This window comes from Simplicispira sp. GW247-4R2A (genome assembly GCF_059424465.1).
Genome location: NZ_JBWKZM010000015.1, coordinates 57,324 through 102,646, shown reverse-complemented (window position 1 = coordinate 102,646; position 45,323 = coordinate 57,324). Strand labels below are relative to the sequence as shown.

The window sequence follows — 45,323 nt, the reverse complement described above, 5'->3', positions numbered from 1 at the left end:
AAGGTGGGGGTGAATGGGGGCGTCATGGGTTTTGGTGGCACTGCAGTTTTTAGATGAAATTGGCCTCTAGCGCTTATTGGATAAGCGCTAGCAGCTATCAAAACAGGAGTTTTCCCAGTTGAAGCCAAATCCCATGCTCGGACAAGCTGATTCTTCCAATAGCTAGGCGCTTCGGTACTTGGCAATCACATCAGACAAGGCCACCGCCTTGATCTCACCGCGCCGGTAGGCGGCGAACCGGTCGCTGGCCTCACTGGCCCAGAGCGTGTCCAGCGCAGCGTCGGGCTGGTCCAGGCTGTCCAGGATGCGCTCTACCACTTCCATGCTCTCTGCGGGGGGCAGCTGAGCGGCTTGGGCGCTGAGGGCTTCGGCGGTGGTGGACATGGCGGCTCCAGGTGTATCAGCGGGAAGAGTCACTATAGCTAGAGCGCGGACACCTGCCAGACCGCATCAGGTGCGCCCGGCTTATACGGCCATCGCCTCGCGCAGCACCTGGTCGCGAAAGCTGGCGGCCAGGCTGTTGGGGGTAAGCACATCCACCTCCATGCAGGTAAGGGCCGCGTTATGTGGGGAGGTTTACACATTACAGTGATGCGACTCTTTCGAATTTTTCAACTGCAGAAAATATCCAAACTCGAGGGCGTTGCTCAACCGTGCCGGTTATCGCGATGAACTGCGCACCGTTGATGTGCGCAGTATCAGCCTCTTTGTATTGATCAGCGGATAATTCAGCGGCAGCCCGAATCCATCCTATGTCACGTAGATTTAGAGCGAGCTCAACCCAGCCTGCGCGTCTTCCCCCGTCAATAATATCGCCTCGCAAAGCCTCAACCGTTCCAATAAAGCGGTTAGTGTGGGTGGCCTCTTGTGGGCGCAATCTTTCTGCAACTTCATAAATTTGTGCGGCGTCATTCTGAGAAAAATGAACTACTCTTTCTGCATAGTCTTCCGCGGTAGGCTTAATTAACTCCGACCACGCAAATCCAAATTCGACTCCACTGCCAGTATCAGATGCCGCAATATTTCCAATCGCCTGAGCAATGTTTGCTGACACATGAGGACTGGTTGATGCTAGAACATCATTTGCGAATTGGATGTGTTTTCGGTCAGAAATAGCTTCTTCAAGTGCGGAAATGCCAGTATGAAGTGTTAAGAACGTTTTTCGCGTAACTGGAAGGTCATTTTTTTCTAAGCCCAGTGGAAGCTGCTCGCCTGTAGAAAGAATTGGGCACGAAACGCTAAGTACAAAACTCCCGTATCGTGTGTGATTGAAAATAGCCCTATCTAACAAGCCATTTGATATTTTGTTATCAATTCTTCGGTAATAGGTTTCTGGTTTCTGGGCTTGGCAACTGGCGGCCAGTATCAAGACTTCTGTTTCCGTCAAGGCTGTTCGGGCAAGCGTCAATGGAATGCCCTCACCATCTTCAGATGGCTGCACTATCCGCAAAATTAGACTGTCGGCTGAGTGCGGCAACTGGCCTTCTCGGGCCGTACCTACTTCCCTGATCAGCTTTTCTATGGGTTGCTTCTCAAGAGCTGCGAGTTTGGAAAAAAGTATAGAAATCGCATCGTCGTAATCTGATGCGCTCTCTTTGTTGGGTAGGCTGAGTTCCCTGTTTGGAAATCTGGCGTTTGTGAATAAAAGTAAATGCTCGTTGAACTTGGCTCGCTCAACTTCCCGCCAACCACGAGAAACCAATAGATGAGTTATGTGCGAAATTGGAAATCTCATTTCGCCTCCATTGGCACATAAGTTGGAAAATTACCGATGGATACATCGGAAAATAGCCCCCGAAGTGCTGCGGGGGTGAGTAAATTTTGCTTTGGAATATGTACTGTTACAGAAGCTGTTGTAACTTCTGCAGCACCCGCCAAGCTAACCCAATAAGCTGACCTTCTGAGGGCTAGAGACTGCTCGGTAACGGATAGCCAGGTTTGTTTATCTCGAGGAAGAAAAAGTACGACTAATATGCGCGGCGCTGAATAGGCAATCGCGCGCAAGTCATTATATTGAGAGACCTTTTTCAGTGAATATGAGAAGTGAGTTCCTAAGTCAATCGGTTCAGCTATCGTGGCCTTCAACTGTACTTTCAAATCGACTTCAATTTTCGCCCCTTCAGCGAAGGGGCCCCACGATGTGAGCACCGCATCTATGCCCCTGTTGTCTGAGAGACGTTGCGCGACGGTGCAACTGGCTTGAGATTGCGAGGCTACTGCATGCAAAAAGGCATAACTAAGTTCAGCCTCGATATCGGTGTCTTCAATTGCTATCGTCACTTACCCTCCCATTTTTATTTCCCCCAACTATCCTTTAACCCTACCGCTAAGTTGAATACGGGTTTACCCGCCGCGTGATCTACCCGGTCCGCCACAAAGTACCCGTGCTGCTCCAACTGGAATTTGTCCGGCGGCTTGGCATTGACCAATTACGGTTCCGCGATGGCGGTCACTACCGTCAGGCTACTTTGGTTCAAGCTCTCAATAAAGTCCTTGCCGCCCGCGTCGGGGTGGGCGTCCAGGAACAGGCGGTCGTACATGCGCACTTCGGAGTTCACGCCGCCGGGTTTTTAACGGCGGTGCCTGTCCAACTCTGTGTAGGCAACTTGAGGCCATTGGCGGTGAGTTGCTTCTTCGCCTGCTTGGAGGCTTGCTTGAGAGCGTTGTCCACCCGGTCCTGCATAGGTGCAGCAGGTTTGCTGGGGGTGGCGCGTTCTACTGCCCGAGTCGTTGAAGATTCAGCCATTTGTCCGGGTCCTCTACGTAAGTGCGGCGTGCAGTGCCGCGTGCGATGGATGTTAGCGCGCCGGTTGCATTATCAAGAACGCGCCAGCGATCTGCCAAGGGTAAATACAGGGCAAACAGGTTGTGCAGGCTGCGCTGAAAGCGGCGGGCAATGTCCTCGGTCGGGATGTTGTGGCCGCCGAGTTTGACGCGCAGTGCAACGCGTTGGGTGGCCAGCTTGGCGCTGGGCAGTGCCAGGTAATAGATGTGCACGTGGTAGCCCTGCGTTTTGCAGCGGGCCAGAAACAGTACGAAGGTACGGCTGGACAGTGTGGATTCGAACGCGAAGCTGACCTGTGCCGCAGCCAGGGTGCGCAGGCGTTGCAGCATGATGCGCCCGGCCTCAAACGCCACGGTTTCAGGGGCGTAGGCCGAGAGCCCTGCCGCAATTTGGTCGGCGTTCACAAACTCCAGAATGCCCAATGCGTCTTTGAGCAAATAGGGCGCCGCAGTGGATTTGCCCGCGCCGTTGGGCCCGGCAATTACCACCACGGTGGGCTGCTTGGGCTTGGGGGCGCGGGCGGGCATGCCTACTTGCCCCAACTGTCTTTCAACCCCACCGCCAAGTTGAACACCGGCTTCCCCGCCGCATGATCCACCCGATCCGCCACAAAGTACCCATGCCGCTCAAACTGAAACTTGTCGTCCGGCTTGGCCTGCGCCAATGAAGGCTCGACGATGGCTGTCACCACTTTCAAACTGTCCGGGTTCAGGCTTTCAATGAAGTCTTTGCCGCCTGCATCGGGCTGCGCGTCCAGGAACAGCCGGTCGTACATGCGCACTTCGGCCTGCACGCCATCCGCCACACCCACCCAGGTGATGGCGGCCTTGGCTTTCACGCTGTCGGCGCCGGGGGTGCCGCTTTTGGTGCCGGGGATGACGGTGGCGAGCACTTCGGTGATGTGGCCGTTGGCATCCTTATGGGCGCCGGTGCATTCGATGACGTAGCCGCCCTTCAAGCGCACCTTGTTGCCGGGAAACAAGCGCTTGTAGCCCTTGGGCGGCACTTCTTCGTAGTCGGTGCGTTCGATCCACACCTCTTTGCCGATGGTGAAGTGGCGTGTGGGCGATTCGACTCCCTCGGGCGGGTGTGGCAAAGCGGGCAGGCTGCAGGGCTCCAGGTGGCCTGCACCCATCACGTCGTCCCAGTTGGTGAGCACTAGCTTGACGGGGTTCAGCACGGCCATGCCGCGGTGGGCTTTCAGCTCCAGGTCTTCGCGCAGGCAGCCTTCCAGGGTGCTGTAGTCGATCCAGCTGTCGGACTTGGTGACGCCAATGCGTTCGGCAAAGGTCTGGATAGAGGCGGGCGTGTAGCCACGGCGGCGCAGGCCGACGATGGTGGGCATGCGGGGGTCGTCCCAGCCGTTGACTTTGTGGTCGTACACCAGTTGCGCGAGTTTGCGTTTGCTGGTGATGACGTAGGTGAGGTTCAAGCGGGCGAACTCGTACTGGCGCGGGGGCGGGGCGCTGAGCAGTTTCCCCTCGATCAAGCGCTCCAGCAGCCAGTCGTAGAAGGGGCGCTGGTCTTCAAATTCGAGCGTGCACAGGCTGTGGGTGATTTGCTCCAACGCGTCTTCAATCGGGTGCGCGTAGGTGTACATCGGGTAGATGCACCATTTGTCGCCCGTGTGGTGGTGCGTGGCGCGGCGGATGCGGTAGATGGCCGGGTCGCGCAGGTTGATGTTGGCGCTGGCCATGTCGATCTTGGCGCGCAGCACCATGCTACCGTCTTCGTGCTGGCCGCCCTGCATTTCACGAAAGCGCGCCAGGTTCTCGGCGGGGGTGCGGCTGCGAAAGGGGCTGTCCACGCCAGGTTTGCTGAAATCGCCGCGGCTGAGGCGCATCTGCTCGGCCGTTTGTTCGTCGACATAGGCGTAGCCGGCTTCGATCAAGTACTCGGCAGCGCGGTACATGAAGTCGAAGTAGTCGCTGGCCTGGTAGGGTTTGTCGTTGCCCGGCTGGCTCCAGTCAAAGCCCAGCCATTTCACCGATTCGATGATGCTGTTGACGTACTCGGTGTCTTCCTTTTCCGGATTGGTGTCGTCAAAGCGCAGGTGGCATACGCCGCCGTAGTCGCGTGCCAAGCCGAAGTTGATGCAGATGCTCTTGGCGTGGCCAATGTGCAGGTAGCCGTTGGGCTCGGGCGGGAAGCGGGTGCGGATTTTGGCTGGGTCGGGCGCGCCTGCGGCCTGGTGCGCGGCGTCGCCGGGGCTGCCGGCCCAGCGGCGGCTGGTGTAGCTGCCTTTTTCGAGATCGCTCTCGATAATCTGGCGCAGGAAATTGCTGGTTTTGGTGGCGTCCGCAGTATTGGCGGCGGGCGTGAAGGCAGGGGCGGTGGCGGTCATAGCGGGCATTTTAGGTGGCGCGTTCGTGCGGTTTTACGCATGGAAACAAGCCGTTGTACGCACAGACACACTTTAGGCGGGCATTTGTGCCATCCTTTGAGGCATGTGGCGCGTTATAGCGTCTAAGGGTTGGCAAAGCGGTCAGCCCGTTTAACCAGGAGATGCATATGTTCAAGACCGTTTTCAGCAAGCTGGCCGTTGTGGGCTTTGGCGTTGCGCTGGCGGCCTCGGCCGGTGTGGCGCAGGCGCGCGACAACGTGAATTGGTCGATAGGGATTGGCGTTCCAGGCGTGGTGGTGGGGGCCAGCAATGGCTACTATGGGTACAGTGCCCCGGCCCCGGTGTATTACGCACCGCCCCCGACGTACTATGTCCCGCCGCGCCCGGTGTACTACGCCCCGCCGGTGGTGTATTCGCCGCCGCCCCCGTATTACTACCGTGGCCGTGGCTACTACCGCGACTACGACGACTACCGCGGCCATGGCCACCGCCACTGGCGCGATCGCGACTGATGTCGCCTGCCGCGTGCGCTGCCGTTCCGTGGGGCGGCGCACGCCGCATAATTTGCGCTTCATCCGCTTGCGCGCCGGTTTGCCTTGAGCCGCGCCGGCCGCACCCAGTCTGAAAGCGCATTTGTGTCCACTCTTTTCGTTCTCAACGGCCCCAACCTCAACCTGCTCGGTTCGCGCGAGCCGGCGGTCTATGGGCACCACACGCTTGCTGATGTCGAAGCCCTGTGCGCAGCGGCCTGCCAAAAGGCCGGTTTCGCGTTGCGGTTTCACCAGAGCAACCACGAAGGCGCGCTGCTCGACTGGCTGCACGAGGCCGGGCGCCTGCACCAGCAGGGCGAACTGGCCGGCGTGGTGCTGAACGCCGGCGCCTACACCCACACCAGTATTGCGCTGCACGACGCCATCAAGGGCACGGGCGTGCCGCTCATCGAGCTGCACATCAGCAACGTGTTTGCGCGCGAAGCCTTTCGCCACCACTCGACGATTTCGCCCGTGGCGCGCGCCGTGATGTGCGGCCTGGGCGTGGATGGCTATCCCCTGGCCATCGACGCGCTGGCGCGCATGCAGGCGCAGACCTGAGCCCATCGCTGCATGGCAGACCCTGCGCCGCTGATCGCTGTTCCCGAGACTGAGGTGGAGATCACCGCCATCCGTGCGCAAGGGGCGGGCGGGCAGAACGTGAACAAGGTGTCGAGCGCTGTGCATCTGCGCTTTGATATTCATGCCTCGTCCCTGCCCGAAGACGTGCGCGAGCGCCTGCTTTCGCTGCGCGATGCGCGCATTACCGACCAGGGCGTGGTGGTGATCAAGGCGCAGCAGTTTCGCACCCAGTTGCAAAACCGCGCCGATGCGCTGGAGCGCCTGAACGCCTTGGTCAACAGCATTGCCGTCCCGCCCAAGGCCCGCCGCGCCACGCGGCCCAGCTATGGTTCCAAGATGCGCCGCCTGGAAGGCAAGAGCCAGCGCAGCGACACCAAAGCGCTGCGCGGCCCGGTGCGCGACTGATGCACCATCGGCTGGCGTGGCGGCCGGCACTGGCACCACCTGTGCAACGCTGTATCCGCTGGCGCAGGGCTTGTCGGGCGGCAACAGAGGTCTAAAGTGGGAGGCTGCTTTGAAAGCCCACCATGTCCACTTCTTTCCAAGACATTTCTCTGTCCCGCAGCATCGTTCCCGCACTGTTTGTGTCCCACGGTGCGCCGCTGTTTGCGCTGGATGCAGGCGAGACCGGCCCGGCACTGACACGCTGGGGCGCCGCGCTGCGCACGCAGTTCCCTGGCTTGCGCGGCGTGCTCATCATGTCGCCACACTGGATGGCGCCGGGCGTGCGCGTCGGCACCGGTGCGCAGCCGACCACGTGGCACGATTTCGGCGGTTTTCCGCCCGCGCTGTACCAGTTGCACTACCCGGCGCCCGGTTCGCCCGCGCTGGCGGGCGAGGTGCTTGCATTGCTGCAACAGGCCGGCATCGAGGCCGAGGGTGATGCCAAGCGGCCGTTCGACCATGGCGCCTGGGTGCCGCTCATGCACCTGTTTCCGCAGGCCGATGTGCCCGTGGTGCAAATCGCTTTGCCAGAGCACGCTGGCCCGGCCGAGGTCTATGCGCTGGGCGCTGCCGTGCAAAGCCTGCGCAGCCAGGGCGTGCTCGTCATCGGCTCGGGCAGCATGACGCACAACCTGGGTGAGTTTTTTGGCGGCGCACGCGAACCGGCGCCCTACGTGCTCGCGTTCAGCCGCTGGATCGAGGCGGCGCTGGCGCGTGGCGACATGGCCGCCTTGCTGGACTACCGCCGCCAGGCCCCAGAGGCCACACGCGCCCACCCGACGGAGGACCATTTCCTGCCGCTCTTCTTTGCGCTGGGTGCTGCCGGCAAAGATTTGCACGCCAACTACTTGAGTCGCGAGGTGATGTACAGCATGCTGGCGATGGACGCATTCGAACTGCAGCCGCAAGCCTGAGCTATGGAGGCTGCAGATATTTGGTTAAAACTGCCACTGGCGCTTATCCATGCTTGATTTACCGCTCACATTTTTGAAGCGACCCGCCTTGCCCAGCGTGCCGCAGCCCTGGCTGCTGGTGTTGCTGCATGGGGTAGGCAGCAACGAGCAGGACCTGTATTCCCTCTGTGCGCAGTTGCCCGAACGCTACTACGTGCTCAGCCTGCGAGCGCCCTACCGCATGGGGCCGGGTGCGTTCGCCTGGTTCGACTATTCCATTGAGCCTGGCGGTGTGCGCACCATTGATGAGGCGCAAGAGGCCGCCAGCCGCGCACTGTTGGCGCAGACCTTGGCCGGCGCTTCGGAGCAGTTGGGCATTCCGCCGGAGCGCACCGTGGTGGCCGGTTTCAGCCAGGGGGGCGCCATGGCGCTGGGCCTGCTGCTGACGCAACCCGCGCTGATGCGTGCCGCCATCGTCTGGCATGGGCGCCTGTTGGACCAACCGCTGGCGGCACTGGCCCCGGCCGACGCATTCCGCGGACGAGCCCTGTGGGTCAGCCATGGCACGCACGACGGGGTGATCCCGCTGGCGCACGCCCAGGCCATTGCGCACCACGTGGCACCGTTGCCGCTGGCATTGGCTTACCGCGAATTCCCCAGCGAGCACGAAATCCGCCCCTCCGAGCTGGCAGCCACGCTGAGTTGGCTCGAAGCCTTGAGCACGACGCCGAACGCGTTTTAGAGCGCGCCCACCGGCAGCGCTACGGTGCGCTTGACTTCCTTGAGCGAAAAGCTGGTGGATATTTCGCGCACGCCGGGCAGGCTGCGAATGCGCGTGCGCACATAGTCGGCAAACATCTCCAGGTCGGGCGCCACCAGCTCGATCTGGTAGTCGTAGCGGCCCGAGAGGTTGTGGCACGACAGCACCTGCGGCAGCGCCAGCACCTCGCGCTCGAACGCCGCCGTCACCTCGGCCGTGTGGTTGTGCAGGCCCAGTTGCACAAACCCCAACACGCCGTAGCCCACGCGGTGGCGGTCGAGGTGCGCGTGGTAGCCGCTGATGACACCCGATTCCTCCAGTTGCCGCACGCGCCGCCAGCAGGGTGAGGTGGAGAGCGAAACCCGCTCGGCCAGCTCGCCCACGGTGGCACGGCCGTCTTTTTGCAGCGCGTCGAGCAGGCTGCGGTCCACGGCGTCCAGCGTGGCGGTAGTGCGAAGCATAAATTGCCTTTAAATCTATATAAAAAGGTGAATACTTCCAATGTAGCGTGTTTGTATGGGTCAGATAGCGAATTTTTACCCGGTGATTTGGCAAAGAATTCAGTCACCAAACACGCTATTTCAGGAGACACCCCATGGGCAAGGCCAACACGCACACCGGCGGCTTCAGCACCCGCGCCATCCACTTTGGGTACAACCCCGCCGACCACCAGGGCGCCCTGGTGCCACCCATCTACACCTCGGCCACCTTTGCCTTTCCCGATGTGGGCTACGGCGGGCGCTGCTTTACCGGCGAAGAAAACGGCTACTTCTACACCCGCATTGCCAACCCCACGCTGGCGCTGCTCGAAGGCCGGTTGGCCAGTCTGGAGCAGGGCGCGGGCGCGGTGGTGTTTGGTTCGGGCATGGGCGCCATCACGGCCACGCTGTGGTCCATGCTGGAGCCGGGCGACGAGGTGCTGGCCGACATGACGCTCTACGGTTGCACGTTTTCGTTCCTGAACCACGGGCTCGCGCGCTTTGGCGTCGGCGTGCGCCATGTGGACATGACCAACCCGGCCAATGTCGCGGCGGCCCTCGGCGACAAGACGCGCGTGGTCTATCTCGAATCGCCCGCCAACCCCAATATGCGCCTGGTGAACATCGCCGCCGTCTCGGCGCTGGCCCACGCGAGTGGCGCAAAAGTGGTGGTGGACAACACCTACTGCACACCCTACCTGCAGCAGCCGCTGCTGCTGGGCGCGGATGTGAGCGTGCACTCCATGACCAAATACCTGGGCGGCCACGGCGACCTGACGGCCGGCGCTGCCATCTTTGCCGACGCCGAGCTGGCCCAGCGCGTGCGCCTCTATGGCCTCAAAGACATGACCGGCGCGGTGATGTCGGCGCAGGACGCCCACTTGGTGATGCGCGGGCTCAAGACGCTGGCGCTGCGCATGGACCGCCACTGCCAGAGCGCGCAGACGGTGGCCGACTTCATTGCCGCCCACCCCGCCACCGCCGTGGTGCATTACCCCGGTCTGCCCAGCTTCCCACAGCATGCACTGGCCAAGCAGCAGATGCGGCAAATGGGCGGCATGATCGCCTTTGAACTACAAGGCGGCCTGGAGGCCGGCGTGTGCTTCATGGACGCGCTGCAGCTCGTCACGCGCGCCGTGAGCCTGGGCGATGCCGAGACCCTGGCCCAGCACCCGGCCAGCATGACGCATTCCGTTTACACGCCCGAAGAGCGCGCCGCACACGGCATCTCCGAAGGCCTGGTGCGCATGTCGGTGGGGCTGGAGGATGTGACTGACCTGCTGGACGACATCGGACAGGCGTTGGACCTTGCCCACGCGAAAGCGCTCAGGAGCGCGCCGAAAGCGCAGACAGCGGCAGCGCCGTCTTGTAGCGAACCTGCTTGAGGGCAAAGCTGGAGCGGATCTTTTCAATACCTGGAATCGGCGAGAGCTGCTCCAGGATGAAGCGCTCCAGCGCCGCCATGTCGGCCACCGCGACGCGGATCAGGTAGTCGCTGTCGCCGGTCATCAGGTAGCACTCCATGACTTCGTCCTGCTCGGCAATGCGGCGCTCGAAGTCAGCCAGCGCCGCTTTGTTCTGCGCCTTGAGGCTGATGCTGATGAACACGTTGAGCCCCAGGCCCAGCGTCGCTGCATTGGCCAGCGCCACGTAGCGGCTGATGACGCCAGCAGCCTCCAGCGCCTTGACGCGCGCCAGACAGGGCGAGGGCGAGAGGTGCACGCGCCGCGCCAGCTCCACGTTCGAGAGCGAGCCATCGGCTTGCAGCTCGTGCAGGATGCGCAAGTCGACGGTGTCCAGCTTCATATGCTTCAAAAATAGCTTTTAGCAGCGTATTATGCCGCTCATGTTTCATGCCACAGCGCAATCAGCACCACATTTTCCCGTGAACCGCCTAGAGTCCAAGCCATGAACGCCCTTACGCCCCACGCCATGCTGCAAGCCCCTGACCCGCTTGATGCCGACCCCGAAGAAACCGCCGAGTGGCGCGAGGCCTTTCTGGCCCTGGTCGCCACGCAGGGGCCACAACGCGCCCGCCACATGTTGCAAGAACTCGCGCGCCTGGCGCGCTCGCAACGCGTAGGCTGGCAACCGGGCTTGAACACGCCGTACGTGAACACGGTGGGTGTGGCGGAGCAGGGCGTGTTCCCGGGCGACCTGGCCATCGAAGAGCGGCTGGGCTCCATCATTCGCTGGAACGCGCTCGCCATGGTGGTGCGCGCCAACCAGGCCTATGGCGAGCTGGGCGGCCATATCGCCAGCTACGCCAGCGCGGCAGATTTGTTCGAGAGCGGCTTCAACCACTTCTTCCGTGCCCGCGAAGGCCTGGGCGAAGGGCAGCACCGGGGCGATCTGGTGTTCTTCCAGCCGCACAGCGCGCCGGGCGTGTATGCGCGCGCCTTCCTCGAAGGCAAGCTCTCTGAGCAGGATCTGATGCACTTTCGCCAAGAGCTGACGGCGCCCGCCGCAGGCGCGCGCGGCCTGTCGAGCTACCCGCACCCCTGGCTGATGCCCGATTTCTGGCAGTTCCCCACAGGCTCGATGGGCATAGGGCCGATCAGCAGCATCTACCACGCGCGCTTTATGCGCTACCTCACGCACCGCAACCTGCTCGATTGCGGCGGCCGGAAAGTGTGGGGCGTGTTTGGCGACGGCGAGATGGACGAGCCCGAGAGCACCAGCGCGCTTACCCTGGCTTCGCGAGAAGGCCTGGACAACCTGGTCTGGGTGGTCAATTGCAACCTGCAGCGCCTCGATGGCCCGGTGCGTGGCAACGGCCGCATCATCGACGAGCTGGAACGTCTGTTTGCCGGTGCCGGCTGGAATGTCATCAAACTCGTCTGGGGCAGCGACTGGGACGGCCTGTTTGCCCGCGACTTGACTGGCGCCCTTGCACGTGCGCTGGAGGGCACGGTCGACGGCCAGATGCAGACCTTTGCCGCCAAGGACGGGCGCTTCAACCGCGACAACTTCTTCGGCCAGAACCCCGATCTGGCTGCGCTGGCGCAGGGTATGACGGACGAGCAGATCGACCGCTTGAAGCGCGGTGGCCACGACCTGGTAAAAATCCACGCCGCCTACGCCGCAGCCAGCGCACACAAGGGCCAACCCACCGTCATCCTCGCCCACACCAAGAAGGGCTACGGCATGGGCACGTCCGGCCAGGGCAAGATGACCACGCACAGCCAGAAGAAGCTCGACGGTGCCGATCTGATCGAATTTCGCAACCGATTTAATCTGCCGCTCACCGATGAACAGGCCACCAGTCTGGCCTTCTACAAGCCCGCCGAGGACAGTGCCGAGATGCAGTACCTGCGCAGCCACCGCCAGCAGCTCGGCGGCTACCTGCCGCGCCGCGAAACAGCGTGCGAGGCACTGCCCGTACCGCCCATCGCCAGCTACGCCCAGTTCGCGCTGCAGGCCGCTGGCAAAGAGATGAGCACCACCATGGCCTTCGTGCGCATGTTGACGGGTCTGCTCAAAGACGCAACGCTCGGCCCGCGTATCGTGCCCATCGTGGCCGACGAGGCGCGCACTTTTGGCATGGCCAACCTGTTCAAACAGATTGGCATCTACAGCAGCGTGGGCCAGCGCTACGCGCCCGAGGACATTGGCTCGGTACTCGCCTACCGCGAAGCTTTGGATGGGCAAATTCTCGAAGAAGGCATCAGCGAGGCAGGAGCGATTGCGAGCTGGACGGCGGCGGCGACGAGCTACAGCGTGCACGGCCTGGCCATGCTGCCGTTCTATATCTACTACTCGATGTTCGGCTTTCAGCGTGTGGGCGATGCCATCTGGGCCGCTGCGGACCAGCGTGCGCGCGGCTTCCTGCTGGGCGCCACCTCGGGCCGTACCACGCTGGGCGGCGAGGGCCTGCAGCACCAGGATGGCACCAGCCACCTGGTGGCGGCCACCATTCCCAACTGCAAGGCCTACGACCCGGCGTATGCGGGCGAGATGGCCGTGATCGTGGACGCCGGCATGCGCGAGATGGTGACCGAGCAGCGCGATGTTTTCTACTACGTCACGCTGATGAACGAGAACTACGCCCAGCCGGATTTGCCCGAAGGCACCGCCGAAGGTGTTCTGCGTGGTTGCTACATCTTCAATAGCTGGAAGCGCTTACCAGATAAGCGCGAGAGGCCGATTTTATCTAAAGAAATAACGCTGCTAGGCTCCGGTGCGATCTTGACCGAAGTGGTCAAGGCGGCCGAATTGCTGGCCGCTGAGGGCATCGAGGTGACGGTGCTGAGCGTCACGAGCTGGAGCGAACTGGCACGCGACGGCCAGGCCTGCGAGCGGCGTGCTCTGGCAGGCGAAGCAGAACCCGGCGTGCCCTGGCTGACCCAGCAACTTGCTGCCACGCACGGCCCGGTGATTGCTGCTACCGACTACGTGCGCGCCGTACCCGAGAGCGTGCGCGGCATCGTCCCACCAGGGCGGCGCTACCTCACGCTGGGCACTGACGGCTTTGGCCGCAGCGACACGCGAGCCGCCCTGCGTGGCTACTTTGGGGTGGATGCGGCCAGCATTGTGAGGGCTGCTTTGGGGTGCTTGGCGCGGTAGCCATTGAACCCATAGCGAAACTGGCCGCCAGCGCTTGCGCAGTATGCGCAAGCTGCTATCAAAAAAGGGTGAGGGGCCGCGTCAGCGGTACAACAAGGTCGGCAGCCACATCGTCAGCGGCGACCACAGTGCGGCGATCAGCAGGTCCAGGATGGCGACAGCCACCAACGGCATGACCGCCCGCGAGATCCGGCCCAGCGTCACGTCGGCGATGCCGCAGCTCACGAACAGGCAGATACCCACCGGCGGTGTGAGCATGCCGATGGCAAGGTTGGTCACCACCAGCACGCCGAACTGCACCGGGTCGATCTGCATCTGCGGCGTCAGCAGGGCCAGCACCGGCACCACCAGCAGCAGCGCGGCGGTGGTCTCCATCACGCAGCCGACGACCAGCAGCAGTCCCAGCACCAGCAGCAGCAGGCCGACCGGCGGCAGCGACATCGAATTCACGAAGACGTCGAGCAATTGCGCGCCCTGCTGCATGGTCAACAGCCAGCCAAAGACCTTGGCCATCGCGATGATGAATAGGATGCCGCCGGCCACCACCTGCGAGCGCACGGTCAGGCGCGGCAGGTCGCGCCAGGCCAGTTCACGGTTGATGACGGTGCCGACCAGCAGGGCGTAGAACACGGCCAGCGCCGCGCCTTCGGTCACCGTGACGATGCCGCCCAGAATGCCGCCCAAAACGATCACCGGCGCACCCATCGACCACAGGGCCGCGCGCCCCGTGCTGGCCACCCGCTTCCAGGTGAAGGCCACGCGCTCGCCATAGCCTCTGCGCCATGAAATGAAAATCGCCACGGCCATGAACGACAGGCCCATCAGCAGGCCCACCAGCAAGCCGCCGGCGAACAGTTGCGAGGTCGAGATGTTGGTCATGAAGCCGAACAAAATCATCGGGATCGACGGCGGGATGATGATGCCGATGGCGCCACCGGCCGCCACCACGGCAGCGGCGAAGGCGGGCGGATAGCCCTGGCGAATCATGGTCGGGATCACCACCGCACCGATCGCCGCCGTGTCGGCAGCGGCCGAGCCCGAGATGCCGGCGATGATCATCGAGGCGCCAATGGCTGCCGCCGCCAGGCCGCCTGGGGCCCAGCCGACCAGGCTGTCGCAGAAGTCGATCAGGCGGCGCGAGATGCCGCCCACCTCCATGATCGAGCCGGCAATCATGAACAGCGGCACGGCCAGCAGATCGAACGAATCGACCCCCGAGAAAAGCTGCTGCACGACCGTCTGCCCCAGCGCGGAAAGGGTGACCGTGTCGGGGAAAACGCCGGGCGAGACGATCAGGCCAATGGCCGGCAGGCCGATGGCGAGCGCAATGGGCAAGCCCAGTGCCATCAGCACGAACATCAGCGCGAACAACAGGACGATGATCATGCTGCGGGGACCACAGGCCGGGTCAGGTCAACGAGAACGTGCAGCAGGAAGATGAGCGCCGACAAGGGCAGCACGGCGATCGGCAGCGACATGGGCATCTGCACCGCGCTCGAGGTCTGGTCCCAGGCCTTGAGCGTATAGCCCACGCCGAACCAGGTGATGAAGCCGAAGCACGTCAGCGTCAGCAGCTGCAACCCGCGCACGATGATGCGCTCGACCAGGCGGCCGAATCTGGCGCCGAAGCCGGCCAGGCCGATGAAGTCCGCCCGCTTGTAGGCGACGGTGGCGCCCAGGAAGGTGGTGGCGACCAGCAGGTAGCGCCCGATCTCTTCGGACCAGCTCAGCGAGTGGTCCAGGTAGCGTGCCAGCACTTGTGCGAACAGGATCAGCGAAAAGGCCACTCCTATGACCAGAAGCAATTGCTCGACCAGGTCGTTGACGCGGTCGCTGAACGCCAGCAAGCGGTGGTGCAGGGTCATATCGATGAGGTCAGGCGCGGCAAGGCGGAAGCGGGGCTGCGCATCGCCAGCGCGGCCCCCGACCAGCCGTCAATGGATTTTTATTTTTCGCTCTTGCGGATTTCTTCGACGATCTTCTTCGTATCGCCGGTGAGCGACGCGTAGACCGGCTCGGTCTTGGCACGAAAGGCTGCCAGATCCGGGTTTGTCACGACTTGCACGCCCGCCTTCTCCAGCGCCGCGAGTTGCGCGGCTTCGTTGCTGCGCACGTGGTTCCGGCCGAACGCCGAGGCCTGCGCTGCTGCCGTCATGAAGGCTTGCTGATCGGCGGGCGGCAGCTTGTCGAAGAAGGGCTTGCTACCGACGAAGACGAGCGCCGAATACACGTGGCGGGTCAGCGTCAGGTACTTTTGCCCGACTTCGTTGAGCTTGGCCGCTGAAATGACGGAGATCGGGTTCTCCTGGCCATCGAGCACGCCCTGCTGCAACTGGGTCGTGATCGGCCATGCCATGGGCGTTGGGTTGGCGCCGATGTCGCGCCAGATCGCCAGGTGCGTCGGTGACTCCATGGTGCGGATCTTCATGCCCTTGACATCGGCGGGCTCGCGGATGGCGTGCTTGGAATTGGTGAGATTGCGGAAACCGTTGTCTTCAAAGTGCATGCCGACCAGACCGGCCTTGCCAAAGCGCTTGAGCAGATCCTGGCCGATGGGGCCGTCGAGCACCTTGTCGGTCTGCTCGTACGAGCTGAAAAGAAACGGCATCTCGATGGCCTTGATCTCAGGCACAAAGGCCTCGACCGGGCCGGTGGTGCACACGCACATCTGCACGGTACCCAATTGCAGTTGCTGCAGCACCTGGGTCTCGCTGCCCAGTGCGCCGGAATTGTGGATGACCACGTCGTACTTGCCAGGCAAGGCCTTGTCGAGCACTTCCTTGAACTTTTCCGCCGACAGGGTGTGCACGAACGCCGGGGCGGTGACGATGCCGATGTTCACCTGCACGGGCGCGGCCGCAGCGGCCGCGCTCCATGCCAGTCCGAGTGCGCAGGTTAGCCCTGCCAAAGTGCGTGGGAGTGAGTTCATGCGGGTTCCTTTGCGGGCCAATGTGTTTGCAATATTCGGCGTAGGTGCGCCCGAATACAAGCGGATCATGCTAACAGAATAGAACAATTTTGTTGTGCGGCCAACCGGGCGCGAGGCTGTGCGCGGCGTACCCTGGCTGATGCAGCAGCTTGCCACCACCGACGGCCTGGTGATCGCCGCCACCGGCTATGCGCGCGCTGCGCGGGGTCTTCGGCGTGCGCAACCGGTGGCGAAGGCGGTAAGGTTAGGGCTGCAGGATGGCGGTATCTTGGCGGCGGTCGGCTTGCGAACTTCGACCGGCGTGACCCTTCCAAGAGACTTGTTCGGCATTGCCCTAAGCTATGCGAAAAGGAAGTGTGCCCTATGCCCGGTCAGGAACGAAGCACTTTGAATCCCCCCCAGGAGCGTTCGCCGTGGGGTCTGGTCGTTGCCGCACTGCTGGTGCTGCTTGCGGCAGGAGGTGGCTGGTGGTGGTGGCAGAACCGGGCGCAGCCCGCACCGCCGCCCGCCGCCATCAGCGCGGCGCCGCCCACCACGGCACCGGTGGCGGCACCCGCAGCCACGCCGGCCTCGGGTCCGCAAAATTTGGTGGAGGCACTGGCCCCGCCCGATGCCGCGCTGCCGGCCCTGGCGGGGGCCGATGACTATGTCGCGCAGGCCATCACCGAACTGCTGGGCCAGCGCCAGGTGGCGAGCTTCCTGCAGATCGACGGCCTGGTGCGCCGCGTCGTCGCCACGGTGGACAACCTGGCGCGCGCGCATGCCCCGGCGGGCATGTGGCCGGTGCAGCCTGCGCCGGGGCGCTTCACGGTCCAGGGCGAAGGGGCGGGCGCGCACATCGCGCTTGACAACGCCGCTCGCTACAGCGCGGTGGTGCAGTGGATCGAGGGCGTGGACTTGCCGCGTGCCGTGGCGCTGTATGCGCGCCTGTACCCGCTGTTCCAGCAGGCTTACGAAGCGCTCGGCTACCCCGGGCGCTACTTCAACGACCGGGTGGTGGCCGTGATCGACCATTTGCTTGCGGCGCCGGAGCCTGCAGAGCCGGTGCGCGTGCAGCTCACCGAAGTGAAGGGCGAATGGAGTTCGGCCCGCCCCTGGGTGCGCTATGAGTTTGCCGACCCGCAACTGCAGGCCTTGTCGAGCGGGCAAAAAATCCTGGTGCGCGTGGGGCTGGTGAATGAGCGCCGGTTGAAGGCGCGGCTCAAGGCGCTGCGGGCGCTGGTGGCGACAGGGGTGGTGGCCAAGGCCAAGCCTTGACCCTGCTGGCGGATGGTGGGCAGCCAAGGCCCGGTATCACGTCGGGCGTTTGAAGAACCCGTCCAGCGCCGGCAGGAGCGACGGAAATTCCAGCGCAAAGCGTTCGCGGTTCACGAAATAGGCCTCGCAGGCCACGGCAAAGAACTCTGCCGGCGCGGTGGCGCCGTAGGCATCCAGCCAGGGCCGCTCGGTGCCGAAGCGCTCGGCCTTGATGACCGCTTCGCGGAAATCGGCGTAGGCCGGTTTCCAGATGGCCTGCCAGGCGGCCAGCGCCGCGCGCCGGCCACGCGTGCCCAGCAGGCCGCGTGGCAGCGGCGGGCAGCCGTTGGCGTGGCCGTTTTGCATGTCGATCTTGTGGACGAATTCGTGCACCACCACGTTGCTGCCATGGCTTGCGCTGGCACCAGCTTCGGCCACATGGCGCCAACTGAGCATCACCGGGCCGCGCTCCATCGCTTCGCCCGCCAGCACTTCGGTGTATTCGTGCACCACGCCGGCGGCGTCCATGCTCTCGCGCCGCGCGACGGCCTCGCCGGGGTGCACCACGATGGTGACGAAATCGCCGTACCAGGCGAGCGCCTCATGCGGATCGCCCCAGTGCAGCAGGGGCAGGCAGGCCTGCGCCGCAATGTCGATGGCCATGGCGTCGGTCACCTCCAGGCCGTGCGCGCCGTGAAATTCCTTGCCGTCCAGAAACTGCGCTGCCAGGGCGCGCAATTTGGCCTGCTGCGCGAGCGGCAGTGCGGCAAGAAAGGGGTAGCGGGCCAGGGTTTGCAGCCACAGCTCGGCAGAGATGTCAGGGACCGGGGCGAGCGTGGCGCGCAGGCGGCTGCGCAGGCGGTTCCAGAGAGGGTGCATCCGCGCTACATGGGGCCGATGCGGATGCGTTCCAGTCCTTGGGCTGTCAACCGCAGCACATCGGCGCGCGGCGGCTGGGCGGCGGCATCCCAGTCGCTCAGCACCACGCGCCGGTAGCCGGGCGCCAGCACATGCTCGGCCGGGCGGTGCGTGTGGCCGTGCACCAGGGTGTGCGCACCCGCGGCTTGCAGCCAGGCGAGTGCGGCTGGGCCGTCGACGTCGGCATACGCTTCTCCGGCCTGCTTGTGCGCCTCGCTCTGCGCGCGCATGGCCTGCGCCTGCGCGCGGCGCTCGGCGAGCGGCTGCGCCAGGAAAGCCTGCTGCCATGCGCTGCTGCGTGCCAGGCGGCGAAAGCGCTGGTAGTCCACATCGCCCAGGCAGAGCAGGTCGCCATGGCTCAGCAGCAGGCGCTGCGTGCCAAAGATGAGCACAGCGGGGTCGGCCAGTCCGATGACGCCAGTGCGCTCGAAAAAAGAGGTGCCAACCAGAAAATCGCGGTTGCCGTGCATGAAGTACACGGGGCGTTGCTGCGCCGCAGCAGCGAGCCGCTCGGCCAGCGCCGCTTCGAAGCTGCCGGCTTCGTTGCAGGCGTCGTCACCCACCCAGACTTCGAACAGATCACCCAGGATGAACAGCGCATCGGCCTGGCGGCCCGCCAGGTAGCGCTCGAAGCAGGCGAGGGTTGCAGGCTCGGCGGCCTGCAAATGCAGGTCGGACAAAAAATCGACCGTGCGCCAGTGTGGTGGAGCGATGAGCTCCACTGCCTGGGGCACGGCCGTGTTCACGTGCGTGCTGCGTGAATCAGATCAGAGGGCGACCGCTTTTTCGATGACGACATCTTCCTTGGGCACGTCGTCATGGAAGCCCTTGCGCCCGGTTTTCACGGCCTTGATCTTGTCGACCACGTCTTTGCCGCCCACCACTTTGCCAAACACCGCATAGCCCCAGCCTTGGGCGGAAGGCGCGGTGTGGTTCAGAAAACCGTTGTCGGCCACGTTGATGAAAAACTGCGAGCTGGCAGAGTGTGGGTCGCTGGTGCGCGCCATGGCCACCGTGTAGTTGTCGTTTTTCAGGCCGTTCTGCGCTTCGTTCTCGATGGCCGCGTCGGTGTCTTTCTGCGCCATGCCAGGCGCAAAACCACCGCCCTGGACCATGAAGCCGGGGATGACGCGGTGGAATATGGTGTTGTCGTAGTGGCCCTTCTTCACATAGGAGAGGAAGTTGGCGACCGATTTGGGCGCCTTGTCCTGGTCAAGCTCCAGGGTGATGACGCCGTAGCCGGCAATGTGGAGTTCTACTTGGGGGTTGCTCATGGGAGTGCTTTCTTACTGGACCACGGTGGCCGAATGGATGGTGACGGGTGTGTTGGGGACGTTTTGGTACGGTCCCTTGTTGCTGACGGCGACGGCCTTGATTTTGTCCACCACCTCTTGGCCTTCCACGACCTTGCCGAACACGGCATAGCCGTGGCCGTCGGGCTGGGGTGCGTTGAGCATGGCGTTGTCGTTCACGTTGATGAAGAACTGCGCGGTGGCCGAATCCGGCGCGCTGGTGCGCGCCATGGCGATGGTGTATTTGTCGTTCTTGAGGCCATTCGAGGCTTCGAGCGGAATCGGGGCGTGCATGGGTTTTTGCACCATGTCGGGCGTGAAACCTCCCCCCTGGATCATGAAGCCGTCGATCACGCGGTGAAAAATGGTGCCGTCGTAGTGCTTCTCGCGCACGTACTGCAGGAAGTTGGCGACCGTCTTGGGCGCCTTGTCGGGGCTGAGTTGGACCACGATGTCGCCCATGGACGTGGTCAGCTTGACCTTGGGGGCCTCTTCGGCCGAGGCCAGTGGCGCTACGGAAAACATAGCTGTCAGCGCAAGCGCATTAAGCGCTAGAGCCAAATTTCGTCTAGAAATCATCCGATCACTCCTTCAAAAAATATTTGCCAGCGCTGGCCTAGGCGGCGCCAGTACTGGCGCTTGACTGGGCCGCTGCGGGCGCCTGCGGGGATTTCGGCAAAGGTGACCACCATGGTCTCGCTGCTGTCTTGCCAGTGCAGCGCTGATTTGTCCTTGAGTACCAGGGTACGGCCGCGCAGCGCCTGGAGGTCTTCCTGCAGCGTGGCGCGCCATTCGGTGATCGATTGGCTGCGCATCCCCTGAAAATCATAGGTGTAAAAGCCCAGCAGGCGCTGTAGGTCGCCTTCGGATTTGGCCTTGCTCCAAGCGTCGAGCACCTGGTTGAATGCCTGGCGCTCGCCCAGAACCCCCTGTGGCGTGACCCATTGCAGTTGCCTTGCGATCACCACCGGCGTGCTACGCGGCTCGACGGTTTTCAGGATGCGCTCCAGATCCGGGTTGGCGATGGCCACGCAGCCGTCCGTGGCTTGCGGTGCGCGCGAAAACTGGGCGCTGGGGGTGCCGTGCAGCCAGATGCCACTGCCGGTTTTGCCGCGGCGCTGGTCCAGTGCGTTGGGGTAATTCAGCGGCAGCGCGCCCGAGCCGTACAGGTCGGCCAACTGCTTGGCATCGAGCCGGCTGGTGATGTAGTACACGCCCAGCGGCGTGCGCTGATCGCCCTCGAACTCCTTTTCGGTGCCGAGCTTGCCCACCGATGCGTAGTAATCGGCCACCAGACGCAGGCCTTGCTTGCCGTTTTCAAACAAATACAGGCGCGAGTGCGAGGCATCCACGGCGATGGCATGGCGCGTGTGTTCAGAGATTTCGATAAAAGCTGCCGGGATGGCGCCAGCCGCTGGGCGCAGGCGCTCGGCGGCCACGCGCTGGCGTGATTCCTGGCGCAGTTCGGCCAAGGCCGTTGCTGCTTCGGGCGCGGGCGCCGCCACATCGCCAAACTGCGCCAGCGGGCGCGCGCGCGCGGCCAGCAGATCTCCCAGCGCCAGTTGCGCGAGTTGGAAGTTTGGAAAATCACGCGCCAGGCTCTGTGCCTGAGCCAAGGCTTCGTCGGCACGGCCCTGGGCTGTCAGCCGGTACACGCGAATCAGCCGCGTTTCGGCTGGATCGGCAAGGCCTGCAGCAGCCGCTTTTGGGATAGCCGCGACAGGTGCTGCGGCCGCCATGGGTGCGCGTCTGTGGACTGCGGTCCGCGTGGTTTTGGCCGCTGTTCGCTGGGCGTGGACGGCCTTTTTCGGCGCGGCGCGATGCGGCTCACGCGCCCAGCCAGGCAGTGCCGTCAGCACACCGGCAACGAGCAGCGCCGTGGCCATCCAGGCAGCGCCAGCGCTTGGCCAAGCGCGCAGTCGGCGCTCGTCTGGCGTGCTCAATGCAGGACGGCGGTGCAGCGAGTGCACCGCGGGAAAACGCGTTGTCGCATCAGCCGCCAGTGGATTCGCGCACGATGACCCAGCGGCCCTGGCTGCGTGCCAGCTCAAGGGTCTTGCGGCTGGTCACGTTCAGTGTGTCGGCGCTGTAGGCTTGGTGGAAGCGGGCGGTGGCTCGGTCGCCCTTGATGTTGACCGAGAGCTTGCTGATGGTGACCTGGATGTGCGACTTGCCCACGATGCGCGCTTCACGCTCTTTTTCCCAGGCCGCACGGCTTTGCTTGCCCGGCGGATCAAACTGCTTGCCGTAGGAGGACAAATAGTTCTTCATGTCGCGAGCCGACCAGGCGGCCGCCCAGGCCTTTACGGCGGCCTCCACATCTTGTTCTGCGGCGGTTTCGGCGCCGGACACTTTCGCGGCAGGCGGTTCCACGGGTTCGGTGACAGGGGGGCGGGCCACCGGCGTCACGGGTATTGCGGACGGAGCCGGGGAGGCAGCGGGTGCCTTGGGCTCTGGGGCCGGAGCAGCGGGGACCACGGGGGCTGGCACCGGTGCGGGCTTGGCCGCAACTGGCGCAGGCGCAGGGGTGGGTGCAGCGGCCACCACGGTCGAAGTGCGCGTGTTGGCGGGCGTTGGACCCGCAGCGAACAGGCTGCGAATCAGCGCCAGCTTCGGGGTCAGGACCGCGCTGCTGTTGGCGTCGAGCTGCAAGGCCTTGTTGTAGGCCTGGGCAGCGAGCTTGGCGTAAATGTCACCCAGGTTCTCGTGCGCGGTCGAGTAGCTCGGGTTGGTGCGGATCGCCATTTCAAGGGCAGTGCGCGCCTTGTCGAGCTGGTTCTGGCCGGCATACAGCACGGCCAGGTTGTTGTAGGGCTCAGGCAGTTCGGGGTAGTCCTGCGTGAGCTGGGTGAAGGTGGCGATGGCGTCGCTTTGCTTGCCCGTATCTGCCTGTGCCACGCCGCGCAAGAAGCGCAATTGCGGATCTTTGGGCGTGCTTGCAAGCCGTTGGTCGACCTTGGCAAGCGCATCCGCCGCCTTGCCCGCTTTCAGTAGCGCCGTGATATCGGAGTATTCGTCCGCATGGACTGCGCCAGCGCACAGCAGCGCCGACAAAGCCACGAGACGCGCAAGGCGCACAAGCGGGAAAAGGGTGCGGCGTGAGGATGTCATGAAGGTCCGTGAGGTGGTCAGCCGAGGCCCGGACGGGCGCTTATACTGCGACGAATTGTAGCCGAGGGGGTGGTCATGGCGGAACCTTGCGCCTGCGTGGTACGCAGGCGCCGGCACGGTATTTGTGATGCGCGGATCGGGCCTGGCGTGCGCCTTGCCCGCTAGCAGGTCCATCCACCTGCGTGCTTCGCCCCCGTCACGCCCTGTCTTCCCCAACCTAATCTCCATGAGTCTGCGCATCTACAACACGCTCTCGCGTGCCCTGGAAGAGTTTTCCCCGATCGAGCCTGGCCATGTGCGCATGTACGTCTGCGGCATGACCATCTACGACCTGTGCCACATCGGCCATGCCCGCATGATGATGGCGTTTGACGTGGTGCAGCGCTGGCTGCGCGCCAGCGGGTACCGCGTCACGTACGTGCGCAACATTACCGACATCGACGACAAGATCATCCGCCGCGCACTGGATCGCGGCATCACGATCCGCGCGTTGACCGACGAGATGATCGGCGCCATGCATGCTGACATCGCCAAGCTGGGCATTGAACCGCCTGATGTCGAGCCGCGCGCCACCGAATACGTGCCGCAGATGCTCTCGCTCATCGGTACGCTCGAAGGCAAGGGCCTGGCCTACCGGGCCGAGAGCGGCGACGTGAACTACGCAGTGCGCAAGTTCCCCGGGTACGGCAAGCTCTCGGGCAAGTCGCTGGACGAGTTGCGTGCAGGCGAACGCGTGGCGGTTCAGGATGGCAAGAACGATCCGCTCGACTTCGTGCTCTGGAAGTCCGCCAAGGCGGACGAGCCGCCTGAAGCGAAATGGGACAGCCGCTTTGGCGCCGGGCGCCCCGGCTGGCACATCGAATGCTCGGCCATGAGCTGCGCCACGCTGGGCGAGACCTTCGACATCCACGGCGGCGGCGCCGACCTGCAGTTCCCGCACCACGAGAACGAGATTGCGCAAAGCGAAGGGGCCCATGGAAAGCCGCTGGCGCGCTTCTGGGTCCACAACGGTTTTGTGCGCGTGGACAACGAGAAGATGAGCAAGTCGCTCGGCAACTTCTTCACCATCCGCGATGTGCTGCGCGAGTACCAGGCCGAAACCTTGCGTTTTTTCATGGTGCGCGCCCACTACCGCAGCGCCCTCAACTACAGCGACGCGCACCTCGACGACGCCCACCAGGCGCTCAAGCGCCTTTACACCGCGCTCAGCCTGGTCCCCCCGAAAGACGTAGCCATCGACTGGACCGACCCTTATGCCGCGCGCTTTCGCGCCGCCATGGACGAAGACTTCGGCACACCCGAGGCGGTGGCCGTGCTGTTCGACCTGGCGGGTGAAGTCAACCGCAGCCGCTCGCCGCAGGCCGCTGGCCTGCTCAAGGCGCTGGGCGGGTGCCTGGGGCTGCTGCAGGGCGAGCCTGCCGCCTTTCTGCAAGCTGGCGGACAGCACGCTGGAACAGACATTGATGCGCAGATCGCCGCCCGTGCCGCGGCCAAGGCAGCGCGCGATTTTGCCGAGGCCGACCGCATCCGCGCGGCCTTGCTGGCCCAGGGCATCGTCCTCAAGGACAGCGCCACCGGCACCACCTGGGAAGCCGCTTCATGAGAAAAAATATGAGTAGCAATGGCACGCAGCGCAATAAGGACAAGCGGTGAGTGCTTCTAAAGTAATAGCGACTGCGGCAACGCTCGACCTGGCAACGCCAGAGTACTGGTCCCAGGCGCGCACGCATCTGATGAAAAAAGATCGGGTGATGAAGCGCCTGATTCCGCAGTTCGGCGAGACCTGCCTGCAGACGCGCGGCGATGCCTTCGTCACGCTGGCGCGCAGCATCGTCGGCCAGCAGATTTCGGTGAAGGCCGCGCAGACCGTGTGGGACCGCTTTGCGCTGCTGGCGCCCACGCTCACGCCTCCCGACGTACTGCGCCTGAAAATCGACGACATGCGCGCTGCCGGCCTGTCGGCGCGCAAGGTGGAATACCTCGTAGACTTGGCGCTGCACTTCGACGGCGACAAACTGCATGTCGATGCCTGGCAGGCCATGGACGACGAGGCCATCATTGCCGAGCTGGTGGCGGTGCGCGGCATTGGCCGCTGGACGGCCGAGATGTTTCTCATCTTCCACCTCATGCGCCCCAACGTGCTGCCGCTCGATGATGTCGGCCTGCTCAACGGCATCAGCCGCAACTACTTCTCGGGCGACCCGGTCAGCCGCAGCGATGCGCGCGAAGTGGCCCAGGCCTGGAAGCCCTGGTGCAGCGTGGCCACTTGGTATATTTGGCGCTCGCTGGACCCCCTGCCGGTCGCTTACTGAGCCCGCTGCCCGCAGCCACGCGCCCCGCGCGCAAGGAACAACACATGGCGAAAAAGACATTTCTGGATTTCGAAAACCCCATTGCCGAGCTCGAATCCAAGATCGAAGAGCTGCGCTACGTGCAGAACGAGAGCGCGGTCGATATTTCGGAGGAAATCGACCAGCTGAGCAAGAAAAGCCAGCAGCTCACCAAGGACATCTATTCCGACCTGACGCCGTGGCAGATCACCAAGATTGCCCGCCATCCCGAGCGACCCTACACGCTCGATTATGTGCAGAGCCTTTTCACCGATTTCGTCGAAATGCACGGCGACCGGCATTTTTCCGACGACAAATCCATTGTGGGCGGCTTGGCGCGCTTCAACGGCCATGCCTGCATGGTGCTGGGCCACCAGAAGGGGCGCGACACCAAAGAGCGTGCGCTGCGCAACTTCGGCATGACGCGCCCTGAAGGCTACCGCAAGGCACTTCGCCTGATGAAAACAGCGGAGAAATTCGGTCTGCCAGTGTTCACCTTTGTCGATACGCCGGGCGCGTTCCCGGGCATCGACGCCGAAGAGCGTGGCCAGTCGGAAGCTATTGGCCGCAACATCTACGAGATGGCACAACTCGAAGTGCCCATCATCACCACCATCATCGGCGAGGGCGGCTCGGGCGGCGCGCTGGCGCTCAGCGTCTGCGACCAGTTGCTGATGCTGCAGTACGCCATCTACTCCGTCATCAGCCCCGAGGGCTGCGCCTCCATCTTGTGGAAGACCAGCGACAAGGCGCAAGACGCCGCCGAGGCGCTGGGCATCACTGCGCACCGGCTCAAGGCGCTGGGCCTGGTGGACAAGATCGTCAACGAGCCCGTAGGCGGCGCACACCGCGACCCCAAGCAGATGTCCGCCTTCCTCAAACGCGCGCTGGGCGACGCTTTCCGCCAGCTCGCCGACCTCAAGGTCAAAGAATTGATCGACCGGCGCTACGCCCGCCTGCAAAGCTACGGGCGCTTTACGGACACCAAGGCCGACAGCCGCTGAGCGCGACGCGGTACCAATGCCGCGTGGTCCTTGTGGTGCGATATGCCGCCATCCTTTGCGCAAGCGCTTGCCAGCTTCCAGCCGGCACTGCCCTTGGCGGTGGGCCTGAGCGGCGGCGCAGATTCGACGGCCCTGCTGATCGCTTGCGCCGAGCGGTGGCCCGGAGAGGTCTGCGCCCTCCATGTGCACCACGGCCTGCAAGCAGCAGCGGACGACTTCGCTGCGCATTGCCAAGCGCTGTGTGAGCGCCTGGCGGTGCCGCTGCAGGTGGCACGCGTAAGCGCCGGCGCAGCGCCTGGCCAAAGCCCGGAAGACGCGGCGCGCATTGCAAGATACAAGGCTTTTGAGGCTATGGCGCTTACCGGTATTGCGGATACAGCTATTGCTTCAATAGCATTGGCGCACCACGCTGACGACCAGGTCGAAACCTTGTTGTTGGCCCTCTCGCGCGGCGCGGGTCTTCCGGGCCTCGCCGCCATGCCGGCGCGGTGGCAGCGCGCCGGCATCGCCTGGCACCGCCCTTTGCTGGGCGTCCCGGGCAGGGCGGTGCGTGAGTGGCTGCGCGCGCGCGGCGAGGGCTGGGTGGAAGATCCGACCAACACCGACCGGCGCTTTACCCGCAACCGCATTCGCGCCGAGCTTCTGCCCGCGCTCGAAGCCTGCTTTCCCGCCTTTCGCGAAACGTTTGCCCGCAGCAGTGCGCACGCCGCGCAGGCACAGCAGCTGCTGCTTGAAGTCGCCCGGCAGGACTTGGTAACCGTGGGCACCCCGCCACGGATTCGCGCGCTGCAGCAGCTCAGCACCGCGCGCCAGGCCAATGTGCTGCGCCATTGGCTGGCGAGCTGCCACCGCTGCACACCCAATGCGGCGCAGCTTGCCGAACTGCAGCGCCAGATTGCCGCCTGCACCACGCGCGGGCACCGCATCGAGATCAAAGTGGGCCTGGGTTTTGTGCGGCGCAGCAACGACCGGCTTGATTGGTACAATTCGCCGGTTTTGGCCCCCTAAGCAAGAGAGCCGGCGGCGCCCCCAAAACGCCTTGCAATCTGCGCCGCACATTCCGGTTCCCGTCGCAACGACTTCCCAATGTCCTTGATAGTTCACAAATACGGCGGCACGTCCATGGGCTCGCCCGAGCGCATTCGCAACGTGGCGCGGCGCGTCACCAAATGGGCACGCGCTGGCCACCAGATCGTGGTGGTGCCCAGCGCCATGAGCGGCGAGACGAATCGCCTGCTGGGCTTGGCGGCCGAGCTCGCCCCGGCGCGCGCAACGACCGAGTACCACCGCGAACTCGATATGCTGGCCGCCACCGGCGAGCAGGCGTCCTCCGCTTTGCTGGCCATTGCGCTGCAGGCCGAGGGCATGCCCTCGGTCAGCTACGCCGGCTGGCAAGTGCCCGTGCGCACCGACAGCAGCCATACCAAGGCACGCATCGAATCGATTGACGACCAGCGCGTGCGCGCTGACCTGGACGCAGGCCGTGTGGTCATCGTCACCGGTTTTCAGGGCATTGACGAACTGGGCAACATCACCACCCTCGGGCGCGGTGGGTCGGACACCTCAGCGGTGGCCATTGCCGCCGCCATGGGTGCAGACGAATGCCTCATTTATACCGATGTCGATGGCGTGTACACCACCGATCCGCGCGTGGTGCCCGCTGCCCGGCGCCTGACCACCGTGAGCTTCGAAGAGATGCTTGAAATGGCCAGCCTGGGCAGCAAGGTGCTGCAGATCCGCTCGGTGGAGTTTGCCGGCAAATACAAAGTGCCCATGCGGGTGCTTTCGAGCTTTACTCCCTGGGACATCGACTTGGCTGAAGAGGCGCAGTCGGGCACATTGATCACTTTTGAGGAAGACGAAAAAATGGAACAAGCCGTCGTATCCGGCATCGCATTCAACCGCGGCGAAGCCAAAGTTTCGGTGCTGGGCGTGCCCGACTCTCCCGGCATGGCCTTTCGCATCCTGGGCCCGGTGGCCGACGCCAACATTGAGGTGGACGTCATCATTCAGAACATCAGCAAGGACGGCAAGGCCGACTTCAGCTTCACGGTGAGCCAGTCCGACTTTGCCCGCACGCTAGAACTGCTGCGCGAGACCGTGCTGCCTGAACTTGGCGCCAAGGAAGTGGTCGGCGACCCCAACATCTGCAAGGTCAGCATCGTCGGCATCGGCATGCGCAGCCATGTGGGCGTGGCAAGCAAGATGTTCCGCGTGTTGAGCGAAGAGGGCATCAACATCCAGATGATTTCTACGTCCGAGATCAAGACATCGGTCGTCATCGACGAAAAGTACCTGGAACTGGCCGTGCGCGCCCTGCACACCGCCTTTGGCCTGGACCAGGAAACCGCCTGACACTACCCCGCTGCTTGCTGGAAGGCCTCTTGTCTTCGGGCATAATAGCGGGATTGGAAACGTGACCGAGTGGCCGAAGGTGCTCCCCTGCTAAGGGAGTATGGGGTGTAGAGCCTCATCGAGGGTTCGAATCCCTCCGTTTCCGCCAAGATAAAGCCTAAGTAATTGATTTACTTAGGCTTTTTTCTTAGCCGAATTTTTGACCCCCATGCCGTCCCCCGCATTTCTCTGGTATTTGGCGGGACGTCTTGAAATCATTTGACACAGATTTCTAAAGGCTCAGCGGGCTGACTGCAGCGCAAATCCTGCCATCCAAGTGTCTGCATCGCCACGGGTTCATGGCGTATGCCTAGTCCTTCGGTGCCATTTCGCCGCTCTGCAGTCGCGTGGTCTCACGCTCAACGCAACACCCCCAGCAACCCCGTACACCGCCCCTCCAAATCGCACAGCGAGCGCGAGCCATCCAGCCGCTCGCGCAGCGTCACCGGCTCCCCCTTGCGCAGGCTGGCCCCTCCTGCAGCGCATAGAACCCTACATCGGTTTCCACCAATGCCCGGGTGAATAGGCCCCCCTTGAGCTCGACCCGCAGCACATGGCCGGCAGCGGTCTCCTTTTGCACGCTTGCACCACTCTCATGGGTCAGCCACCACATCGGGCTCAGCACCAGCGAGATCGCCAGCATGGCCAGCAAGCCGATCCCGATCAACTGAATCAAGGCGAACAGGCCGCTCAGTCGGGCCATCGCCCTGTGCAGGCGCCCGGTACGCGCAGCACCTGAGCGCTTGCCCTTGCTTTCACCTTCGGCCTTGTCTTCGCCGTCGATTGCGTCGTTGGGTTTGATCGTCATTACGGTTCTTCCTTGATTGGTTGAGGGGCTGGGGCCAGCGCACAGGGACCGGGCGCTGCTTGTGTGCCTCTGAAGCGGTAGACCTGCCCCATGCCCCGTAGCGGCAGGCCACCTGTGGCTCCGGGCAGCGCTCGCTCAATCCTCGCCGTCGCACTCACCCTGCGGGTCGAGCAGCCAGTACCAGTCCTTGGCGAGCGGCTGGTACACATGGGCCTGCAGACGCTCCAGGGTGCGGCATTTGCCCGGTGCAGAGGAGTCGCTCGCTTGCAGGTGCGTGAGCAGATGCCGGGCGCCGCTGGCAAGCACAGTTCCTACCTCCGTCTGCACCGCCACCAGCTCCATCTCTTCCTGCACTTCCCGCAGGAGAAGCTGCAGCGCATGGCGCTCGCGCTGCAAGCGCCTGAGCGCAGCCTCCACATGGGCCGCCCAGGTGGCAAGCGAAACACGTCCCTCCCAGTGGATCCCGGCGAACTCCAGGTCCTGTGCCAGCTGCTCGGGAAGGGGCTCGGCCAGGAGATGGGCGCCGGGGGCCTTGGCAAACAGCGCCCGCACGCCGCGCGCAACCTCCAGCACCGCCTGGATACGAAACTGGACGTTGGACAAGGCGAGTTGCTCTCGCTCAAGGCGGCGCTCCAGGATGGTCTGATCCAGCTGGCGCAGCTGGGCAGAGAGTTCGGAATTGAGCAATGCCGGCAGGATGGAATCGGCCACCTGGGCCTGCAGCCCCCCGAGTGCGCAGGCCAGGGCAGCCTGGGAGCCAGCCAGGCCCGAGTCCTCCCAGCAGATGAACTCTGGTTCTTGCAGGGGAGCCACGAGGCTGCTGCGCAGGACGGACGATGCAGAAGGTGCCGGGCCTTGCGCGCCCGCGTTGGAGGAAAGAGAGGTTTCGGTAGATTTGGTATGCATGACGGTTTCCATGTGAGTCTGGATGCCACCCGGTCAGACCATCTGGTCGGGTTGGCAAAACCAAGATCTCATGGGAAACCGTGAAGTCAAATCGGAGCAATGCACCGATCCCAGCTCGTCAATGGCGAAACGGGAAGCGCCTGGATTCACTCAGCATGCACGTAGCTTGCGATGGCAACGACCAGATCGGATCGGAAACAGATGCGCAACTACGAGGCGCTGTTCCGGGACTGGCTGCTGGTAAGCCAATTCGCAGAGTGGATGACGGCTTCTGTTTAGGGTTGTGGGATACCTGCCCGGAACTCACAGCCAAGCGACGATCGCGCACGGCCTGAGGGCAGGTGTCGCACAAGCCTCGATGGAGGAAACCGCGGAGAACGCCACCGCTGGTGTTCAGGGCCAAAACGCTATGGGGATTCGGGCAGCGGCGTGACACATCACAGTCTGTATACAGGCGGTGCCAATGCGTCGTTGTGTGCCGTCGTGCGTGGACGTGCCTGGAGCATTGTCGATGAAGCGCATGTTGCCGAGCGCGACGCAAGCAATGCCGGGCCGTTTGTATCGACACGCGCGCCTCGGCCCTGCCGACGGACTCATGCGCATCGACATCGAAGACAAGTGTTGGCGCAGGGAACTGTTCATGACGGAGGTGGCGCGCGAATCGCCTGCCCGCGCATGAAACTCTGCAGGATGACCATCGCGTGGCCGCAGTGCCTGCAGACAAAGGCCGGTGGCGCTGCGTTGGGCCGCACGTCGTCTGGCTCGTCGTTGCTGAGTGTGGCAGCTTGCGCCGGGACAACATGCAACAACTCACGCGCCAGTGCAAGGCTCTCCTTGCGAGTGCCGTTGGCCAGCAAGCCATAGTGGCGGATGCGATGGAAACCGCTGGGCAGCACATGCAGCAGGAATCGGCGCATGAACTCCTCGGGCGCCAGTGTCATGGCCTTGTGGCGCGTTCGTCCCTTGGCGCGGTAGTCCTTCCAGCGGAAACTCACCCCGCGCTCATCCATCGCAAGAAGTCGGCCGTTAGAGATGGCAACCCGGTGCGTGTAGCGCGACAGGTAGGCCAGCACTGCTTGGGGGCCGGCGAATGGTCGCTTGGCGTAGACCACCCACTCGCATTGGCGCATCGGTGCCAGCCACTGGTTGAAGCAGGCACCATCAGTCAACGTCGCCAGCTCGCCAAAGAACCTTAACCGACCCACTTGGTGCAGGCGCAACAGCTCTTCGATAAAGCGCCGTCGCATCAACCTGGACAGCACGCGCACTGGAAGGAAGAAACCCGCTCGGCAGGCCACTCAGGACTTGCCGTCAGGGGCGAGCCCACCACCTGGCACGATGCCGTGCACATGCGGGTGGTGCGTCAGTGCCGAACCCCAGGTGTGCAGCACCAGCGTTGCACCGATGCGCGCACCCAGATGCTTGCAGTCTGCAGCGATGGTCTGCAGCACTTCGGCGGCGACATCGAACAGCAATCCATGCTGCAATTTACTTGTGACCGCCGACATAGCGTCCGCCCTTACCACGGCGCCCTTGCCACCGACCCTCTTGCTTCCAGTGCGGGCCTTAGTTTCAAAGGCGTGTACGGTGCCTGAAACGCCAGAGGGCGACAGGTAAATGCCCGACGGGACTTGGACCGGTGATGCGCTGGCCATGGTGGATGCGGCGAGGATGGGCGTCCTACAACCCATAACTCAACCAGCAAATCAAGGACCTCCACTACATTCCTTCATCAAACGCAAAGGTGGACGCTTCGTATTCGGAAATCATGGACGCGGGCTCCTGAAAATTGCCATGGACGCACATCCGGTCGATTCCTAAACTGATCAGCATTCTTCCGGGTCAAAGTACCCTGAGAGGCCGGCAATTTCAGGAGACAAACATGACAATTCGTACCAACAGTTCCTGCTGCGGAGGCGCTTTGATGATGGCCTGCTGCACGCCTCACTCCTCTACGGAGTTGACAAAGTGAGCGCACCCGAAAACGGCACTACGCCGAAAAGCACGACCATCCGCATGCTGATCGGTGGCGCATGGCGAGAGGGCGAGCAGATCGAGGATGTGCGTGATCCGTACCGCGGCAACGTGGTGGCTCAGGCACCGGTTTCGAGCAGCAGGGACTGCAAGGACGCGCTGGAAGCGGCCTACAAGGCAAAGAAGGTCATGGCGGCCATGCCGGGGTATGAGCGGGCCGCGCTGCTGCGCCGGGCCGGTGACAACCTGTTCGCGCGGGCGGAGACGATCGGCCGCGCGATGTCGCAGGAAAGCGGCAAGGCGATCCGCGACGCGGTGTTCGAGGTGCAACGCGCCGCAGACACCTTGCGGCTTTATGCGCAGGAGGCCATTCGCATTCAGGGCGAGCATGTGCCGATGGACGGGAGTGCCATCGGGGCTGGGAAGATCGGCATGGTCATGCGTTTTCCGGTGGGTGTCGTGGTGGGCATCACCGCCTTCAATGCACCGGTCAACCTGTCGGCCCACAAGCTGGGCCCGGCGCTGGCCGCGGGCAACAGCATCGTGCTGAAGCCGTCACCCAAAGCGCCGCTGGCGTTCCACCTGTTCATCGAAGCCGTGGTGGACGCTGGTGTGCCGCCGGGTGCCATCAACACCGTCTATGGCGATGCGATCGGACCCCAGCTGGTGAGCGATCCCCGGGTGGACTTCGTCAGCTTCACCGGATCGACCCGCGTGGGCAAGCTCATCCGCAACACGGCGGGCATGAAGCGCGTGGCCCTGGAGCTCGGCGGGGTGGGGCCTACCTTCGTTCACCACGATGCCGACTTCGCCACTGCGGTCAAGACCTGCACCCGCAACTCGGTGGCGATTGCCGGACAGAGCTGTGTGTCGGTACAGAACGTGTTTGTGCACCAGCAGATCCACGACGCGTTTGTCGAGGCAGCTCGCCGCGAGATGGAAACGATCCGTTTCGGTGATCCGATGGACCCGGCCACCGATGTGGGCACGCTGATCGACGAGCAGGCCGCCCTGCGCGTCGAGGGCGTGATCGGCCGTGCCGTGCACGCAGGCGCCCGGCTGTTGTGCGGGGGGCAGCGCCACGGCGCCCAGGTCGATGGAACCATCCTCACCCATGTCAACATCCGCATGGATGCGGTGTGCGAAGAGATCTTCGGGCCGGTCATGACGATCCAGCCCTACGAGGCCATCGAACCGCTGTTCGAGACCATCAGCGAGAGCCCTTATGGCCTTCAGTGCGGCATCTACACCAACTCGCTGGACCTGGCGCTGTCGGCCATAAAGACCGTGCGGACCGGTGGCGTGATCGTCAACGGCACCTCGCGCTGGCGTTCCGACCAGATGCCCTACGGCGGTGTCAAGGACAGCGGCATGGGCCGTGAGGGTGCGAAGTACTCGACGCTTGACATGACCGAAGAACGTTTCTTTGTTCTGAACTGAATCATGGCTTTCACACCAAAGCCAGCCCAGCCAGAACCCATCTATCACCGAGGAGTTTCAAGATGAGAATGACCGCCGCCGTCATGTACGAACAGGGCCTGCCCGCGCCCTTTGCCCAAAGCCAGCCGTTCCGGATTGAAGAGGTGGAACTCGACGGACCCGGCGAAGACGAGGTGTTTGTCGAAGTACGGGCCGCCGGCCTGTGCCATTCCGACCTGTCGGTAGTCGAGGGCATGCGCAAGCGCCCGCTGCCTATCGTGGGCGGGCACGAAGGTGCGGGCATCGTGCGTGAGGTGGGCCGCAATGTCACCGGGTTTAGGCCCGGTGATCACGTGGCCATGGCCGGCGTGGCGGGCTGCGGCCAGTGCCGCGTCTGCCTTGCCGGTCGCCCCGGTCTTTGCCAGGCTGTGAGCGGCGCGCGCGCTGAGGGCCTGCTTGCGAACGGTAGCCGCAGGCTGCAGCTGGCTGATGGGGGACGGCTCAACCACTACAGCGGCATCTCGGTGTACGCGCAGTACGCCGTCGTGGTACCTCAATCACTGATCAAGATCGATCCCGCGGTGCCGCTGGATGTGGCCGCGCTGTTCGGTTGTGCGGTGATCACGGGCGCGGGTGCGGTGTTCAACAGCGCCCAGGTCAAGCCGGGTGCGTCGGTGGCCATCATCGGCCTCGGCGGTGTGGGTCTCACGGCCGTGATGGCGGCCCGCGAAGCGGGCGCCTCCCAGATCATCGCCATCGACGTGCTGCCGGGCAAATTCGGTCTCGCGACCGCGGTCGGCGCCACCGACTGTTTCGACGCACGCGATCCCGAGATCGTTCAGAAAGTGCTCGATCTGACCAACGGCGGCGTGGACCATGCTTTCGAGATTTCGGGCAACCCGAGCGCGCTGGAGATGGCGCAGCAGATCGCTGTGCGGGGCGGCGAAGTGGTGGGCGTGGGCGTGGGCAAGTCCTCCGCCACCTTCACGGCAGCGCACCTGCCCTGGGTCTGTGAAGAGCGGGTGCTGCGTGGCTCGTTCATGGGTGGTGGCGTGCCGCAAGACGACGTGCCCCGGTACGTGGACATGTACCTGCGCGGACACCTTCCGGTGGACAGGCTGCGCAGTGAACACATCGGCTTCAACCAGCTCAACCACGCCTTCGACCAGTTGAACAGCGGTGCGGTGGTGCGGCAAATTCTGCTGCCGCACGGGGAACTGTAAATCCGGCAAACGAAGGTCTTCGACCGGTCAGCGGTTCTTGGAAGCGTTCGGCGAATTGCCCCTTCCCCATCACTCATAAAAATGGAGGCAACACCATGAACCGTCTTTTCAAGGCCCTGTTCCTGAGCACAGTGCTGGTCACTGCCCAGGCGGGCTGGGCCCAGAGCGACAAGTTCCCGTCCAGGCCGATCCAGGTGGTCATCACCAGCACGCCGGGTTCCACCTCCGACATCATCACGCGGTTTCTGGGCGGCGAAGCCTCGAAGACCCTGGGGCAACCCGTCATCGTGATCGCCAAATCCAGTGAAAACAGCGTCATTAGCGCCGACTTTGCGCGTCGGGCACAGCCGGACGGCTACACGCTCTTCCTGGGTGGCAACACATCCATGGCTGGCAACGTGCACCTGGTCGATCGAGCTGTTTTACCTGCCCAGCTACAGTCCACAGCTCAACCCTGAGGAGCGGTTCAACGCCGATCTCATACAGGAAATAGGCAAACGCGTGCCAGTGCGAACCAAGGCCAAGTTACGCGAAGCTGCGAACGACCACATGGCGATGCTGGAACAAAACCCCCAGCGTGTGATGAGCTACTTCCAGGACCGGCGCGTTCGCTATGCAGCTTGATACTTCACCCGGAAAGTACACTTATGCCTCGTCGGGCGTCGGCTCGACTTTGCACATCACGGCCGAACATTTCATCAAGGCCGCTGGCCTGCAAGTGAGGCACGTGCCGTACCGCGGTGAAGCGCCCGCTGTGCAAGATTTGCCCGCCGGTCATGTGCCATTCATGGTGGGCGCGCCTTCGTTCGCGGAGCCCTATGTCAAGAGTGGCAAACTGGCTGGCTTGGGCGTAACTACGCCCAAGCGGCTCGCCTCGATGCCAAGCATTCCCACCATCGACGAGGAACTGCCAGGCTTCTCCGCCTTCGGGTGGAACGTCATCCTCGCGCCCAAAAACACGCCCCGCCCCGTTATCGACCTGCTCAACCGCGAGATCAACGCGACGACTGGCCAGTCCTGAGATTCGGAAATATTTCGTCGACCTCGGCCTCGTCGCGGCCGAACTGGGCAGTCCGGAAGCCGCAGGCACCTTTATCGTCGCCGAGACGGCGAAATGGGGACCATTGATCAAGTCCCTTGGCATCAATGGCGACTGACCTGTGCGGCAGGAAAACGATCATGAAACAACGAGCAAAGGAGCTGAAATGAAGGATGGTGGAATCCTCGTGATTGCCGGTGCCACGAGCGTGGCAACGCAGAAGCTGACCGATATTGTGCGGGTAATGCCCGGATGGAGCGTCGTCGGACTGTGCCGCAATCCGCCCGCGCAGTCGGCGCCCGGCGTGAATTACGTGGCGGTGGACCTTATGGATCCAGATTCGTGCAAACGCGCAGTGAAAGACATTCGCGCTACTCACCTGGTTTACGCAGCGCGCGCGCCACACGCGCTGTACACGGCGATGAAGCCCCATGCTAAGGTCGGTGTGGAGAACCCCGACCCGAACACCGACATGCTCCGCAACATCGTGTTGGCCTGCGAGAATCCAGCGCTGCGACATGTACACGCTCTGGCCGGCACCAAGTGGTACGGTCTGCACATGGGGCCGTTCTCCACGCCGGCGCGCGAATCGGCCCCAGGCCACATACCGCCAAATTTCTACTTCGACCAGATGAAGTTCTTGGTCGAACAGTCTGCGCGTGGCGGCTGGACCTGGTCCAGCAGCCGGCCTGGCATCATCAGCGGCGTGCACGACGGCGGTGCCCCCAACTTGTTGTCTACCCTGGGCGTGTACGCGGCCATCTGCAAGCGAGCGGGGCTGCCACTGGACTACCCTGGTAAGCTGGGCGCGTATACGCACCTCCTGGAGATGACCGACGCCGGCCAGCTGGCGGGAGCAATCTTCTGGATGTGCAATTCGCCAAACGCACGCAACCAAGCCTTCAATGTCACCAACGGGGACCTCTTCCGCTGGGAGTCCGCGTGGCCCAAACTCGCCGAACATTTCGGCATGAAAATGGGCGTTGTACGACAGCTCTCGCTGGTGCAGTGGATGGCCGACAAAGGACCAGTGTGGGACACGATCGTGCAGGAGCGGGGACTCAGGCCCCTATCCATCGACAAGGTCGCTTCATGGGGTTTCGCTGACTTCACCCTCAACTACGATTTCGACGTGATCTCTTCAATGACCAAGATCCGCCAGGCAGGCTTCCATGGCATCGTGGACACGGAGGACATGATGATCGTCCAGTTAACACAGCTTCGCGAGAACAAGGTTCTTCCCTGATGCCGCCAATGACTATACAAATGAACGACTTTGACAGGATTGCCGTAGAGCATGATTGTGCAAAGCTCATCGCAGCCTACTGCAACGCGGTGGACGCCCCAGATATCGATGCGGTCGTCAACATGTTTACGGAGGACGGGACTCTACACCGCCCCTTGGAAGGCGCCCTTACCGGTCACGCGGCTTCTTCAATGCCGTGCTTACGATTCCGCGCAGACATGTCTCATCGAACACGGTGGTGACGGCTATCGACAAGGACCACGCACATGCCATTTCATACCTGACCGCCTACAGCGCGCCAGGCCTCAACGCCGCCGGCATTGCCCAGCTCACCCCGGCTTACCTGATCGCGGAATTCCGCGATCGGCTCGTTAGGGATGGCGGGGTATGGAAATTCGCGGACAGGAAGACGCTGTTCCTGTTCCGCACCGATGCCTGAAAAAAATCTCATGTCTGCCTGACCGCCAATTCAGGCACCCAGATAGGCGTTTTGTAATCCTGACTTTGCAAAAGGTCGGCGCTCGGGCGCTTTGCAGCGCTACGGGGCCGTCTCGAGTAGGAAGGCGTGATCCGAATTTTCAGGGCGAGCTTTGCATTCTGCTCGACCATGACCACGGTGTCGCCATCGGCATTGATCTTCCCTATGAGCTTAACTACCTCGAGGATCAGCTTGGGCACCATCCGACCATAGGCTCGTCCAGCATCAAGGTGCGGGGCACGGCGATGAGCGCCCGTGCGATTGCCGCCATCTGCTGTTCGCCGCCGGAGAGGCTGTACGCCACCAGATTGCGCCGTTCTGTCAGGAAGAACATCGCCTGATAGCGACTGATGGGTGCTCACCTAATGGCAGCTGCGTATTCCACGCAATGGCGGACACCGTTCCACGCTGAAGGCGGACAGTATTCCAAATTGATGGCGGACACCTGCGGGGTGCTCTGAGTGACCCGAACGCGGCATACGCTGCCCGGTTTTTTGACTGGAGAGAAGCGATGCCCACACCCAGGGTCACCATGAGCAAACTACGACATACACTGCAACTTCTGCACGGCGGGACTTGGAGCACCCGCCAAATCGGCGCCGCCCTCGGCATCTCCAAATCCACCGTTAGCGAAATCGCCAGCTACGCGCGCGAAGCTGGCGAGGACTGGATGCTGGCCCAGACCTTGCGTGACGAGGAACTCCAGTCTCGGCTCTACAAGCCACCGGTGGCACGCGAGTCGCGCCAACTCGAGCCCGACTGCGCCCACATCCACCGCGAACTGCGCCGCCCCGGCGTAACCCTGCAACTGCTGTGGGAGGGGTACCAACATCAACACGCAGGGCAGGCCTACAAGTACAGCCCCGATGGCCAGGTCAAACTCCCCCACCCTTGGCCACCCCAAATTCCCCCAGGCAGGACAGTCGGATTATGACGACTCAGGTGTGATGACGATGCGTGCCGCTGCCTCCTTGAGTCGGTAGCTCTTGCCCCGGAACTCCAACATTGCGCAGCGGTGCATGAGGCGGTCCAGGATGGTCGCCGGCCGGCTGGACTTCATGGCGGTGGACCCGCTGATCGTGGAGCCCTTCATCAAGCAGGGCACCCTGCGTGCGCTGGCAGTTACGTCGGCGGTGCGATTGCCCACGATGGGCGCCGTGCTCACCATGATCGAGGCCGGTGTGCCCGGTTACGACTATGCCTCTGTCCTAGGCTACTACGCGCCGAAAGGAACGCCCAAGGCAGTGATCGACGTGCTGAACGACGCCTTCGTCAAGGCGGTCAACAACCAAGAGGGCCAAGCGGTTTACCAGCGCATGCGCATGATCGCCCGGACCACGACACCGGAAGGTCTGACGGCTTTCAACAAGGAGCAGATCGCCAACTGGGGCTGCCTGGTCAAGATCTCGGGACTGCAGCCGCAATGACCGGATCGCGATGGCCCGGGGAGCAGACACCGTTGACTTTTCATGAGATTTTGACCGGCCAGCGCCAGGGTGCTGGCCGGCATTTTTTGCCCTCGCCCTGGTGGTGATGGCGGTAGGTCGTGTTCAGGAAAAACGGACACGGACTCCAAAAAACAGCCATGGACTGTGCGGGAGGGACTCCCTAAACTGACCTTCAAAATCCTCGCTGGCGCCCTCCTGGAACAGGCATTCAGGTTGCACAGACATTTTTTTCCAAATGGTTTTATATCGATATGAAGATCCTGGTAACAGTCAAACGTGTGGTGGACCACAACGTGAAGGTTCGCGTGAAAGCGGATGGCACGGGTGTCGATCTCAGCAACGTGAAGATGAGCATGAACCCGTTCGACGAGATCGCGGTGGAAGAGGCGGTGCGTCTGAAGGAGCAGGGCGTGGCCACAGAGGTGGTGGTGGTTTCCTGCGGTGCACCCCAGTGCCAGGAGACGCTGCGCACAGCGATGGCCATCGGTGCGGATCGCGCCATCCTGGTCGAGACCGTCGCCGAGCTGCAGCCGCTGTCCGTGGCCAAGTTGCTCAAGGCCATCGTCGACCGGGAACAGCCCGGGCTGGTGATCCTGGGCAAGCAGGCCATCGATGACGACGCCAACCAGACTGGCCAGATGCTGGCCGGCCTGGCTGGCTGGCCACAGGCCACCTACGCTTCCCAGCTCGACATCGCCGACGGCAAGGCCCGTGTGACCCGCGAGGTCGATGGAGGCCTCGAAACCCTGGAGCTGCGATTGCCATGCATCGTGACGACCGACCTGCGTCTGAATGAGCCGCGCTACGTCACGTTGCCCAACATCATGAAGGCCAAGAAGAAGCCCATGGAGACCGTCCAGGCCGCTGACCTGGGGGTGGACCTGAGCCCGCGCATCAGGACCCTCCAGGTCAACGAACCCCCGAAGCGCGGTCCTGGCATCAAGGTGCCGGATGTTGCCACGCTGATTCACCATCTGCGGCATGCCGCCAAAGTCATCTGAAGATCACAGGAGAAACTCCATGACAGTCCTGGTCGTTGCAGAACACGATAGCCAAACGCTCAAGAAAGCGACGCTTCACACCATCAGCGCCGCCGCACAGATCAGCATGTATCTGGATGGCCAGATCCATGTGCTGGTCGTGGGGCATCAGACGCAGGCCATTGCCGAGCAGGCCGCACGGATCGTCGGGGTTAGCAAGGTCCTGGTGGCCGATGCGCCCCATCTTGGGCAGGGGCTCGTTGAGAACGTCGCGACCCAGGTACTGGCGCTGGCAGCCCCATACAGTCATATCTTGTTTGCCGCCACCGCGGCGGGCAAGAATGCCGGGCCGCGCGTGGCGGCTTTGCTGGACGTGGCCCAGGTCAGCGAGATCACCCGGGTGATTACTGCCGACACGTTCGAACGTCCCATCTACGCGGGCAACGCGGTGGCAACGGTGCAGTGTCTGGATACTCGCAAAGTGCTTACGGTGCGCAGCACCGGTTTTGATGCCGCCCCTGAGGGCGGCATTGCTTCGCTGGAGCGGGTGCAGGCGGTGCCCGACGGTGGCCAGAGCACTTTCATACAGAGCGAGATCGTCCGCGACGACCGTCCGGAACTCAGTTCCGCGCGGATCGTGGTTTCAGGGGGCCGAGCACTGGGCAGTGCCGAGAAGTTCAAAGAGGTGATCACGCCACTGGCCGACAAACTGGGTGCGGCCATCGGTGCGTCGCGCGCGGCGGTGGATGCCGGTTACGCAGCCAACGACCTGCAGGTGGGCCAGACCGGCAAGATCGTGGCGCCGCAGCTCTACGTGGCGGCGGGCATCAGCGGCGCGATCCAGCACCTGGCCGGCATGAAAGACGCCAAGGTCATCGTGGCGATCAACAAGGACCCGGAGGCACCCATCTTCTCGGTGGCCGACTACGGCCTGGAGGCCGATCTGTTTGTCTCGATCCCCGAGATGGTCCAGTCCCTGTAGGTCGGCGGGTTCACCCGGAAGGAGGTGTGAGATGGCGTTCCTCAGGCAGTGTCTTCAAGAGTTGCGCGCGCGCCAGCCAGGCGAACAGGATCTGGCTGGCCTGCTTCTACTGGACGAGATGGTGTCGCTGCCCGCCCGAGTCATGCCACACCTTCCCGCGCCTCCGGGTGCGAGCGTGCGCGGCATGGATATTACGGTGGTCCCTGGTCGCACAGTGTCAGCTTCGATCCCCTTGAGGCGCCAGATCTTGCATGCAGAACCGTCACGGGCAAACCCGAAACAGGCCTGAGTGGGCCACCAGTCTCTCAGGTCGATGTAGGGGTGTGCAGCTTCATGTCCGGCCAGACCACAAGCGCTGCTTCCAGAAAGGCCTTGATCAAAGGATCGTTCTTCCGGCTGGCCAAGTGAACCACATAGAGGTCGTATTCAGCCCGGATGAGGGGTGACAGGGTCAGGTAGCCCGCTTCTTCACCTTCAAGGGCATGCTCTTCCCTCAGCAGGGTCATTCCGACACCTGCTTGAAGGAGTGCACGTCCCAGAGCCGCACTGTCAAAGGTGGCTACCGAGTCGAGTTCCAGACCCTTGTCTTTGAACAGACGATCCAGGATCGTTGCATATGCCATGCCGCTGTCGGCCGGCGTGATCCAAGGCAGGCTGGCCAGCTCTGCCCAATCGGCGCTCTCAATGCGCTCCTTCCAGGCCACGGGGCCCGCCACCCGGAACTGCACGGTGGTCAGTTTGTGGTACTGAAAACTGGCGTCGGTGGGGCGATCCAGGTTCACGCCGATATCCACCTCACCGCTCTTGAGTCCCTGGTGTGTGCTTTGCGAAGGCCTTGCCCGGGTGTCCAGGTTGATTAGCGAGTGCCTGGATCGAAGCTCGAAGATCATGTCACCGATGCGAGTCGCGAACGGATCGCCACTGGACGCAATCACCAGGCTGCCTTCGACCTGCCCACGCAGTTCGCGGGCGAACGATGTGAGCAACGTGGCCTCGTTGAGTAGGGCCTTGGCCTTGCGGAAAAGCAGGTGACCGGAGGGCGTCAGTTCCAGGTTGCGGTTGGTGCGAACAAACAACTGCGTCTTGAGCGACTCTTCGACCGCACGAACGTGCGCGCTGGCCGCAGACTGGCTGACGTGGATACGCTCAGCGGCGCGCGTGAGGTGTTGCTCCTCAGCGACCGCAACGAAGGTCCGGAGCTGGACGAGATCAATCAGCATGGTAGGTCGCGCATTTTAACCGACGGATCACTGAAAGAACGCGCTGAATTGCTGCATCAATGGACGGCTCTGGACGGTGAGGCGTTCGTTCGAAAACCCTGCAGACGGAGTCCTGAAAATCAGCATGGACAGTCTTCAGGGTGCTTCCTACACTGAATCCGTCAAGAGTGAACACCTCACGATTCGGGGCCTACCCCGCATCACGCTGCAACGGCGGATTCCATGCTCTTGATCACCCCGTCCACAGCTACGCGCGCCCGGAGCCAGCGACGGTCGAACGGACTTTCTGTCAACCCGCTCACGATCAGCAACAAGGAGACTTGTCTTGAAACAGATTAAATGTGTCACAGCCTTTCCGTCCGATTCGACCGCACCCGCATGCGCCCGGTCTGTTGGCCTGTCTTTTTCCATGCCCTCAGGGCTGTGCAGGAGTTTCTGATGGATCTGCAACTGCAAGGACGGCGTTGTCTGGTGACGGGGGCGAGCGCGGGCATCGGCGCCGCCATTGTTGAAGCCCTGGCCCGCGAAGGAGCGCAGGTGGTGGCGACAGCGCGACGGTCTGACCGGCTCACAGCCATGTCAGATGCCCTGGAGAAGTCCGGCCTGCATCGGCCGGTCATCGTCGCCGGCGACATCACCGATGCACAAGACCTCCGGCGCATCGCGCGCGAGGCCGCCGAAGCGGTGGGGTCGATCGAGGTTTTGGTCAACTGCGCGGGCGGTTCCCGGCCGGTGTCAATCGAAGCCGGAGACGATGTGTGGGATGAGGCGATGGCCTTGAACTTCACCGCCGGGCGCCGCCTGGCCGGCGAGGTGTTGCCGGCGATGCGCAAGGCCCGGTGGGGGCGCATCATCAACATCACCGGTCTGATGGAGCCACGGGAGCTCAACGCGGCACTCGCCGCCAAGGCGGCCTTTCACCTGTGGGCGAAAGGTCTATCTCGGGAGCTGGCGGCGGAAGGAATCACCATCAACAGCATCCCGCCCGGCCGCATCGAGAGCGAACAGGTGGATCGCCTGTGGCCGCATGAAAAACGCGCTGAATATGCCGAGCGTAACATCCCGATCGGCTACTTCGGTAAGCCAGCCGATCTGGCCCACCTGGTGGCTTTCCTGGCATCGCCGCTAGCTCGCTACATCACTGGCATCGTGATACCCGTTGATGGTGGCATGAGCCATTTCGGCGCGACATGAGGCGTCGCGCCCTTCCCGACCCACAAGAGGAGACAATATGGACCACAGTCCTTTGGGCGTCAGCGCCGACAGCACGTTGAACCACACCGATGCCACGCGCGGCCTGGTTCCCATTCCTGCACCCGAGCGCGGGCTTGCTACAGTTACAGCCGAGCCGTATTTCCAGGTGTCCGACGGGATGGTGGCCCTGGAGGGGCCAGCGTTTGATCGGCAGGGCAACCTCTACTTTGTTGACGTCTATACCGACCGTATCCTGCGCCTGACGCCGGACCGGCAGCTCTCGACGGTCTACACCGAAACCGGGCTGCGGCCGGCGGGTATCGCGGTGCACAAAGATGGCCGGATTTTTGTCGCGGGCATCGGTGATTTCAACGCCGGCAGCATCGTCGCCTTTCAGCCTGATGGACGCCACCGGGAGAGCGTCGTGCCAACCTGTGCCGGCTACGTGCCGGATGATCTGGTCTTCGATCACAAGGGGGGCCTGTACTTCAGCGACTTCCAGGGTTCGTCAACCCGGCCGAAGGGCGGCGTGCTTCACGTCTCCGCGGACTTCAGGAAGACCACACCGATCCTTCCCGACATGTCATCGGCTAATGGGGTGGCGCTCAGTCCGGATGGCAAGGTGCTATGGGCGACCGAGTTCTGCAATTCGCGATTGCACCGGGTGGACCTGGTGGACGAAGTGACCGTCGCCCCGTTCGGCACCACTGTTCCCTACCATTTTGTGGGCCGTGCGCCGGATTCGACGCGCACGGATTCGGAGGGTAATGTCTATGTGGCGATGTACCAGCAGGGCCGGATCCTGGTCTTCAGTCCGTTCGGCGTTCCGATCGGCCAGATCCTGCTGCCCGGACGTGAACAGAACCACTTTCTCAAAACCACCAGCCTAGCCTTCGTGCCCGGCACACGCGACGTGGTCATCGTAGCCAGGGACGAACTGGGTGGTCGTGGATCGGTGATCTTTCGCGCCCGCGGATTTGCGCCAGGCACCACGCTGTTCTCACATCAGTGAGCCTTGCCAACCCATCCATCGGGTACCAGGAATGGGTGTGTTTTTGCCGGCTCAATCGCCATCGGAAAATGCGGACACGGTCTGCTGAAAATCGACATGGACACCCTGGGATCGCTCTCCCATACTGAGACTACAACAAGAGAACTGAGCCTCTGACACATGGCTTCGACCAGCTCGCTATGGCCACGTAGAGCAACAATCCAGCCGTGTAGACGGCAACGATCTCCCTGTCAGAAACACGACGCCGGGAGCAAAAAATGAACACCAAAACTTATTGGATGGAGACAAACATGGAACTTGGAAAATTTGCGAAGGCACTCGTTGCCGGACTCGGACTCTCGATAGGTGCAGTGGGTGTGGTGAATGCCCAGACGGTGAAGATCGGTGTCATTGCAGCCCTGACGGGTGGCGGTGCGCCCTGGGGTATGGCTGCGGCAGAGGGCACCAAGATCGCGGCAGCCGAGATCAATGCCAAAGGTGGGCTGGATGTTGGTGGCAAGAAGCATAAGGTCGAAGTGATCGCCTATGACGATCAGTACAAGGCTGCTGATGCCGTGGCGGCCTACAACCGGCTGGTCCGGCAGGACGGTGCCAAGTACGTGATCCTCATGTCGTCCGCCGCAGCCCTGGCGCTCAAGCAGAACATCGAGGACGACAAGATCATCGGTCTGACATCGTCCTATTCGGCCAAGGCCATCGACGTCAACACTCGGTACATGTTCCGCCTGTTCAGCGTGGCATCGGACTATCTTCCTTCGCTGGTGTCATGGACGCGGGACAATTACAAGGAGCGCCGT

The 45,323-nt window shown here is 63.0% G+C and carries 47 protein-coding genes, 1 tRNA gene and 5 pseudogenes (1 of these 53 only partly in view); 29 read left to right on the top strand and 24 right to left on the bottom strand.

Annotated features, from left to right (window positions below; all coding sequences use genetic code 11):
- Positions 1–162 precede the first annotated feature (162 nt).
- From AC07ZH_RS11800 to AC07ZH_RS11775, 6 genes and pseudogenes are all read right to left on the bottom strand, one after another.
- Positions 163–384 carry an addiction module protein gene (locus AC07ZH_RS11800; protein WP_495199895.1) on the bottom strand — a complete coding sequence of 74 codons (222 nt, stop codon included), beginning with the start codon at positions 382–384 and terminating at the stop codon, positions 163–165.
- A 199-nt stretch (positions 385–583) separates the two neighbouring features.
- Positions 584–1,735: a hypothetical protein gene (locus AC07ZH_RS11795; protein WP_495199894.1), complete on the bottom strand. Its 1,152-nt coding sequence runs from the start codon at positions 1,733–1,735 to the stop codon at positions 584–586.
- The gene (locus AC07ZH_RS11790) at positions 1,732–2,280 is read right to left on the bottom strand and encodes a DUF4365 domain-containing protein (RefSeq protein WP_121419524.1); all 549 of its coding nucleotides are present in this window, start codon (positions 2,278–2,280) and stop codon (positions 1,732–1,734) included. Before AC07ZH_RS11790 ends, AC07ZH_RS11795 begins: the two co-directional genes overlap by 4 nt.
- A 14-nt stretch (positions 2,281–2,294) precedes the next feature.
- Positions 2,295–2,552: pseudogene (locus tag AC07ZH_RS11785) on the bottom strand (glutamine--tRNA ligase); the annotation flags it as partial.
- A gap of 163 nt (positions 2,553–2,715) precedes the next feature.
- Entirely contained in the window at positions 2,716–3,312 is a 597-nt protein-coding gene (locus AC07ZH_RS11780; RefSeq protein ID WP_495199893.1) for an ATPase, read from the bottom strand.
- A 2-nt stretch (positions 3,313–3,314) separates the two neighbouring features.
- Complete coding sequence (locus AC07ZH_RS11775; protein ID WP_495199892.1) at positions 3,315–5,129, bottom strand: glutamine--tRNA ligase/YqeY domain fusion protein; 1,815 nt, start codon at positions 5,127–5,129, stop codon at positions 3,315–3,317.
- Positions 5,130–5,290: 161 nt separating this feature from the next.
- Between AC07ZH_RS11775 and AC07ZH_RS11770 the strand changes: the two genes are divergently transcribed.
- The 5 genes from AC07ZH_RS11770 (at position 5,291) to AC07ZH_RS11750 (ending at position 8,320) form a co-directional block, all read left to right on the top strand.
- Entirely contained in the window at positions 5,291–5,641 is a 351-nt protein-coding gene (locus AC07ZH_RS11770; protein WP_495199891.1) for a hypothetical protein, read from the top strand.
- 123 nt (positions 5,642–5,764) lie between these two features.
- The gene (gene aroQ, locus AC07ZH_RS11765; RefSeq protein WP_495199890.1) at positions 5,765–6,220 is read left to right on the top strand and encodes a type II 3-dehydroquinate dehydratase; all 456 of its coding nucleotides are present in this window, start codon (positions 5,765–5,767) and stop codon (positions 6,218–6,220) included.
- A gap of 12 nt (positions 6,221–6,232) precedes the next feature.
- Entirely contained in the window at positions 6,233–6,646 is a 414-nt protein-coding gene (arfB, locus tag AC07ZH_RS11760) for an alternative ribosome rescue aminoacyl-tRNA hydrolase ArfB (RefSeq protein WP_495199889.1), read from the top strand.
- Between the two features lie 122 nt (positions 6,647–6,768).
- Positions 6,769–7,599 carry a DODA-type extradiol aromatic ring-opening family dioxygenase gene (locus tag AC07ZH_RS11755; RefSeq protein WP_495199888.1) on the top strand — a complete coding sequence of 277 codons (831 nt, stop codon included), beginning with the start codon at positions 6,769–6,771 and terminating at the stop codon, positions 7,597–7,599.
- Positions 7,600–7,648: 49 nt separating this feature from the next.
- On the top strand, positions 7,649–8,320 hold the full coding sequence (locus tag AC07ZH_RS11750; RefSeq protein WP_495199887.1) for an alpha/beta hydrolase: 672 nt from the start codon (positions 7,649–7,651) through the stop codon (positions 8,318–8,320).
- Here AC07ZH_RS11750 and AC07ZH_RS11745 read toward each other — a convergent pair.
- Positions 8,317–8,799: an Lrp/AsnC family transcriptional regulator gene (locus AC07ZH_RS11745; RefSeq protein ID WP_495199886.1), complete on the bottom strand. Its 483-nt coding sequence runs from the start codon at positions 8,797–8,799 to the stop codon at positions 8,317–8,319. The genes AC07ZH_RS11750 and AC07ZH_RS11745 overlap by 4 nt on opposite strands.
- Positions 8,800–8,933: 134 nt before the next feature.
- Between AC07ZH_RS11745 and AC07ZH_RS11740 the strand changes: the two genes are divergently transcribed.
- A complete protein-coding gene (locus AC07ZH_RS11740; protein ID WP_495199885.1) occupies positions 8,934–10,202 on the top strand; it encodes a methionine gamma-lyase in 1,269 nt (422 codons plus the stop codon).
- On the opposite strand, the gene AC07ZH_RS11735 is transcribed toward AC07ZH_RS11740, so the two are convergent.
- Positions 10,144–10,623, bottom strand: a complete 480-nt coding sequence (locus AC07ZH_RS11735) for an Lrp/AsnC family transcriptional regulator (RefSeq protein WP_495199884.1) — start codon at positions 10,621–10,623, stop codon at positions 10,144–10,146. The genes AC07ZH_RS11740 and AC07ZH_RS11735 overlap by 59 nt on opposite strands.
- Positions 10,624–10,725: 102 nt before the next feature.
- Between AC07ZH_RS11735 and mdeB the strand changes: the two genes are divergently transcribed.
- On the top strand, positions 10,726–13,383 hold the full coding sequence (gene mdeB, locus AC07ZH_RS11730) for an alpha-ketoglutarate dehydrogenase (protein WP_495199883.1): 2,658 nt from the start codon (positions 10,726–10,728) through the stop codon (positions 13,381–13,383).
- Positions 13,384–13,464: 81 nt separating this feature from the next.
- Here the strand turns inward: mdeB and AC07ZH_RS11725 are convergent, their stop codons facing one another.
- From AC07ZH_RS11725 to dctP, 3 genes are all read right to left on the bottom strand, one after another.
- On the bottom strand, positions 13,465–14,769 hold the full coding sequence (locus AC07ZH_RS11725; protein ID WP_495199882.1) for a TRAP transporter large permease: 1,305 nt from the start codon (positions 14,767–14,769) through the stop codon (positions 13,465–13,467).
- Complete coding sequence (locus AC07ZH_RS11720) at positions 14,766–15,248, bottom strand: TRAP transporter small permease (protein ID WP_495199881.1); 483 nt, start codon at positions 15,246–15,248, stop codon at positions 14,766–14,768. Before AC07ZH_RS11720 ends, AC07ZH_RS11725 begins: the two co-directional genes overlap by 4 nt.
- Positions 15,249–15,328: 80 nt before the next feature.
- Positions 15,329–16,312, bottom strand: coding sequence for a TRAP transporter substrate-binding protein DctP (dctP, locus tag AC07ZH_RS11715; RefSeq protein ID WP_158606130.1), 984 nt, complete (start codon positions 16,310–16,312; stop codon positions 15,329–15,331).
- A 363-nt stretch (positions 16,313–16,675) separates the two neighbouring features.
- On the opposite strand from dctP, the gene AC07ZH_RS11710 reads away from it, so the two are divergent.
- The gene (locus AC07ZH_RS11710) at positions 16,676–17,569 is read left to right on the top strand and encodes a DUF3014 domain-containing protein (protein WP_495199880.1); all 894 of its coding nucleotides are present in this window, start codon (positions 16,676–16,678) and stop codon (positions 17,567–17,569) included.
- A gap of 36 nt (positions 17,570–17,605) precedes the next feature.
- Here the strand turns inward: AC07ZH_RS11710 and AC07ZH_RS11705 are convergent, their stop codons facing one another.
- From AC07ZH_RS11705 to AC07ZH_RS11680, 6 genes are read right to left on the bottom strand one after another with little or no spacing between them, the layout of a single operon-like run.
- Positions 17,606–18,427 (bottom strand): M90 family metallopeptidase, encoded by an 822-nt coding sequence (locus AC07ZH_RS11705; RefSeq protein ID WP_495199879.1) that lies wholly within the window; start codon positions 18,425–18,427, stop codon positions 17,606–17,608.
- Positions 18,428–18,432: 5 nt separating this feature from the next.
- Complete coding sequence (locus AC07ZH_RS11700) at positions 18,433–19,212, bottom strand: UDP-2,3-diacylglucosamine diphosphatase (RefSeq protein WP_495199878.1); 780 nt, start codon at positions 19,210–19,212, stop codon at positions 18,433–18,435.
- Positions 19,213–19,233: 21 nt separating this feature from the next.
- Positions 19,234–19,740, bottom strand: a complete 507-nt coding sequence (locus tag AC07ZH_RS11695) for a peptidylprolyl isomerase (RefSeq protein ID WP_495199877.1) — start codon at positions 19,738–19,740, stop codon at positions 19,234–19,236.
- A gap of 12 nt (positions 19,741–19,752) precedes the next feature.
- Positions 19,753–20,337, bottom strand: coding sequence for a peptidylprolyl isomerase (locus AC07ZH_RS11690; protein WP_495199876.1), 585 nt, complete (start codon positions 20,335–20,337; stop codon positions 19,753–19,755).
- Positions 20,334–21,701, bottom strand: coding sequence for a L,D-transpeptidase family protein (locus tag AC07ZH_RS11685; protein ID WP_495199875.1), 1,368 nt, complete (start codon positions 21,699–21,701; stop codon positions 20,334–20,336). Before AC07ZH_RS11685 ends, AC07ZH_RS11690 begins: the two co-directional genes overlap by 4 nt.
- Before the next feature lie 49 nt (positions 21,702–21,750).
- Entirely contained in the window at positions 21,751–22,869 is a 1,119-nt protein-coding gene (locus AC07ZH_RS11680) for a L,D-transpeptidase Cds6 family protein (protein ID WP_495199874.1), read from the bottom strand.
- 226 nt (positions 22,870–23,095) lie between these two features.
- Between AC07ZH_RS11680 and cysS the strand changes: the two genes are divergently transcribed.
- From cysS to AC07ZH_RS11650, 6 genes are all read left to right on the top strand, one after another.
- Positions 23,096–24,472 (top strand): cysteine--tRNA ligase, encoded by a 1,377-nt coding sequence (gene cysS, locus AC07ZH_RS11675; protein ID WP_495199873.1) that lies wholly within the window; start codon positions 23,096–23,098, stop codon positions 24,470–24,472.
- A 46-nt stretch (positions 24,473–24,518) separates the two neighbouring features.
- Positions 24,519–25,181 (top strand): DNA-3-methyladenine glycosylase family protein, encoded by a 663-nt coding sequence (locus AC07ZH_RS11670; RefSeq protein WP_495199872.1) that lies wholly within the window; start codon positions 24,519–24,521, stop codon positions 25,179–25,181.
- 44 nt (positions 25,182–25,225) lie between these two features.
- Entirely contained in the window at positions 25,226–26,203 is a 978-nt protein-coding gene (locus AC07ZH_RS11665) for an acetyl-CoA carboxylase carboxyltransferase subunit alpha (protein ID WP_119108139.1), read from the top strand.
- Between the two features lie 42 nt (positions 26,204–26,245).
- Positions 26,246–27,211, top strand: coding sequence for a tRNA lysidine(34) synthetase TilS (gene tilS, locus AC07ZH_RS11660; RefSeq protein WP_495199871.1), 966 nt, complete (start codon positions 26,246–26,248; stop codon positions 27,209–27,211).
- Between the two features lie 78 nt (positions 27,212–27,289).
- Positions 27,290–28,558, top strand: coding sequence for an aspartate kinase (locus tag AC07ZH_RS11655; protein WP_495199870.1), 1,269 nt, complete (start codon positions 27,290–27,292; stop codon positions 28,556–28,558).
- Positions 28,559–28,613: 55 nt separating this feature from the next.
- Positions 28,614–28,706: transfer RNA gene (locus AC07ZH_RS11650), tRNA-Ser, on the top strand.
- Between the two features lie 333 nt (positions 28,707–29,039).
- Here the strand turns inward: AC07ZH_RS11650 and AC07ZH_RS11645 are convergent.
- From AC07ZH_RS11645 to AC07ZH_RS11635, 3 genes and pseudogenes are all read right to left on the bottom strand, one after another.
- Complete coding sequence (locus tag AC07ZH_RS11645; RefSeq protein ID WP_495199869.1) at positions 29,040–29,405, bottom strand: hypothetical protein; 366 nt, start codon at positions 29,403–29,405, stop codon at positions 29,040–29,042.
- A 135-nt stretch (positions 29,406–29,540) separates the two neighbouring features.
- The gene (locus AC07ZH_RS11640) at positions 29,541–30,311 is read right to left on the bottom strand and encodes a hypothetical protein (RefSeq protein ID WP_495199868.1); all 771 of its coding nucleotides are present in this window, start codon (positions 30,309–30,311) and stop codon (positions 29,541–29,543) included.
- Between the two features lie 638 nt (positions 30,312–30,949).
- Positions 30,950–31,792, bottom strand: a pseudogene (locus tag AC07ZH_RS11635) (IS91 family transposase); the annotation flags it as partial.
- Positions 31,793–32,279: 487 nt separating this feature from the next.
- On the opposite strand from AC07ZH_RS11635, the gene AC07ZH_RS11630 reads away from it, so the two are divergent.
- The 8 genes and pseudogenes from AC07ZH_RS11630 (at position 32,280) to AC07ZH_RS11595 (ending at position 37,651) form a co-directional block, all read left to right on the top strand.
- Positions 32,280–33,725 (top strand): aldehyde dehydrogenase family protein, encoded by a 1,446-nt coding sequence (locus tag AC07ZH_RS11630; RefSeq protein WP_495199867.1) that lies wholly within the window; start codon positions 32,280–32,282, stop codon positions 33,723–33,725.
- Positions 33,726–33,787: 62 nt separating this feature from the next.
- Positions 33,788–34,927 carry a zinc-binding dehydrogenase gene (locus AC07ZH_RS11625; protein ID WP_495199866.1) on the top strand — a complete coding sequence of 380 codons (1,140 nt, stop codon included), beginning with the start codon at positions 33,788–33,790 and terminating at the stop codon, positions 34,925–34,927.
- 95 nt (positions 34,928–35,022) lie between these two features.
- Positions 35,023–35,253, top strand: a pseudogene (locus AC07ZH_RS11620) (hypothetical protein); the annotation flags it as partial.
- A 4-nt stretch (positions 35,254–35,257) separates the two neighbouring features.
- Positions 35,258–35,551, top strand: a pseudogene (locus AC07ZH_RS11615) (transposase); the annotation flags it as partial.
- Complete coding sequence (locus tag AC07ZH_RS11610) at positions 35,541–35,948, top strand: Bug family tripartite tricarboxylate transporter substrate binding protein (RefSeq protein ID WP_495199865.1); 408 nt, start codon at positions 35,541–35,543, stop codon at positions 35,946–35,948. The pseudogene AC07ZH_RS11615 and the gene AC07ZH_RS11610, both read left to right, overlap by 11 nt.
- Before the next feature lie 184 nt (positions 35,949–36,132).
- Positions 36,133–37,212 carry a Rossmann-fold NAD(P)-binding domain-containing protein gene (locus AC07ZH_RS11605; RefSeq protein WP_495199864.1) on the top strand — a complete coding sequence of 360 codons (1,080 nt, stop codon included), beginning with the start codon at positions 36,133–36,135 and terminating at the stop codon, positions 37,210–37,212.
- Complete coding sequence (locus tag AC07ZH_RS11600; protein WP_495199863.1) at positions 37,212–37,454, top strand: nuclear transport factor 2 family protein; 243 nt, start codon at positions 37,212–37,214, stop codon at positions 37,452–37,454. The genes AC07ZH_RS11605 and AC07ZH_RS11600 overlap by 1 nt, the downstream gene beginning before the upstream one ends.
- Positions 37,409–37,651, top strand: coding sequence for a nuclear transport factor 2 family protein (locus AC07ZH_RS11595; protein ID WP_495199862.1), 243 nt, complete (start codon positions 37,409–37,411; stop codon positions 37,649–37,651). Before AC07ZH_RS11600 ends, AC07ZH_RS11595 begins: the two co-directional genes overlap by 46 nt.
- A gap of 8 nt (positions 37,652–37,659) precedes the next feature.
- Here the strand turns inward: AC07ZH_RS11595 and AC07ZH_RS11590 are convergent, their stop codons facing one another.
- Positions 37,660–37,893, bottom strand: a complete 234-nt coding sequence (locus tag AC07ZH_RS11590) for a hypothetical protein (protein WP_495199861.1) — start codon at positions 37,891–37,893, stop codon at positions 37,660–37,662.
- Positions 37,878–37,961, bottom strand: coding sequence for a hypothetical protein (locus AC07ZH_RS11585; protein WP_495199898.1), 84 nt, complete (start codon positions 37,959–37,961; stop codon positions 37,878–37,880). The genes AC07ZH_RS11590 and AC07ZH_RS11585 overlap by 16 nt, the downstream gene beginning before the upstream one ends.
- A gap of 240 nt (positions 37,962–38,201) precedes the next feature.
- On the opposite strand from AC07ZH_RS11585, the gene AC07ZH_RS11580 reads away from it, so the two are divergent.
- Positions 38,202–38,624 (top strand): hypothetical protein, encoded by a 423-nt coding sequence (locus tag AC07ZH_RS11580; RefSeq protein WP_495199860.1) that lies wholly within the window; start codon positions 38,202–38,204, stop codon positions 38,622–38,624.
- Here the strand turns inward: AC07ZH_RS11580 and AC07ZH_RS11575 are convergent.
- Positions 38,619–38,729 (bottom strand): annotated as a pseudogene (locus tag AC07ZH_RS11575) (ATP-binding protein); the annotation flags it as partial. The gene AC07ZH_RS11580 and the pseudogene AC07ZH_RS11575 overlap by 6 nt on opposite strands.
- On the opposite strand from AC07ZH_RS11575, the gene AC07ZH_RS11570 reads away from it, so the two are divergent.
- From AC07ZH_RS11570 to AC07ZH_RS11560, 3 genes are all read left to right on the top strand, one after another.
- Entirely contained in the window at positions 38,710–39,117 is a 408-nt protein-coding gene (locus AC07ZH_RS11570; protein ID WP_495199859.1) for a Bug family tripartite tricarboxylate transporter substrate binding protein, read from the top strand. The pseudogene AC07ZH_RS11575 and the gene AC07ZH_RS11570 overlap by 20 nt on opposite strands.
- A gap of 272 nt (positions 39,118–39,389) precedes the next feature.
- Positions 39,390–40,139 carry an electron transfer flavoprotein subunit beta/FixA family protein gene (locus tag AC07ZH_RS11565; RefSeq protein WP_495199858.1) on the top strand — a complete coding sequence of 250 codons (750 nt, stop codon included), beginning with the start codon at positions 39,390–39,392 and terminating at the stop codon, positions 40,137–40,139.
- A 19-nt stretch (positions 40,140–40,158) separates the two neighbouring features.
- Positions 40,159–41,100, top strand: coding sequence for an electron transfer flavoprotein subunit alpha/FixB family protein (locus tag AC07ZH_RS11560; RefSeq protein WP_495199857.1), 942 nt, complete (start codon positions 40,159–40,161; stop codon positions 41,098–41,100).
- 305 nt (positions 41,101–41,405) lie between these two features.
- Here the strand turns inward: AC07ZH_RS11560 and AC07ZH_RS11555 are convergent, their stop codons facing one another.
- Positions 41,406–42,320, bottom strand: a complete 915-nt coding sequence (locus AC07ZH_RS11555; RefSeq protein ID WP_495199856.1) for a LysR family transcriptional regulator — start codon at positions 42,318–42,320, stop codon at positions 41,406–41,408.
- A gap of 438 nt (positions 42,321–42,758) precedes the next feature.
- Between AC07ZH_RS11555 and AC07ZH_RS11550 the strand changes: the two genes are divergently transcribed.
- From AC07ZH_RS11550 to AC07ZH_RS11540, 3 genes are all read left to right on the top strand, one after another.
- Complete coding sequence (locus AC07ZH_RS11550) at positions 42,759–43,514, top strand: SDR family NAD(P)-dependent oxidoreductase (RefSeq protein ID WP_495199855.1); 756 nt, start codon at positions 42,759–42,761, stop codon at positions 43,512–43,514.
- Between the two features lie 37 nt (positions 43,515–43,551).
- Complete coding sequence (locus AC07ZH_RS11545; RefSeq protein ID WP_495199854.1) at positions 43,552–44,526, top strand: SMP-30/gluconolactonase/LRE family protein; 975 nt, start codon at positions 43,552–43,554, stop codon at positions 44,524–44,526.
- Positions 44,527–44,816: 290 nt separating this feature from the next.
- Positions 44,817–45,323, top strand: partial view of an ABC transporter substrate-binding protein gene (locus AC07ZH_RS11540; RefSeq protein ID WP_495199853.1) — the start only. 654 nt of this gene lie beyond the right edge of the window; only the first 507 of its 1,161 coding nucleotides appear in the window; the start codon lies at positions 44,817–44,819; its stop codon lies off the right edge, out of view.

Excerpts from the sequence above, each read along its gene's own strand:
- cysS (WP_495199873.1), top strand. The coding sequence starts at position 23,096 with ATGAGTCTGCGCATCTACAACACGCTCTCGCGTGCCCTGGAAGAGTTT.
- AC07ZH_RS11795 (WP_495199894.1), bottom strand. The coding sequence starts at position 1,735 with ATGAGATTTCCAATTTCGCACATAACTCATCTATTGGTTTCTCGTGGT.
- AC07ZH_RS11755 (WP_495199888.1), top strand. The coding sequence starts at position 6,769 with ATGTCCACTTCTTTCCAAGACATTTCTCTGTCCCGCAGCATCGTTCCC.
- AC07ZH_RS11570 (WP_495199859.1), top strand. The coding sequence starts at position 38,710 with ATGAGGCGGTCCAGGATGGTCGCCGGCCGGCTGGACTTCATGGCGGTG.
- AC07ZH_RS11640 (WP_495199868.1), bottom strand. The coding sequence starts at position 30,311 with ATGCATACCAAATCTACCGAAACCTCTCTTTCCTCCAACGCGGGCGCG.
- dctP (WP_158606130.1), bottom strand. The coding sequence starts at position 16,312 with ATGAACTCACTCCCACGCACTTTGGCAGGGCTAACCTGCGCACTCGGA.
- AC07ZH_RS11770 (WP_495199891.1), top strand. The coding sequence starts at position 5,291 with ATGCATATGTTCAAGACCGTTTTCAGCAAGCTGGCCGTTGTGGGCTTT.
- AC07ZH_RS11705 (WP_495199879.1), bottom strand. The coding sequence starts at position 18,427 with ATGCACCCTCTCTGGAACCGCCTGCGCAGCCGCCTGCGCGCCACGCTC.
- AC07ZH_RS11735 (WP_495199884.1), bottom strand. The coding sequence starts at position 10,623 with ATGAAGCTGGACACCGTCGACTTGCGCATCCTGCACGAGCTGCAAGCC.
- AC07ZH_RS11590 (WP_495199861.1), bottom strand. The coding sequence starts at position 37,893 with ATGGTGCCCAAGCTGATCCTCGAGGTAGTTAAGCTCATAGGGAAGATC.
- AC07ZH_RS11745 (WP_495199886.1), bottom strand. The coding sequence starts at position 8,799 with ATGCTTCGCACTACCGCCACGCTGGACGCCGTGGACCGCAGCCTGCTC.
- AC07ZH_RS11665 (WP_119108139.1), top strand. The coding sequence starts at position 25,226 with ATGGCGAAAAAGACATTTCTGGATTTCGAAAACCCCATTGCCGAGCTC.
- AC07ZH_RS11555 (WP_495199856.1), bottom strand. The coding sequence starts at position 42,320 with ATGCTGATTGATCTCGTCCAGCTCCGGACCTTCGTTGCGGTCGCTGAG.
- AC07ZH_RS11775 (WP_495199892.1), bottom strand. The coding sequence starts at position 5,129 with ATGACCGCCACCGCCCCTGCCTTCACGCCCGCCGCCAATACTGCGGAC.
- AC07ZH_RS11680 (WP_495199874.1), bottom strand. The coding sequence starts at position 22,869 with ATGACATCCTCACGCCGCACCCTTTTCCCGCTTGTGCGCCTTGCGCGT.
- AC07ZH_RS11610 (WP_495199865.1), top strand. The coding sequence starts at position 35,541 with ATGCAGCTTGATACTTCACCCGGAAAGTACACTTATGCCTCGTCGGGC.
- tilS (WP_495199871.1), top strand. The coding sequence starts at position 26,246 with ATGCCGCCATCCTTTGCGCAAGCGCTTGCCAGCTTCCAGCCGGCACTG.
- AC07ZH_RS11725 (WP_495199882.1), bottom strand. The coding sequence starts at position 14,769 with ATGATCATCGTCCTGTTGTTCGCGCTGATGTTCGTGCTGATGGCACTG.
- AC07ZH_RS11565 (WP_495199858.1), top strand. The coding sequence starts at position 39,390 with ATGAAGATCCTGGTAACAGTCAAACGTGTGGTGGACCACAACGTGAAG.
- AC07ZH_RS11545 (WP_495199854.1), top strand. The coding sequence starts at position 43,552 with ATGGACCACAGTCCTTTGGGCGTCAGCGCCGACAGCACGTTGAACCAC.
- AC07ZH_RS11605 (WP_495199864.1), top strand. The coding sequence starts at position 36,133 with ATGAAGGATGGTGGAATCCTCGTGATTGCCGGTGCCACGAGCGTGGCA.
- AC07ZH_RS11740 (WP_495199885.1), top strand. The coding sequence starts at position 8,934 with ATGGGCAAGGCCAACACGCACACCGGCGGCTTCAGCACCCGCGCCATC.
- AC07ZH_RS11550 (WP_495199855.1), top strand. The coding sequence starts at position 42,759 with ATGGATCTGCAACTGCAAGGACGGCGTTGTCTGGTGACGGGGGCGAGC.
- AC07ZH_RS11800 (WP_495199895.1), bottom strand. The coding sequence starts at position 384 with ATGTCCACCACCGCCGAAGCCCTCAGCGCCCAAGCCGCTCAGCTGCCC.
- AC07ZH_RS11780 (WP_495199893.1), bottom strand. The coding sequence starts at position 3,312 with ATGCCCGCCCGCGCCCCCAAGCCCAAGCAGCCCACCGTGGTGGTAATT.
- AC07ZH_RS11600 (WP_495199863.1), top strand. The coding sequence starts at position 37,212 with ATGCCGCCAATGACTATACAAATGAACGACTTTGACAGGATTGCCGTA.
- arfB (WP_495199889.1), top strand. The coding sequence starts at position 6,233 with ATGGCAGACCCTGCGCCGCTGATCGCTGTTCCCGAGACTGAGGTGGAG.
- mdeB (WP_495199883.1), top strand. The coding sequence starts at position 10,726 with ATGAACGCCCTTACGCCCCACGCCATGCTGCAAGCCCCTGACCCGCTT.
- AC07ZH_RS11580 (WP_495199860.1), top strand. The coding sequence starts at position 38,202 with ATGCCCACACCCAGGGTCACCATGAGCAAACTACGACATACACTGCAA.
- AC07ZH_RS11645 (WP_495199869.1), bottom strand. The coding sequence starts at position 29,405 with ATGACGATCAAACCCAACGACGCAATCGACGGCGAAGACAAGGCCGAA.
- AC07ZH_RS11720 (WP_495199881.1), bottom strand. The coding sequence starts at position 15,248 with ATGACCCTGCACCACCGCTTGCTGGCGTTCAGCGACCGCGTCAACGAC.
- AC07ZH_RS11710 (WP_495199880.1), top strand. The coding sequence starts at position 16,676 with ATGCCCGGTCAGGAACGAAGCACTTTGAATCCCCCCCAGGAGCGTTCG.
- AC07ZH_RS11655 (WP_495199870.1), top strand. The coding sequence starts at position 27,290 with ATGTCCTTGATAGTTCACAAATACGGCGGCACGTCCATGGGCTCGCCC.
- AC07ZH_RS11560 (WP_495199857.1), top strand. The coding sequence starts at position 40,159 with ATGACAGTCCTGGTCGTTGCAGAACACGATAGCCAAACGCTCAAGAAA.
- AC07ZH_RS11750 (WP_495199887.1), top strand. The coding sequence starts at position 7,649 with ATGCTTGATTTACCGCTCACATTTTTGAAGCGACCCGCCTTGCCCAGC.
- AC07ZH_RS11625 (WP_495199866.1), top strand. The coding sequence starts at position 33,788 with ATGAGAATGACCGCCGCCGTCATGTACGAACAGGGCCTGCCCGCGCCC.
- AC07ZH_RS11585 (WP_495199898.1), bottom strand. The coding sequence starts at position 37,961 with ATGGCGGCAATCGCACGGGCGCTCATCGCCGTGCCCCGCACCTTGATG.
- AC07ZH_RS11690 (WP_495199876.1), bottom strand. The coding sequence starts at position 20,337 with ATGATTTCTAGACGAAATTTGGCTCTAGCGCTTAATGCGCTTGCGCTG.
- AC07ZH_RS11695 (WP_495199877.1), bottom strand. The coding sequence starts at position 19,740 with ATGAGCAACCCCCAAGTAGAACTCCACATTGCCGGCTACGGCGTCATC.